General features: G+C 74.1%; 51 protein-coding genes (2 of these 51 running past the window's edge). 27 read left to right on the forward strand and 24 right to left on the reverse strand.

From position 1 onward, the window contains the following. Together E4U92_RS09940 and E4U92_RS09945 are read right to left on the reverse strand one after the other, a co-directional pair. A protein-coding gene (locus E4U92_RS09940; RefSeq protein WP_137299937.1) for a lactonase family protein crosses the window boundary here: on the reverse strand, positions 1-206 show its start. The gene continues 856 nt to the left of window position 1, outside the view; 206 of the gene's 1062 nt are visible here — the first part of the coding sequence; the start codon lies at positions 204-206; its stop codon lies beyond the left edge, outside the window. A gap of 196 nt (positions 207-402) precedes the next feature. Then, positions 403-1926, reverse strand: coding sequence for an FUSC family protein (locus E4U92_RS09945; RefSeq protein WP_137299938.1), 1524 nt, complete (start codon positions 1924-1926; stop codon positions 403-405). A 292-nt stretch (positions 1927-2218) separates the two neighbouring features. Between E4U92_RS09945 and E4U92_RS09950 the strand changes: the two genes are divergently transcribed. Beyond that, positions 2219-2695 (forward strand): Lrp/AsnC family transcriptional regulator, encoded by a 477-nt coding sequence (locus E4U92_RS09950; protein WP_137299939.1) that lies wholly within the window; start codon positions 2219-2221, stop codon positions 2693-2695. A gap of 131 nt (positions 2696-2826) precedes the next feature. On the opposite strand, the gene E4U92_RS09955 is transcribed toward E4U92_RS09950, so the two are convergent. After that, on the reverse strand, positions 2827-3645 hold the full coding sequence (locus E4U92_RS09955; RefSeq protein ID WP_137299940.1) for a LysR family substrate-binding domain-containing protein: 819 nt from the start codon (positions 3643-3645) through the stop codon (positions 2827-2829). Positions 3646-3704: 59 nt separating this feature from the next. On the opposite strand from E4U92_RS09955, the gene E4U92_RS09960 reads away from it, so the two are divergent. Next, positions 3705-4094 (forward strand): DUF5997 family protein, encoded by a 390-nt coding sequence (locus tag E4U92_RS09960; protein WP_137299941.1) that lies wholly within the window; start codon positions 3705-3707, stop codon positions 4092-4094. On the opposite strand, the gene E4U92_RS09965 is transcribed toward E4U92_RS09960, so the two are convergent. After that, a complete protein-coding gene (locus E4U92_RS09965) occupies positions 4057-5031 on the reverse strand; it encodes an EamA family transporter (RefSeq protein ID WP_168725080.1) in 975 nt (324 codons plus the stop codon). The genes E4U92_RS09960 and E4U92_RS09965 overlap by 38 nt on opposite strands. Before the next feature lie 68 nt (positions 5032-5099). Between E4U92_RS09965 and E4U92_RS09970 the strand changes: the two genes are divergently transcribed. Continuing rightward, entirely contained in the window at positions 5100-5996 is an 897-nt protein-coding gene (locus tag E4U92_RS09970) for a LysR family transcriptional regulator (protein WP_229862408.1), read from the forward strand. A 127-nt stretch (positions 5997-6123) separates the two neighbouring features. Next, positions 6124-6513: a cold-shock protein gene (locus E4U92_RS09975; RefSeq protein ID WP_137299942.1), complete on the forward strand. Its 390-nt coding sequence runs from the start codon at positions 6124-6126 to the stop codon at positions 6511-6513. 66 nt (positions 6514-6579) lie between these two features. On the opposite strand, the gene E4U92_RS09980 is transcribed toward E4U92_RS09975, so the two are convergent. Both E4U92_RS09980 and E4U92_RS09985 read right to left on the reverse strand, forming a co-directional pair. Further along, positions 6580-7050 (reverse strand): SRPBCC domain-containing protein, encoded by a 471-nt coding sequence (locus tag E4U92_RS09980; RefSeq protein ID WP_137299943.1) that lies wholly within the window; start codon positions 7048-7050, stop codon positions 6580-6582. A gap of 297 nt (positions 7051-7347) precedes the next feature. Next, the gene (locus tag E4U92_RS09985; RefSeq protein ID WP_137300147.1) at positions 7348-8757 is read right to left on the reverse strand and encodes an MFS transporter; all 1410 of its coding nucleotides are present in this window, start codon (positions 8755-8757) and stop codon (positions 7348-7350) included. Between the two features lie 228 nt (positions 8758-8985). On the opposite strand from E4U92_RS09985, the gene E4U92_RS09990 reads away from it, so the two are divergent. Further along, positions 8986-9420 (forward strand): winged helix-turn-helix transcriptional regulator, encoded by a 435-nt coding sequence (locus E4U92_RS09990; protein ID WP_137299944.1) that lies wholly within the window; start codon positions 8986-8988, stop codon positions 9418-9420. A 31-nt stretch (positions 9421-9451) separates the two neighbouring features. Here the strand turns inward: E4U92_RS09990 and E4U92_RS09995 are convergent, their stop codons facing one another. Next, on the reverse strand, positions 9452-9880 hold the full coding sequence (locus E4U92_RS09995) for a YjbQ family protein (RefSeq protein WP_137299945.1): 429 nt from the start codon (positions 9878-9880) through the stop codon (positions 9452-9454). 76 nt (positions 9881-9956) lie between these two features. Between E4U92_RS09995 and E4U92_RS10000 the strand changes: the two genes are divergently transcribed. Next, entirely contained in the window at positions 9957-11135 is a 1179-nt protein-coding gene (locus E4U92_RS10000; RefSeq protein WP_137299946.1) for an NAD(P)-binding domain-containing protein, read from the forward strand. An 11-nt stretch (positions 11136-11146) separates the two neighbouring features. Here the strand turns inward: E4U92_RS10000 and mltG are convergent, their stop codons facing one another. Further along, a complete protein-coding gene (mltG, locus tag E4U92_RS10005; RefSeq protein WP_137299947.1) occupies positions 11147-11995 on the reverse strand; it encodes an endolytic transglycosylase MltG in 849 nt (282 codons plus the stop codon). Positions 11996-12038: 43 nt separating this feature from the next. Continuing rightward, the gene (locus E4U92_RS10010) at positions 12039-13871 is read right to left on the reverse strand and encodes an ABC transporter ATP-binding protein (RefSeq protein ID WP_137299948.1); all 1833 of its coding nucleotides are present in this window, start codon (positions 13869-13871) and stop codon (positions 12039-12041) included. Positions 13872-13989: 118 nt separating this feature from the next. On the opposite strand from E4U92_RS10010, the gene E4U92_RS10015 reads away from it, so the two are divergent. From E4U92_RS10015 to E4U92_RS10035, 5 genes are all read left to right on the forward strand, one after another. After that, on the forward strand, positions 13990-14439 hold the full coding sequence (locus E4U92_RS10015) for a MarR family winged helix-turn-helix transcriptional regulator (protein WP_137299949.1): 450 nt from the start codon (positions 13990-13992) through the stop codon (positions 14437-14439). A 279-nt stretch (positions 14440-14718) separates the two neighbouring features. After that, on the forward strand, positions 14719-16518 hold the full coding sequence (locus E4U92_RS10020) for an ABC transporter transmembrane domain-containing protein (RefSeq protein WP_137299950.1): 1800 nt from the start codon (positions 14719-14721) through the stop codon (positions 16516-16518). Beyond that, positions 16515-18296, forward strand: a complete 1782-nt coding sequence (locus E4U92_RS10025) for an ABC transporter ATP-binding protein (RefSeq protein ID WP_137299951.1) — start codon at positions 16515-16517, stop codon at positions 18294-18296. Before E4U92_RS10020 ends, E4U92_RS10025 begins: the two co-directional genes overlap by 4 nt. A 303-nt stretch (positions 18297-18599) precedes the next feature. Beyond that, the gene (locus E4U92_RS10030; RefSeq protein WP_137299952.1) at positions 18600-19070 is read left to right on the forward strand and encodes a DUF5709 domain-containing protein; all 471 of its coding nucleotides are present in this window, start codon (positions 18600-18602) and stop codon (positions 19068-19070) included. Between the two features lie 72 nt (positions 19071-19142). Next, on the forward strand, positions 19143-19400 hold the full coding sequence (locus E4U92_RS10035; protein ID WP_137299953.1) for a type B 50S ribosomal protein L31: 258 nt from the start codon (positions 19143-19145) through the stop codon (positions 19398-19400). 80 nt (positions 19401-19480) lie between these two features. Here E4U92_RS10035 and E4U92_RS10040 read toward each other — a convergent pair whose 3' ends face one another. Next, positions 19481-20275, reverse strand: coding sequence for a metal-dependent hydrolase (locus E4U92_RS10040; RefSeq protein WP_137299954.1), 795 nt, complete (start codon positions 20273-20275; stop codon positions 19481-19483). Positions 20276-20420: 145 nt separating this feature from the next. On the opposite strand from E4U92_RS10040, the gene E4U92_RS10045 reads away from it, so the two are divergent. Together E4U92_RS10045 and E4U92_RS10050 are read left to right on the forward strand one after the other, a co-directional pair. Next, on the forward strand, positions 20421-22934 hold the full coding sequence (locus E4U92_RS10045; protein WP_168373824.1) for a DEAD/DEAH box helicase: 2514 nt from the start codon (positions 20421-20423) through the stop codon (positions 22932-22934). A gap of 79 nt (positions 22935-23013) precedes the next feature. Further along, positions 23014-23880 (forward strand): acyl-CoA thioesterase, encoded by an 867-nt coding sequence (locus E4U92_RS10050; protein ID WP_137299956.1) that lies wholly within the window; start codon positions 23014-23016, stop codon positions 23878-23880. Between the two features lies 1 nt (position 23881). Here E4U92_RS10050 and E4U92_RS10055 read toward each other — a convergent pair whose 3' ends face one another. Both E4U92_RS10055 and E4U92_RS10060 read right to left on the reverse strand, forming a co-directional pair. Further along, positions 23882-24781, reverse strand: coding sequence for a DUF6397 family protein (locus E4U92_RS10055; protein ID WP_137299957.1), 900 nt, complete (start codon positions 24779-24781; stop codon positions 23882-23884). A 127-nt stretch (positions 24782-24908) separates the two neighbouring features. Then, a complete protein-coding gene (locus E4U92_RS10060; RefSeq protein WP_137299958.1) occupies positions 24909-25322 on the reverse strand; it encodes a roadblock/LC7 domain-containing protein in 414 nt (137 codons plus the stop codon). 527 nt (positions 25323-25849) lie between these two features. Between E4U92_RS10060 and E4U92_RS10065 the strand changes: the two genes are divergently transcribed. From E4U92_RS10065 to E4U92_RS10075, 3 genes are all read left to right on the forward strand, one after another. Further along, positions 25850-27964, forward strand: a complete 2115-nt coding sequence (locus tag E4U92_RS10065; protein WP_137299959.1) for an MMPL family transporter — start codon at positions 25850-25852, stop codon at positions 27962-27964. 174 nt (positions 27965-28138) lie between these two features. Next, on the forward strand, positions 28139-29449 hold the full coding sequence (locus tag E4U92_RS10070; protein ID WP_137299960.1) for a sensor histidine kinase: 1311 nt from the start codon (positions 28139-28141) through the stop codon (positions 29447-29449). Further along, the gene (locus tag E4U92_RS10075) at positions 29446-30126 is read left to right on the forward strand and encodes a response regulator (RefSeq protein ID WP_137299961.1); all 681 of its coding nucleotides are present in this window, start codon (positions 29446-29448) and stop codon (positions 30124-30126) included. The genes E4U92_RS10070 and E4U92_RS10075 overlap by 4 nt, the downstream gene beginning before the upstream one ends. 55 nt (positions 30127-30181) lie before the next feature. On the opposite strand, the gene E4U92_RS10080 is transcribed toward E4U92_RS10075, so the two are convergent. Both E4U92_RS10080 and E4U92_RS37215 read right to left on the reverse strand, forming a co-directional pair. After that, complete coding sequence (locus E4U92_RS10080; RefSeq protein ID WP_174863795.1) at positions 30182-30673, reverse strand: nucleotidyltransferase domain-containing protein; 492 nt, start codon at positions 30671-30673, stop codon at positions 30182-30184. A 153-nt stretch (positions 30674-30826) separates the two neighbouring features. After that, positions 30827-32344, reverse strand: a complete 1518-nt coding sequence (locus E4U92_RS37215; RefSeq protein ID WP_168725082.1) for an EamA family transporter — start codon at positions 32342-32344, stop codon at positions 30827-30829. A gap of 79 nt (positions 32345-32423) precedes the next feature. On the opposite strand from E4U92_RS37215, the gene E4U92_RS10090 reads away from it, so the two are divergent. Beyond that, positions 32424-33305, forward strand: a complete 882-nt coding sequence (locus tag E4U92_RS10090; RefSeq protein WP_137300148.1) for a LysR family transcriptional regulator — start codon at positions 32424-32426, stop codon at positions 33303-33305. A gap of 74 nt (positions 33306-33379) precedes the next feature. On the opposite strand, the gene E4U92_RS10095 is transcribed toward E4U92_RS10090, so the two are convergent. After that, positions 33380-34639: an MFS transporter gene (locus E4U92_RS10095; protein ID WP_137299964.1), complete on the reverse strand. Its 1260-nt coding sequence runs from the start codon at positions 34637-34639 to the stop codon at positions 33380-33382. 89 nt (positions 34640-34728) lie between these two features. Between E4U92_RS10095 and E4U92_RS10100 the strand changes: the two genes are divergently transcribed. Continuing rightward, positions 34729-35226 (forward strand): winged helix-turn-helix transcriptional regulator, encoded by a 498-nt coding sequence (locus tag E4U92_RS10100; protein ID WP_137299965.1) that lies wholly within the window; start codon positions 34729-34731, stop codon positions 35224-35226. A gap of 43 nt (positions 35227-35269) precedes the next feature. Here the strand turns inward: E4U92_RS10100 and E4U92_RS10105 are convergent, their stop codons facing one another. The 5 genes from E4U92_RS10105 to E4U92_RS10125 all read right to left on the reverse strand — a co-directional run bounded on the left by E4U92_RS10105 (position 35270) and on the right by E4U92_RS10125 (position 40365). Then, complete coding sequence (locus E4U92_RS10105; RefSeq protein WP_137299966.1) at positions 35270-35875, reverse strand: GTP-binding protein; 606 nt, start codon at positions 35873-35875, stop codon at positions 35270-35272. A gap of 27 nt (positions 35876-35902) precedes the next feature. Continuing rightward, positions 35903-36310, reverse strand: coding sequence for a DUF742 domain-containing protein (locus tag E4U92_RS10110; protein ID WP_137299967.1), 408 nt, complete (start codon positions 36308-36310; stop codon positions 35903-35905). Positions 36311-36332: 22 nt separating this feature from the next. Further along, positions 36333-36770 (reverse strand): roadblock/LC7 domain-containing protein, encoded by a 438-nt coding sequence (locus E4U92_RS10115; protein ID WP_137299968.1) that lies wholly within the window; start codon positions 36768-36770, stop codon positions 36333-36335. Continuing rightward, on the reverse strand, positions 36767-39379 hold the full coding sequence (locus tag E4U92_RS10120; RefSeq protein ID WP_137299969.1) for a sensor histidine kinase: 2613 nt from the start codon (positions 39377-39379) through the stop codon (positions 36767-36769). Before E4U92_RS10120 ends, E4U92_RS10115 begins: the two co-directional genes overlap by 4 nt. Before the next feature lie 167 nt (positions 39380-39546). Next, positions 39547-40365, reverse strand: coding sequence for an MHYT domain-containing protein (locus E4U92_RS10125; protein WP_137299970.1), 819 nt, complete (start codon positions 40363-40365; stop codon positions 39547-39549). A gap of 172 nt (positions 40366-40537) precedes the next feature. Here E4U92_RS10125 and E4U92_RS10130 point away from each other — a divergent pair, with 172 nt between their 5' ends. After that, positions 40538-41149, forward strand: coding sequence for a class I SAM-dependent methyltransferase (locus E4U92_RS10130; RefSeq protein ID WP_137299971.1), 612 nt, complete (start codon positions 40538-40540; stop codon positions 41147-41149). Positions 41150-41193: 44 nt separating this feature from the next. Here the strand turns inward: E4U92_RS10130 and E4U92_RS10135 are convergent, their stop codons facing one another. After that, entirely contained in the window at positions 41194-41571 is a 378-nt protein-coding gene (locus E4U92_RS10135; protein WP_229862396.1) for a hypothetical protein, read from the reverse strand. 383 nt (positions 41572-41954) lie between these two features. Between E4U92_RS10135 and E4U92_RS10140 the strand changes: the two genes are divergently transcribed. The 3 genes from E4U92_RS10140 (at position 41955) to E4U92_RS10150 (ending at position 44910) form a co-directional block, all read left to right on the forward strand. Then, on the forward strand, positions 41955-42272 hold the full coding sequence (locus tag E4U92_RS10140) for a hypothetical protein (RefSeq protein WP_137299972.1): 318 nt from the start codon (positions 41955-41957) through the stop codon (positions 42270-42272). 139 nt (positions 42273-42411) lie between these two features. Beyond that, the gene (locus E4U92_RS10145) at positions 42412-43290 is read left to right on the forward strand and encodes a hypothetical protein (RefSeq protein WP_137299973.1); all 879 of its coding nucleotides are present in this window, start codon (positions 42412-42414) and stop codon (positions 43288-43290) included. A 228-nt stretch (positions 43291-43518) separates the two neighbouring features. Beyond that, positions 43519-44910 (forward strand): tannase/feruloyl esterase family alpha/beta hydrolase, encoded by a 1392-nt coding sequence (locus E4U92_RS10150; RefSeq protein WP_137299974.1) that lies wholly within the window; start codon positions 43519-43521, stop codon positions 44908-44910. Between the two features lie 114 nt (positions 44911-45024). Here E4U92_RS10150 and E4U92_RS10155 read toward each other — a convergent pair whose 3' ends face one another. Continuing rightward, on the reverse strand, positions 45025-45207 hold the full coding sequence (locus E4U92_RS10155; protein ID WP_137299975.1) for a hypothetical protein: 183 nt from the start codon (positions 45205-45207) through the stop codon (positions 45025-45027). Positions 45208-45440: 233 nt separating this feature from the next. On the opposite strand from E4U92_RS10155, the gene E4U92_RS10160 reads away from it, so the two are divergent. The 3 genes from E4U92_RS10160 (at position 45441) to E4U92_RS10170 (ending at position 51390) form a co-directional block, all read left to right on the forward strand. Next, a complete protein-coding gene (locus E4U92_RS10160) occupies positions 45441-48572 on the forward strand; it encodes a DEAD/DEAH box helicase (RefSeq protein ID WP_137300150.1) in 3132 nt (1043 codons plus the stop codon). Continuing rightward, a complete protein-coding gene (locus E4U92_RS10165; protein WP_229862394.1) occupies positions 48569-49930 on the forward strand; it encodes an SWF or SNF family helicase in 1362 nt (453 codons plus the stop codon). The genes E4U92_RS10160 and E4U92_RS10165 overlap by 4 nt, the downstream gene beginning before the upstream one ends. A 116-nt stretch (positions 49931-50046) precedes the next feature. Further along, on the forward strand, positions 50047-51390 hold the full coding sequence (locus tag E4U92_RS10170; protein WP_137299976.1) for an esterase-like activity of phytase family protein: 1344 nt from the start codon (positions 50047-50049) through the stop codon (positions 51388-51390). A 49-nt stretch (positions 51391-51439) separates the two neighbouring features. Here the strand turns inward: E4U92_RS10170 and E4U92_RS36575 are convergent, their stop codons facing one another. Together E4U92_RS36575 and xylA are read right to left on the reverse strand one after the other, a co-directional pair. Beyond that, entirely contained in the window at positions 51440-51733 is a 294-nt protein-coding gene (locus E4U92_RS36575) for a hypothetical protein (protein WP_241681774.1), read from the reverse strand. 475 nt (positions 51734-52208) lie between these two features. Then, on the reverse strand, positions 52209-53375 hold the full coding sequence (gene xylA, locus E4U92_RS10180; RefSeq protein ID WP_137299978.1) for a xylose isomerase: 1167 nt from the start codon (positions 53373-53375) through the stop codon (positions 52209-52211). Positions 53376-53492: 117 nt separating this feature from the next. Here xylA and xylB point away from each other — a divergent pair, with 117 nt between their 5' ends. After that, a complete protein-coding gene (gene xylB, locus E4U92_RS10185; protein ID WP_137299979.1) occupies positions 53493-54929 on the forward strand; it encodes a xylulokinase in 1437 nt (478 codons plus the stop codon). Positions 54930-55148: 219 nt separating this feature from the next. After that, positions 55149-55940, forward strand: the 5' portion of a protein-coding gene (locus E4U92_RS10190; RefSeq protein WP_137299980.1) for an ROK family transcriptional regulator. 417 nt of this gene lie beyond the right edge of the window; 792 of the gene's 1209 nt are visible here — the first part of the coding sequence; the start codon lies at positions 55149-55151; the stop codon falls past the right edge of the window.

The following is a 55940-nucleotide window of genomic DNA, read 5'->3' on the forward strand; positions in this document are numbered from 1 at the left end:
GCGCCGTCCGAGGTCTCGCTGACCGCGTACAAGGTGGCCCCGTCCGGGGAGAGGGCCAGGTAGGAGGGGTCGGGCACACCGTTCACGCTGCTGAGCGCAGACAGCGCGCCGCTGTCCGGATCGACGGCCGCCGTCACGATGCCGGGGCCGCCGGCTGCCGTGAACGACCCGATGAACGCCCGCCGCCGCATGCCGCCGTCCGCCACCGCTGTCCCCTCTCGCCCTGTCCGGGTAGCCGCTGTCCCGAGTGACGGTAGCAGTCGATCTCGTGAGGTCTAGACCAAGAATGGCCACTTGACTGTGAGTCGTGCACGCGGCGACGGACGACGGCAGGGGGCGAGGGGCCGGGGCCCGCGTCCTCCCGCCTGCGCCTGTTGCGCCTGTTGCGGCTGTTGCGCCTCCTCAGGCGTCGACCAGCGTGGCTCGCACGGGCGTGCGCAGCGGGTGGGCGAGGTCGGCGAGGGCGCGCTCCAGGCCGTGCAGGTGGGCGAGCGGGCCGTGCGACGGGGACGGCTCGGGCGTCGTCAGGGGCGCGGGGGCCGGTGCGGTGAGCGGCTCGACGACTGCCGCCGGCCTGTCCGTGAGCGCTTCCACCGCGGCCTCGACCCGCCGGCAGGCCGCCGCGAGGCGCGCGTCGTGGGAGGCCTCCGGGTCGGTCGCGACGGCGACCAGCCCGCGGATCTCGCGGGCGCAGGTGTCGAGCAGGTCGAGGACGCGCCGGGCGCGCGCCTTGCGGGCGAGCACCGGGTTCAGCGGGTGCACCAGCGGCGCGACGGCGAGCCGCACGCGCCCGAGGAGCTGCTCCAGCTCGGCGACCCGCCGGGCCGGGTCGGCCGTCGGGTGCCCCGCGAGCCGGGCGGCGGCCTCCGCGGTGCAGGCGTGGACGCAGCGCAGGGCGCGCTGGATCCAGGCGTCGGTCACGGCGTGGGTGGTCACCGGCAGGACGAACAGCACGGCGAGCACCGCACCGAGGGCGCCGACGCCGGTCTCGGCGAGGCGCAAGGCCAGGAGGCCGGGGCTGAGGACGCCGAGGAGGCCGTAGAGCAGCTCGGCGAGCAGGGTCACCCAGAGCATCATCCAGGTGTAGGAGACGGCGGCCGTGTAGAAGATGCCGAAGACGCTGACGGCGACGAGCACGGCCGTCGGCACGGGCGCCCCGGCGACCGGCACGGCGACGACCATGCCCAGGCCGATGCCGATGACGGTGCCGAGCACCCGGCGGAAGCCGCGGACCAGGGTCTCGCCCCGCGAGGTGGTGTTGACGAAGATCCACCAGGTGGCGCCGACCGCCCAGTACCAGCGCTGCCCGGACACGAGCTGGCCCACCACCAGGGCGAATCCGGCACCCGCGGTGGCCTGCACGGCCTGGCGGGTGGTCACCCGGGCGAGACCGGTGCCGCCGGGCGGGGCGGGGACGGCGGCCGGGGGCGTGCGGCGCTCGTAGCACCAGGCGCCGAAGCGGACCGCCGCAGCGCTGAGCACGGACAGCGTGAGGGCCGCGTACAGCTCGGGGAGCTGCGCGGCGGTCGCGTGCAGGAACTGCGCGACGAAGAACATCATGAACGCGAAGACGCCCAGGCTGTGCCCGCGCGGACCCCAGCGGCGGGCGTAGACGCCCGCGCCCGTGACGGCGAGGAAGGCCAGGTCCCGGGCCACGGGGACGTCGTGGAGCAGCGCCGCGGCCGTGAGGACGGGCAGGCCGACGACGGGCAGCAGGACGGTGGTGACCGCCTGGCGGCGGACCGTCGCGTCGGCGACCGTGAAGAGGGCGAGCAGCGCGGCCAGTCCGCCGGTGACCGCCCCCGTCAGGGAGTGTCCGGCGAGGCCGCAGACCACGACGGCCAGCCCGATGCCGAGGACGGCCCGGGCGGCGAAGCGCAGCCGCGCCCGCCCCGGGTCCGGAGCCACGAACACCCTCTTCAACACTGTGTACCGCCCCCTGTGCGACAACTGCGGACAACTCCGGGCGCCGGTCGGTGCACCGGCATGGAAAAGGCGCCGCGGGATCCGCAGCGCCATCGACCCCACCATGAGAGCATCCCGGACGCCATCTGCTCAAGCCACCTCCGTCCCACTGGTCCATTGGCCCACCAGAGGTCGGTGCCGGCGGGCCGTCGGCGAGCCAACGGACCAGGGCGTGCGGCTCAGCGGTGCGGCATGGGGCTGGGCCATTGGTACAGTCGGCGCGATCAGGTACGGAGCGAGGAGGCCGGGCGCCATGGCCGTGGACGAGTTGGACACCCGCATCCTCAGGCTGCTCCTCGAGCAACCGCGCACCAGCGTCCGCGAGTACGCCCGCGTCCTGGGCGTGGCCCGGGGCACCCTGCAGGCCCGTCTGGACCGCCTGGAGCGGGACGGCGTGATCACCGGGACGGGGCCCTCCCTCTCCCCCGCGGCGCTGGGCCACCCGGTGCTGGCGTTCGTGCACATCGAGGTCACCCAGGGGCACCTCGACGACGTGGGCGACGCGCTGGCCGGGGTACCGGAGATCGTCGAGGCCTTCTCGATCACGGGCGGCGGGGACCTACTCACCCGGGTCGTCGCCCGGGACAACGCCCACCTCGAGGACGTCATCCAGAAGCTGATCAGCCTGCCGGGCGTGGTCCGCACCCGCACGGAGGTCGCCCTGCGCGAACGCGTGCCGCACCGGCTGCTGCCGCTGGTGGAGGAGATCGGGCGGGCGACCGGGAAGTAGCCGGGAGGGGCTGCGGTCACGGAACACCGATACGGGGCCGTCCCGCGACCTCCGACCCGCGACCCGCGAGGCGACCGGTGAGCGATGGCCCTCGCTGCGAGCCGCAGCCCGTGCTACGTCCGCGGCCTGCGCTACGACCGGCGGCGCGGCCGTCCGCTGCCGCCGCTGCGTCCGCCGCCACCGCTCCGCCCGCGGGGCGCTCCGCCGGAGCGGGTGCCGCCGGACCGTGTACCACCGCCGGATCGCGTGCCGCCGCCGGTGGGCTTCCCACCGGCACTCTTCGCGGAAGCCTTCCCGCCGGCCTTCCCGCCGCGCTTGTCGTCCGCCTGCTCCGGCTTCGTGCGGCCCCGCGTGCTGTTGACCGTGCGGCCGCGGACGATGCCGATGAAGTCCTCCACCAGGTCGGTGGTGGCCTCCTCCGGCCAGGACAGCGCGACACCCGACCGGGGCGCGTCGGTGAGCGGGCGGTAGGTGAGGTCGCGGCGGTGGTGCAGGCGGGCCAGGGACTGGGGCACGAACAGGACGCCGATCCCGGCCGCGACCAGTTCGATCGCGTCGGCCGTGGTGGCCGGGCGCTCGAAGGCGGGCTCGCCGGGCGGCCGGTCCCAGCCGAGGACGTCGTCCAGCGGGTGCAGGACGACCTCCTCGGCGAGGTCGTCGAGGCTCACCTCGTCCGCCGCGGTCACCAGGTGGTCCTTGGGGACCACGACGACGGTGGTCTCCGTGTAAAGAGGGATCGCGCTGAACACCGTACGGTCGACCGGCAGCCGGACCAGGCCGGCGTCGGCGTCGCCGTCGCGCAGCAGGACGGGTGCCTCGGCGGCGGTCGTCTGCAGGAGGGTGAGGGGGGTGTCCGGGTGGCGTTCGCTCCAGACCCGCACCCACTTGGCGGGCATCACTCCGGGGACGTAGGCCAGCCGGAACGTGGGGGAATCCGCCGAGTCAGTCACCCGGTCAAGGTTACCGGCTGTGGTCAGGGCCCTTCCCCGCGGCGGATAGGCTGGACGGCATGACGTCGCACCAGAGCGCCCAGACCATGAAGCCCGCGACCGCGGCGAAGAAGCTGGGCGTGTACCTCCCCGCCACCCCCGCCGAGTTCCAGCAGGGGTCCGTCTCGCGCACCGAGCTGGACGAGCTCCAGGCGAACCCGCCCGAGTGGCTGCGCGAGCTGCGGCACAACGGGCCGCACCCGCGTCCGGTGGTCGCCGCGAAGCTCGGCGTGTCCATCTCGGGCCTGGCCCGGGGCGGTGTGACGGAGGCGCTCACCACGGAGCAGATCGAGGCGCTGAAGAGCGAGATGCCGGAGTGGCTGGCCAAGGAGCGCGCCACGCAGGCGGAGGTGCGCAAGGAGGCGGCCCGCCTCAAGCAGCGCGACGCCGAGCGCGCCGACTCCGCCTGACCGACGGCCGCTTCGGGGCCCGCCCGGAGGGGGCCAGGATGCTGAGGGCGTTCGCGAGGACCACGGCCGCGACCGCCGCCCAGTCCAGCAGGCCGAGCCGCTGGCCCAGGCCGATCCACCCGACCAGTGCGGCGAGCACCGGGTTGACGCTCATGAACAGGCCGAAGGCCGCCGCGGGCACCCGGCGCAGGGTGAACAGGTCGGCGAGGTAGGGCACGGCCGAGGACAGCACGCCGGCGGTGACCGCGCAGCCCAGGGCCGGGAGGGTCGGCGGGGTGCGGACCGCGAGGACGACACCGACCGGCAGGAACACCAGCGCCGACACCAGCGCGGCCGCCGCCGAGCCCTCGGCGCCGGGCAGGCGCCGGCCGACGGTCCGGTTGAGCAGGATGTACGACGCCCAGCAGGCCGCGGCCAGCAGGCCCAGGCCCATCCCGACGTAGTCCGTCGACGGCTGCGGGCGCATCAGCGTGACCGCGCCCGCCGCGGCGGCCACCGCACAGCACGCGTCCACCCGGCGGCGCGCGGCCGCCAGGGCCAGGGTGAGGGGCCCGAGGAACTCCAGGGTCACCGCGAGCCCGAGGCCGATCCGGTCGATCGCCGTGTAGAGGGACAGGTTCATGGTCCCGTAGACCAGCGCGAGCAGCAGGACCGGTGTCCACTCCCGCCGCGTGAACGAGCGCAGCCGGGGACGGCCCACGGCGAGCAGGACGACCGCGGCGACGTACTGCCGTACCGCGACGACCCCGGCGGGCCCGAGCACCGGGAAGGCGAGCGAACCGATCGCCGCGCCGGTCTGGTTGGACACCCCGCTGCCGACCATGGCGGCCACACCGGCCGCTCGGCCTCCGGACGGGGCCGGCGCGGGGGACGGCTGGGGACCCGGCGGCGTCAGCGGCGCAGGGGTCCCGGCGGCGGAGGGGGAGGCGGCGGACATACCCGGAGCGTGCACCCGTTCCGCCGTTGCGCAAAATGCATTCTTCGGCCGGTCCATACGATGGACGCATGGATGGTGGGAACGAGCAGGTCGGGCCGCGCGGGGACGTGCGGGACGTGGAGCTGCGGCAGTTGCGCTGTCTGGTGACGATCGTCGACGAGGGCGGGTTCACGGACGCCGCCGCCGTGCTCGGCGTCTCCCAGGCGGCCGTCTCGCGCACCTTGGCCTCCCTGGAACGGGCCCTGGGCGTACGGCTGTTGCGGCGGACCTCGCGGGTGGTGGCGCCGACCGCCACGGGGCTGCGGGTGGTGGCGCACGCGCGGCGGGTGCTCGGCGAGGTGGACGCCCTGGTGCAGGAGGTGGCCTCGGGCCACACCCGGCTGCGGATCGGGTACGCCTGGTCGGCGGTCGGCCGGCACACGGTCGCGTTCCAGCGGCAGTGGGCCGAGCGGCATCCCGGGACCGAGCTGCACCTCGTGCGCGTCAACGCGAGCAGCGCCGGTCTGGCGGAGGGCGCCTGCGACCTCGCGGTGGTGCGCCGGCCGCTGGACGAACGCCGCTTCGACACCGCGATCGTGGGTCTCGAGCGGCGGCTGTGCGCGCTGGCCGCCGACGATCCCCTGGCCCGGCGCCGGTCAGTGCGCCTCGCCGACCTGGGCGGCCGGACCCTGCTGATCGACCGGCGCACCGGCACCACGACCCCGGAGCTGTGGCCGCCGGAGGCGAGGCCGGCCGTGGAGGACACCCACGACGTGGACGACTGGCTGACCGTGATCGCCACGGGGCGCTGCGTCGGGGTGACCGCCGAGTCGACGGCCAACCAGTACCCGCGGCCGGGTGTGGTGTACCGGCCGGTGCGTGACGCCGAGCCGGTCGCCGTGCGCCTGGCCTGGTGGCGGGACGACCCGCACCCGGCGGCCCAGGCCGTCATCGAGCTGCTGACCGCCCTCTACCGCACACCGTGACGCCTCGGGCCGGAAGGGCACGTCCCCTGCGGGGCGGTGACGCCGAGGTCGCTCCCTCGCCCCCCGCATGGCTACGATCGGCCTCAGGTGCACCGGAGTGGGTGTGATGAGGCTGTTGGGGGTTGGGATGGTTGCCGGTCGTGTGGTGCGTTTCGACAGCGCGCGGGGTTATGGGTTCATCGCCCCCGACGACGGCGGGGAGGATGTCTTCCTGCACGTCAACGACATGTTGATGCCCGAGTCGCAGGTGCGGCGGGGCATCGTGGTGGAGTTCGAGATCGAGGACGGCGAGCGCGGGCCGAAGGCGTCGTCGGTGCGCCTCGCGCGCGGGGACGACGGCAAGCCGCTCGGCCTGGACGACGACATGATGTGCGACGTGCTCAACACGGAGGAGTTCACCCGCGAGGTCACCGAGTCGCTGCTCGCGGCGGCGCCCACGCTGACCGCCGAGCAGATCCTCCAGGTGCGGGCCGGGCTGGCCCAGTTCGCCAAGCACCACGGCTGGGTCGAGGGCTGACGCTGCCCCTAGGTCGTGTCCGCAAAGTCCCGTCGTCCGCGGCAGGCGGGACTTTGCGGACACGGCCTAGGCGTTCGTCCCCGCCTCCACCAGCCGCGCCAGGTTGGCGAGGGACATGCGGGTGCCCGTCTCGTTGTCCTCGGCGGAGACCGCGTCGGGTACGCCCGCGTGCTCGATCGTGACGTCCGTGCCGCCGTCGGCCGCGTCGCCGAGGGTGGTGGTCATGGTCATGGTGCCGTTCAGCGCCGGGTCGTCGGTCTCGAACGCGATGACCTCCACGACCTGTTCGTCCGGTACGAGGCGCGCGAAGTGGCCGTGGTAGGTGTCGGTGTGCGCGTCCGTCTTCCCGGCGGCGTCCGGTGACGCGTAGGTGAGGGACACGCGGAAGCGTCCGCCCTCGTGGGGCTCGAAGGTGTGCACCCGCGCCGTCATGCCCTGCGGCGCCCGCCACCGGGCGAGGGCGTCGGCGTCGACGAGGGCGCGGTAGACGGCGGCGCGCGGGGCCTTCACGTGTCCGGAGATCCGCATCGTGTACATGGCCCCACGCTACGCGTCACGTCTGACACTCCGGGCGGAGCTCTGCCCGGTCCGGTCGGCTACCGGGTCCTCAGCTCGGCGAATTCCAGGATGATCGCTCTGTTCCATTTCCCCGGGGACGGCACCCTGATTCTTTGCCTCAGGAATGGTCGGCCCTACGAAATCGATGGAACGGTGCACAGATAATGGAGCCGGCGGGATTCCCGGACACCTCCGTCAGGCCCAAGGAAAAGGCACCGCCCTGACCCGGCTTGGGTGCCGGCCAGGGCGGTGTCGTGCTGGGCTGTGCGGGGGTGGCTAGACCTCGGCGGAGGCGGGCGCGGGCGCGGGCGCGCCGGTCACGTCGTCCGCGGGCTTGCGCAGGCCGAAGGTGCTGATCAGGGTCGCGCCGAGCGCGGCGATCAGCGGCACGAACAGGGCCGCCTTGTAGCCGTCGAGGAGTTCGGCGGGCGAGGAGCCGTCGGTGGCCGCGATGTCGACGGCGGCGGCCGCGGACAGGCCGAGCGCGGCGCCGAACTGGAAGCTGGTGTACAGCAGACCGCCGGCCACGCCCTGCTCCTCCTCCTCGATGCCCTCGGTGCCGGCGATGGTGAGCGGGCCGTAGGCGAGGGAGAAGGCCAGGCCCAGCACGAGCAGGCTCGGGAACATCAGCGCGTAGGTCCAGTCGACCTGGAGCGGCAGCATCAGGGCGTAGGCCAGGGAGGCCAGCACCAGTCCGCCGCACATGACGCGGGCGTTGCCGAACTTCTCCACCAGCTTGGGGGTGAGCGTGGGCGAGAGCACCGTGTCGATGCCGATGACGATCATCGCGAAGCTGGTCTGCAGGGTCGACCAGCCGCGCAGCTCCTGCAGGTAGAGCGTGACGATGAACTGGAAGCCGAAGAAGCCGCCGGAGAAGAGCAGCGCGGCGAGGTTGGCGCGGACGAGCCCGCCGTGCCGGAACAGGCCGAGGCGCACCAGGGGTGCCGCCGAGCGGCGTTCGACGACGCTGAAGGCCAGGAACAGCAGGAGGCTGGCGGCGACCGTGCCGATCGTCCGGACGGCGTCGACGTGCGTGGCGCGCTCGACGGCGAACACGAGCAGCAGGATCGCGCCGGTCACGGTGACCGCGCCGGTCAGGTCGACGGGCCGGCCCTGCCGGTCGGGGCGCTCGGACTTGGGGATGAGGGCGACCGCGGCGAGCAGGATGACCGCCGAGAGGATCACCGGGGCGAAGAACACCCACCGCCAGCTGATCGCGGTGAGCAGTCCGCCGACGACCAGGCCGATGGAGAAGCCGCCGGCGGCGGTGCCGGAGTACACCAGCAGGGCCTTGTTGCGCTGGGCGCCCTCCGCGAAGCCGGTGGTGATGATCGACAGACCGGCCGGGGCCATGAAGGCCGCGGCGACACCGGTGACGAACCGGGCGACGAGCAGCATCCAGCCCTCGGTCGCCAGTCCGCCCAGACCGGAGAAGAGGAGGAAGACGACCAGCCAGAACACGAACATCCGGCGCCGGCCGAAGAGGTCCGCGGCCCTGCCGCCGAGCAGCATGAACCCGCCGTAGCCGAGGACGTAGGCGCTCATGACCCACTGCAGCGTGCCGGTGGACATCCCGAGGTCGTCGCGGATCGACGGGAGGGCCACGTTGAGCATGGCCACGTCGATGCCCTCCAGGAAGATCGCGCCGCACAGCACGAACAGCACGCCCCAAGCGCGCCCGCTCATGCGATCGGTGTCGCCGCCCGAGGGGGATTCCACTGTGGACACTGAAGGTCTCCTTGAGCGTGACCGAGGAATGGACTTGAGAGATGGACCTGGAAAACGCTGGGGATCCGAACGTCGACAGGTGAATTCCCGAGAAAACTCAATTTCGCCGGGCGCGAACCCCTTTTACGCGAGATCCTGCCGGTCCCCTCTTGTGACTGCCGAAATCATCGGGCACGCTTGGGCGGCATGGAAGAAGGCACTTTAAAGTCACCGAGGCACTGCTCGGGTACCGAGGACTACAACATCCTCCAGTGGGACGTCCGCGAGGGCTGCGAGGTCCGCCAGATCCTGGACCGCGTCGCCGACAAGTGGTCGCTGCTGGTGATTGCGCTGCTGGAGAACCGCAGTCTGCGCTTCACCCAACTGCGCCACAGCATCGAGGGCATCAGCCAGCGGATGCTCACGGTGACCCTGCGTCAGCTCGAGCGGGACGGACTGGTGCACCGTACGGTCCATCCGGTGGTGCCGCCGCGGGTGGACTACGGGTTGACGCCGCTGGGCGTCACCTTGCACGACACGATCCAGGCGCTGGTGACCTGGACCGCGCAGCACCAGGAGGAGATCGCGACGGCCCGCGCCGCGTACGACCGGCGTGCGGAGGTCGGCGAGGAAGCCTCCTGAGGCAGGCCCCCGCGCTCAGCCGGCGCAGGGCTCAGGAGCCGGCGAGGAAGCTGAGCCGGACCTTGCGCTCGGGGTTGTCGCGGTTGGTGTCCACCAGGCACACGGACTGCCAGGTGCCGAGTTGCAGCCGGCCGCCCACCACCGGGAGGGTCGCGTGCGGCGCGACGAACGCCGGCAGCACGTGGTCACGGCCGTGGCCGGGGCTGCCGTGGCGGTGCTGCCAGCGGTCGTCGGCCGGCAGGAGGGTGTGCAGGGCCGTGAGCAGGTCGTCGTCGCTGCCGGCGCCCGTCTCGAGGACGGCCACGCCGGCCGTGGCGTGCGGGACGAACACGTTCAGCAGTCCGTCACGGCCGGCCGCCGCCTCGCGCAGGAAGGACTCGCAGTCGTGCGTGAGGTCGACGACGGCCTCGCGGGAGCCGGACGGGACGGTCAGGACGTGCGTGGTGAAGGCATCGGACATGCATCCATCCTGACCCATGCGCCGGGTGCCGCGGCGGAGGGGGAAGATCCCCGCGCGCGGCGCTGTTCGTAGAAACGTGAACAACACGCGCGAGGTCGAGGTCGAGGTCGTCGTCGTGGGCGCCGGTCAGGCGGGCCTGTCCAGCGCCTACCACCTGCGCCGCACCGGCTTCACACCGGACGAGGACTTCGTGGTGCTGGACCACTCCCCCGGCCCGGGCGGCGCCTGGCAGTTCCGCTGGCCGTCGCTGACGTACGGCAAGGTGCACGGGATGCACGCGCTGCCCGGCATGGAGCTGACGGGCGCCGACCCCGCCCGGCCGTCCGCCGAGGTCGTGAGCGCGTACTTCGACGCCTACGAGCGCGCCTTCGACCTGCGGGTACGGCGTCCCGTGGACGTGCGCGCGGTGCGGGAGGGCACCGGCGGGCGGCTGCGCGTGGAGACCTCGGCCGGCACCTGGTCCCCGCGGGCCCTGATCAATGCCACCGGCACCTGGGACCGGCCGTTCTGGCCGCGCTACCCCGGGCAGGAGACCTTCCGGGGGCGGCAGCTGCACACCGCGCAGTACCCGGGGCCGCAGGCGTTCGCCGGTCTGCGGGTCGTCGTCGTGGGCGGCGGGGCGTCCGGCACGCAGCACCTGCTGGAGATCGCCCCCTACGCGGCCGCCACCACCTGGGTGACGCGCCGCCCGCCCGTCTTCCGCGAGGGCCCCTTCGACGAGGACGCGGGCCGTTCGGCCGTCGCGCTGGTCGAGGAGCGGGTCCGTCGGGGGCTGCCGCCGCGCAGCGTGGTCTCGGTGACGGGGCTGCCGCTCAACGACGCCGTGCGGCAGGGGCTGGAGAGCGGGCTGCTGGACCGGCTGCCGGTGTTCGACCGCATCACCCCGGACGGCGTGGAGTGGAACGACGGCCGGCGCGTGGACGCCGACGTCATCCTGTGGGCGACCGGCTTCCGCGCCGCCGTCGACCACCTGGCGCCGCTGCGGCTGCGCGAGCCGGGCGGGGGCATCCGCGTCGAGGGGACGCGGGTGGTCGCCGATCCGCGGGTCCACCTGGTGGGCTACGGCCCGTCGGCGAGCACCATCGGCGCCAACCGGGCCGGCCGCGCGGCGGTACGGGACATCAGACGGCTGCTGGCCGAGGGCGCCCGGGCCGGCGCCCCGACCGACGGCGCCCGGCCGGCCGGCGCCCCGGTCGGCGGCACCCCGGCCGACGGCGCCCTGACCGGCGGCGCCCCGGTCGAGAACGCGGCCTGACGGCGTCCGGATCACTTGGCCGCGGGCCCGCCGGACCGCTGGTTGCGGTTGAACTCGGCGACGTTGCGCTCGTGTTCCGCCAGGTCCGCGGTGAAGCGGGTGTCGCCGGGCTTGACGGTGACGAAGTAGAGCCAGTCGCCCGCGGGCGGGTCCAGGGCGGCCCGCATCGCCTCCTCCCCCGGGTTGTCGATGGGCGTCGGCGGCAGGCCCATGCGGCGGTAGGAGTTGTAGGGGCTGTCGAGACGGGTGTCCTTCTCGCTGGTGCGCAGCGTGGAACGGTTGAGGGCGTAGTTGAGCGTGGAGTCCATCTGCAGCGGCATGCCCTTCGCCAGGCGGTTGAACACCACCCGCGCCACCTTGCCCATCTCGTCCTTGCTGCCGGCCTCGGCCTGGACGATGCTCGCGACGGTGACCGCCTGGTAGACGTTCAGCGCGGTCCGCCGGGCGCCGGCCGCCACGGGCGCCCCGCCGAAACGCCGGTTCGCCGTGTCCACCATCGCGGACAGCAGCGACCGGGGCGTCGTCCTCCCGTCCAGCGGATACGTGGCGGGGAACAGGTAGCCCTCGGGGTTGCCGCCGGCGTCCTCCGGCAGCTTCAGGCCGGCCTGCGGAAGGCTGCGGCGGGTGGTGCCGGGGGCCAGGTGGAGGGCCCGGTCGACGGCGTCGTAGACCTGGGCGGCGCGCCAGCCCTCCGGGATGACGAGGGTCGCGGGCGCGGTCGCCCGGTGGGTGCCGCCCTCCAAGGTCAGCAGCGGCACCGCCACGGCGGTGCCGGCCACGACGGCTCCGGCCGCGATGAGGGCGAGCCGCCCCCGACGTGTCAGCCGGATCGTGTTCCGTGACGGAGTGTTCTTCTGCATGCGGGCACGGTAACCCGCACGCCTGGACAAACCCGGCATATCTTCATCTTGTCGGTTCCAGGGGGACCGGGTCGCCGGAGGCCGGGGCCGGGCGGGAGTCCTTGCGGACCAGCGCGGCGTACCGTCCGTCGCGCGCCAGCAGGTCCTCGTGCGCGCCCCGTTCGGCCACGTGCCCGGCCTCCAGGACCACGATCTGGTCGGCGTCCCGGACGGTGGAGAGCCGGTGGGCGATGGTCACCGTCGTGCGGTCGGCGGACAGGGCGTCGATGGCCTGCTGCACGGCGTGCTCGGTGCGGGTGTCCAGGGCGCTGGTCGCCTCGTCGAGGATCAGCACCGGCGGGTCGCGCAGGATGGTGCGCGCGATGGCCAGGCGCTGCTTCTCGCCGCCGGAGAAGCGGTGCCCGCGCTCGCCGACCACCGTGTCGTAGCCGTCGGGCAGCGAGGCGATGTGGTCGTGGATCTGGGCGGCCCGGGCGGCCGCGTACAGCTCCTCGTCCGTGGCGTCGGGCTTGGCGAAGCGCAGGTTGTCGGCGACCGAGGCGTGGAAGAGGTACGTCTCCTGCGAGACGACGCCGACCGCGCGCGCGAGGGTGTCGAAGTCGAGGTCGCGCACGTCGACGCCGTCGAGGGTGACCCGGCCGCCGGTGACGTCGTAGAGCCGGGGCACCAGGTAGCCCAGGGTGGACTTGCCCGCGCCGGTCGGGCCGACCACCGCGAGGCTGCCGCCGGCCGGCACGGTGAGGTCGATGCCGTCCAGGACGGGCGCGCCCTCGTCGTCGTAACGGAAGGACACCTTCTCGAAGCGGACCTCGCCCTTGATCCGGTCGAGGTGGACCGGGTCCGGCCGCTCGGTGATGTCGATGGGCAGGTCGAGGTACTCGAAGATGCGCTGGAACAGCGCGAGCGAGCTCTGGATCTGCACGCCGGTCGACAGCAGGCTGACGGCGGGGCGGAACAGGCCCTGCTGAAGCGAGACGAAGGCGACGATCGTGCCGAGGGAGACGTCCGGCCCGCCGAACTGCAGGGCCATGCCGGCGGTCCAGTAGATGACGGCCGGCATCGCGGCCATGACGATCGTGATCACGGCCATGCGCCAGCGGCCCGCCATGCTGGAGCGCACCTCCAGGTCGACCAGGCGTTCGGACTCCTCGGCGAAGGACGCGGTGAGGGAGTCGGCGCGGCCCATCGTGCGGCCGAGGAGGATGCCGCTGACGGACAGCGACTCGGTGACCGTGGCGGCCATCGCGGCCATCTGCTTCTGGCGCTGGGTGGTGATCCTCTTGCGTTCGTTGCCGACGCGGCGGCTGATCCACACGAACGCCGGGAGCAGCAGCAGGGAGACCACGGTCAGGCGCCAGTCGAGGGCGATCATCGCGACGACCGTGGCGACCACGCTGGTGAAGTTGGAGACCAGCGAGGTGGCCGTCGAGGTGACGGTCGCCTGCATGCCGCCGATGTCGTTGGCGATGCGGGACTGCACCTCGCCGGTGCGCGTGCGCGTGAAGAAGGCGAGCGACATACGCTGCAGCCGGCCGTAGACGGCGGTGCGCAGGTCGTGCATGACGCGCTGGCCGACCGTGGTGGAGATCAGCGTCTGCAGGACGCCGAAGACGCTGGTGAGGACGGCGCTGAGGATCATGCCGAGGGCGAGCAGGCTCAGCAGGCCGGTGCGGCCCTGCGGGATCGCGACGTCCAGGATCTCCTTGAGGAGGAACGGCGTGGCGACCGAGACGAGCGAGGAGGCGCCGACCAGCAGGCCGACGACGGTGAGCCGCCCGCGGTAGGGGCGGAACAGCTTCAGGATGCGCCGCACCTGCCGGGGCTGTTCCCCGGTGTCGGCGGGCGGGCTCCAGGAGGGTTCGTGATCGGGGTGCATGGGCTCCTACGGAGGTGGACGGGCGCCGGGCCGCGGGCGCGGTCGGCGACGACGGGAGGGAGCGTAGCTCATTGTTACCTATACTCACAATGAACTAGGTCCTGATATTGTTCCCCGCATGACCACCCCCGATCGCGACGGAGCGCTGGCCGACCAGTTGCTGCGGTTGACCCACCGGGTGCACCGGATCCAGAAACGCCACCTCCACCAGGCCGACCTGGGCATCACCCCGGCCCAGTCCCGCCTGCTGCGCACCCTCGCCCACTTCGGCGGACCGCCCCGCATGGCGGACCTCGCCGAACGGCTGGAGGTCGTGCCCCGCGCCGTGACCACGCTGGTCGACGGCCTGGAGGCGAGCGGCGCGGTGCGGCGGGTCCCGGATCCGGCCAACCGCCGGGTCATCCGCATCGAGCTCACGGACACCGGCCGGGCGACCCTGCACGCACTGCACGACGCCCGGCGGGCCGCCGCACGGGAGATCCTGGCCCCGCTGACGGACGAACAGCGCGAGGCGCTCGGCGCGTTGCTGGACACGCTGATCGACGGGGCGCCGCTGCCCGGGTGTTGAGGGCGTGAGCGTGCCGGCGGATGCCTGCGCCCGGGAGTCGGCGGGGAAGCCGAGCCATGCCACGGGTGCCCCCGGCCGGACCATGACGGGCCATGCCACGCGTGCCACCCGAGCGGGCCATGACGGGCCGTAGCCGAAACGCGGTGGTGCCGTGGAAAACGGGTTGAATTCCACCCTCCCGCAGCGCGAACCTGTCACGGTTTGCAGCCGCGCCCCGCGGCCTGTGCGCTTCCCTTGCCGCCTCTCCACCCCACTCCTCACACGAGCCACTGGGATGTCATGCAGATCCAAGACCTTCCCTATCCCGACCCCGGTGTGCCGGACGCGCGCTCAGGACCCCGCTTCCTGTGGTGGCTGGGCCGCAACCAGTTGGGCGGGCAACTGAAGTCCCTCGCCTGGGGGTTGCTGCACTTCGTCGCCGTCTCGGCGCAGCCGTTCTGCGTCGGGTACGCCGTCCAGGCCGTCGTCGACCGCTCCGGCGCCCGGCTCGCCCTCGCCGGGGGCCTGATGGCCCTGTGCGGTGCGGCCACCGCGGTCGGGGACACCTTCCTGCACCGCGCCGCCGTCACCAACTGGATCACCGCCGCCGCACGCGTGCAGCAGTTGCTCGCCCGCAAGGCCGCCCGGCTCGGCTCCGCGCTGACCAGGCGGGTCGCGGCCGGTGAGGTCGTGGCGGTCTCCACCGGTGACGTCGAGAAGATCGGCTGGTTCGTCGAGGCCGTGTCCCGCTTCTCCGCGGCCGCGCTCACCGTCCTGCTGGTCTGCGTCGGGCTGGTCGTCTACCAGCCGACGCTCGGCGTGGTCGTCGCCGTGGGGCTGCCCGTGGTGGCGTTCGCGGCGCTGCCGCTGCTGCCGCCCGCCACGCGGCGGGCCGACGTCCAGCGCGAGAAGGCCGGCCGCGCCACCGAACTGGCCTCGGACACCGTCGCCGGACTGCGGGTGCTGCGTGGCATCGGCGGCGAGGACCTGTTCCTCGACCGCTACCGCCGGGCCTCCCAGGAGGTCCGCCACGCCGCCGTGCGCAGCGCCCGGATGTGGTCGCTGATCAGCGCGATCCAGGTGCTGCTGCCGGGGCTGCTGCTCATCACGGTCGTCTGGTACGGCGTCCACCTGGCCCGCGAGGGCCGCATCACGGTCGGTGAACTCGTCACCGTCTACAGCTCGGTGACGGTGCTGGCGTACCCGCTGCGGCACTTCGAGGAGATCGCCATGGCGTACTCCTTCTCGCGCCCGTCCGCCAAGCGCGCCGCGCGCGTGCTGTCGCTGGAGCGGACCACGGACGCGGGCGGATCGCGCCCCGCCGACGCGCCCTCGGGCGACCTGTACGACCCGGCGACCGGACTCCTCGCGCCCGCCGGCCTGCTCACCGCGGTGGTCTGCGGCGACCCGGACGCGGCCGGACGCCTGGCGGAGCGCCTCGGCGGACACGCCTTCGCGGAGGGGCCCTCCGTCCTGCTGGGCGGCGTGCCGCTCGACGAACTGCCCCTGGACACCGCGCGGGCCGCCGTCCTCGTCCAGGACAAGGACCCGGTGTTGCTGTCCGGCGCGCTGCGCGACCTGCTCGACGTGCCCGCGTCGGGCCGGGTGGGTGCCGCGGCCGCGCTGGCGGCGGCGCAGTGCGCCGACGTCCTGGACGCACTCGTGCAGGGCTCGCTGGACACCGACGACCCGATGGACGCGCGGATCACCGAACGCGGGCGCTCCCTGTCCGGCGGCCAGCGCCAGCGGCTCGCCCTGGCGCGGTCGTTGCTCACCGATCCGGAGGTGCTGGTGCTGGACGAGCCGACGTCGGCCGTCGACTCCCACACCGAGGCCCGCATCGCCGAGGGCCTGCGCGGCCTGCGCTCCGGACGCACGACCGTGGTGTTCACGTCCTCGCCGCTGCTGCTGGACCGGGCCGACCGGGTCGTCCTCGTCCACGACGGCGAGGTGGCGGCGGTCGGCACGCACCGCGACCTGCTGCACGAGGAGCCCCGGTACCGGGCCGTCGTCACCCGCGAGCCGGACGAGGAGAGCGCGGACGACTTCGCCGGACTCGAGGAGCTGGACGAGCTGCAAGAGATCGAGGAGACCGCATGATCGGCGTCGCGCCCCCGGCCTACGACCCGGCGGCCCCGACGACGGCCCACACGCTGCCCGTCGGAGCCCCCGCCACCGTGCGCGCCTACGTGGGCGAACTGCTGCGCCGGCACCGGCGTGCCTTCCTGCTGCTCGTCGCGGCCAACACGGTCGCCACCGTCGCCTCGATGGTGGGCCCGTGGCTGCTGGGCGACCTCGTGGAACGGATGGCGGACGGGGCCCGGGAACTGCGTCTCGGGTGGACCGTGACGTTCTTCGTGGCCGCGCTGGTCGTCCAGGCGGTCTTCGTGCGGCAGATGAGGCTGCGCGGGGCCGTGCTCGGCGAACGGATGCTGGCCGACCTGCGCGAGGACTTCCTGGTGCGGTCGGTGCGGCTGCCCCCGGGGGTGCTGGAACGGGCCGGGACGGGCGACCTGCTGTCCCGGATCACCACCGACATCGACCGGCTCGCCAACGCGATGCGCGAGGCCGTCCCCCAGCTCACCATCGGCGTGATGTGGGCGCTGCTGCTGCTGGTCGGCCTGGTCGTCGTGGCGCCGCCGCTGGCGCCGGCCGTGCTGCTCGCCGTGCCGCTGCTGGTGATCGTCTGCCGCTGGTACTTCCGGCGCGCCCCGTCCGCCTACCGCTCGGAGGCCGCCGGGTACGCGGCCGTGGCCGCCGCGCTCGCCGAGACCGTGGACGCCGGGCGCACCGTCGAGGCCCACCGCCTCGGCGACAGGCGCGTCGAACTGTCGGAGCTGCGGGTCCGGCAGTGGACGGCGTGGGAGCGCTACACGCTCTGGCTGCGCTCGGTGCTGATCCCGGTCATCAGCCTGGTGCACGTCACCGTGCTCGGCTCGGTGCTGATGCTCGGCGGGGTGTTCGTCCTGAAGGGCTGGATCGGCGTGGGCCAGCTCACCACGGGGGCGCTCGTCGCACAGATGCTCGTCGACCCGGTCAACCTGATCCTGCGCTGGTACGACGAGCTGCAGGTCGCCCAGGTGTCGCTGGCCCGGCTGGTCGGCGTCCGGGAGATCGAACCCGGCGCCGGGCGCGCCTCGCTCGCCCCCGAGGGCCGGGACGTGCGCGCCGACGACGTCCGCTTCGGCTACCGCGAGGGCGTCGACGTGCTGCGCCGGGTGTCCCTCGCCGTCGCGCCCGGCACCCGGCTGGCCCTGGTCGGCCCCTCGGGCGCCGGCAAGTCCACCCTGGGCCGGCTGCTCGCCGGCATCTACGCGCCCCGGGACGGCAGCGTCACCCTCGGCGGCGCCGAACTGTCCCGGATGACCGCCGAACGGGTCCGCTCGCACGTGGCCCTGGTCAACCAGGAACACCACGTCTTCGTCGGCTCCCTGCGCGACAACCTGCGGCTGGCCCGCACCGGCGCCGGGGACACGGAGCTGTGGGCGGCGCTCGGCGCGGTCGACGCCGACGGCTGGGCGCGGGCGCTGGACGACGGCCTGGACACCGAGGTCGGCTCGGGCGGGACCGCGCTCACCCCGGCGCAGGCCCAGCAGATCGCGCTCGCCCGGCTGGTCCTGGCCGACCCGCACACGCTGGTCCTGGACGAGGCGACCTCGCTGCTCGACCCGCGCGCCGCCCGGCACCTGGAACGCTCCCTGTCCCGGGTCCTCGACGGCCGTACCGTGGTCGCGATCGCCCACCGCCTGCACACCGCCCACGACGCCGACGTCATCGCCGTCGTCGAGAACGGCCGCATCAGCGAGCTGGGCAGCCACGCGGAGCTGGTCGCGGCCGACGGGGCGTACGCGGCGCTGTGGAGGTCGTGGCACGGGTGAGGCGGGGCCCGGTCGACGGGTGAGCGGTGAGGCGGTCCACCTGGGTGGTGGCTCCGGCGGGCGGCGTCCCCGGGGCTCCGCCCGCGGTGGCCCTGCCGGGTCGCTCCCCCGCAGGCCGGGCCCCCGCGGAGGCGCTGCCGTTGCGCGGTCGCCGAGCGGGATGGAACGCTGGTAAGCGGCACCCGTGCGGGGAGCGACCGGGCCGTGTCCGGCGCCTTCCGTGCGCGGTCGGTGCCCGGCCCGGCGGCGGACCCCCGCCGACCGTGGTGCGTACGGGCCCGTCCCCACCCTCTGGAGGTACCCGTGAACAGCGCCGACGGATGGGGAGACGACGTCTACCAGCCCGACGCGTCCGACATCCAGGACGACTCGGGGCTGCTCGACGAGGAGGACACCCTCGAGGACGACGACGTCGACAACCCCCTGGACCGCGGCTGGTCCCCTCCGGAGAAGCCCTGGGCCGTGGAGCACGACGGCGTCACGGCGGCCGAGCGGCTGCACGGTGAGACGCTGGAGCAGCGGCTGGCCGAGGAGCTGCCGGACCTCGCCGTCCCGGACGGTGACGGTCTCGGTGACTCGGAGGACACCGACGGGGAACTCCTCGACGAGGAGGTCGGCGCGGTCCGCTCCGGACGGCTCGTGGCTCCGGACGAAGGGGTCCACGAGGACGAGGAGAGCGCGCTGGTCGCCACCGACGTCGGCATCGACGGGGCGGCCGCCTCCGCCGAGGAGGCCGCGATGCACATCGTCGACGGGGACGCCCTGCCCGGCTGACCCGCCGCCTCCCGGGGCGACGCGGCCCCCGCCGCGCCCGCCGTACGCACCGACCCGGCACGAGGAGCACGTATGCAGCAGGACAAGCACCCCGACTACCACCCGGTCGTCTTCCGCGACCGCGCCGCCGGCTACGCCTTCCTGACCCGGTCCACGGCCACCAGCGACCAGACCATCGAATGGGACGACGGCGAGACGTACCCGGTGGTGGACGTGGAGATCTCCTCCGAGAGCCACCCCTTCTACACCGGCAAGGCGCGCACCGTGGACACCGAGGGCCGCATCGCCCGCTTCGAGCGCCGCTACGGGGAGGGCTCGGCGCAGGGCTGAGCGCACGCGGGGGCCCGGTCCGGTGGCGCGGGGGACGACGCGGTGGCCGTGGGCGACGCGGCCGGGGCCGCCGGACGTCCTCAGATGAAGCCGAGCGCGGCCGCGCCGCCCAGCCCCCCGAGCAGCATGAACACCGGCATCAGCACCTTCAGCTCGATCCAGCTGCCCGCCCGGAACCGCATCACCTTCGGCGGGCCCAGTGGGTACCAGCGCTTGCGTCCGATCGGGATGGGCCACAGGATCGGGCAGCCCGAGACGGTCAGCGCGTCCCCGATGTCGTGCACCAGGGCGCCCAGCACGATGGGCAGCCCGAGCCACAGGTACTCCTGCCCGGGCTCGGTGAACAGCCAGGCCGAGCCGTTGCCCGGCTTGTCGAGGGTCCCGGCGATGATCCACGCGCTGGTCGCCGCCAGCAGCCACACCAGCACGTCGCTGCTGGAGCCCCGGGCGGCGCGCCACAGCAGGCCCTCGATGGCCAGCACCATGTGCGCGAACAGGATCGCCAGCACCGCCCAGCGGCCCCCGGCCACGGCCAGCTCCGCGGCGCCCGCGCCGATCAGGACCGCCCACAGCCAGGTGTGCGTCAGGGTGCGGTGGCCGCCGGAGCGGCGTGCGTCGCCCTGCTTGCGGGTGGCCTTGTAGACGGCGTAGGACAGCTTGTCGACGATCTCGCACAGCCACCGCGAGAGCGGGCCGAAGGCGCGGGAGATGGTGGCGGCCTTGTGGTCGAGGTCGGGAGCCAGCGCGGCACCGGCACTGATCAGCGCGCCGGTCAGCAGGACGGGCCAGGGCATCGGGTGTCCGGCCGCGGCGACGGCCGCCCCGACGCCGAGCCAGGCGGCGGCGCCCGACAGTGAGTGTGCTGGTCCCATCATGGCCCTCGTCCGCCCCATTCCTCGTGTGCCGCTGTCCAGTTGACCGGGTGCGATGACGCTCCGTCGGCGCCACAGCGTAACCGTCGCGATCTTCGGTCCGGCAGCCGATTCCCCCCTCGGGGGCCGGGGCAGGCAAGATGGGGACGTGACCCTCATCGATCAGCTCCCGCCGACCGCCGACCCCGACGCCCTGTACGAAGCCTTCGAGTCGTGGGCGCAGGAGCGCGGTCTGACCCTCTACTCCCACCAGGAGGAGGCGCTGATCGAGGTGGTCTCGGGGGCGAACGTGATCGTCTCGACGCCCACCGGGTCCGGCAAGAGCATGATCGCGGCGGGGGCGCACTTCGCGGCGCTGGCCCGCGACGAGGTGACCTTCTACACGGCGCCGATCAAGGCGCTGGTGTCGGAGAAGTTCTTCGAGCTGTGCAAGCTGTTCGGCACCGAGAACGTGGGCATGCTGACCGGTGACGCGTCCGTCAACGCCGACGCCCCGGTCATCTGCTGCACCGCCGAGGTGCTGGCGTCGATCGCGCTGCGCGACGGCAGGCGGGCGGACGTCGGCCAGGTCGTCATGGACGAGTTCCACTTCTACGCCGAGCCGGACCGCGGCTGGGCCTGGCAGATCCCGCTGCTGGAACTGCCGCAGGCGCAGTTCGTCCTGATGTCGGCCACGCTCGGTGACGTGTCCTTCTTCGAGAAGGACCTCACCCGCCGCACCGGCCGCCCTACGTCGGTGGTCCGCTCGGCGACCCGTCCCGTCCCGCTGTCCTACGCCTACCGGTACACGCCGCTCACCGAGACCCTCACCGACCTGCTGGAGACCAAGCAGGCCCCGGTGTACATCGTGCACTTCACCCAGGCGCAGGCCGTCGAGCGGGCGCAGGCGCTGATGAGCATCAACATGTGTTCGCGGGAGGAGAAGGAGAAGATCGCCGAGCTGATCGGCAACTTCCGCTTCACCACCTCCTTCGGCCGCAACCTCTCCCGCTACGTCCGGCACGGCATCGGCGTGCACCACGCCGGCATGCTGCCCAAGTACCGGCGGCTGGTGGAGAAGCTCGCGCAGGCCGGTCTGCTGAAGGTGATCTGCGGGACGGACACGCTCGGCGTCGGCGTCAACGTGCCCATCCGCACCGTGCTGTTCACGGCGCTCACCAAGTACGACGGCAACCGGGTGCGCACCCTGCGCGCGCGGGAGTTCCACCAGATCGCGGGGCGCGCCGGGCGGGCCGGGTTCGACACGGCGGGCTACGTCGTCGCGCAGGCACCGGAACACGTCATCGAGAACGAGAAGGCGCTCGCCAAGGCCGGCGACGACCCGAAGAAGCGCCGCAAGGTGGTCCGCAAGAAGGCCCCGGAAGGCTTCGTGGGCTGGACGGAGAACACCTTCGAGAAGCTGATCGAGTCGGAGCCGGAGCCGCTGACGTCGCGTTTCCGGGTCACGCACACCATGCTGCTCTCGGTGATCGCCCGGCCGGGCAACGCCTTCCAGGCGATGCGCCACCTGCTGGAGGACAACCACGAGCCGCGCAAGCAGCAGCTCCGCCACATCCGCCGGGCCATCGCGATCTACCGCTCGCTGCTGGACGGCGGCATCGTGGAGAAGCTCGACCAGCCCGACGCCGAGGGGCGCATCGTCCGTCTCACGGTCGACCTGCAGCAGGACTTCGCGCTGAACCAGCCGCTGTCCACCTTCGCGCTGGCCGCGTTCGAACTGCTGGACCCGGAGTCGCCGTCGTACGCACTGGACATGGTGTCGGTCGTGGAGTCGACCCTCGACGACCCGCGGCAGATCCTCGCCGCCCAGCAGAACAAGGCGCGCGGCGAGGCGGTGGCCGCGATGAAGGCGGACGGCGTCGAGTACGAGGAGCGCATGGAGCGCCTCCAGGACGTCACCTACCCCAAGCCCCTGGAGGAGCTGCTCTTCCACGCGTACAACACGTACCGCAAGAGCCACCCCTGGGTCGGCGACCATCCGCTGTCGCCGAAGTCCGTCATCCGTGACATGTACGAACGGGCGCTGACGTTCACCGAGTTGGTGTCGCACTACGAGCTGGCGCGCACCGAGGGCATCGTGCTGCGCTATCTCGCCAGCGCCTTCAAGGCCCTGGACCACACCATCCCCGACGACCTGAAGTCGGAGGACCTGCAGGACCTGATCGAGTGGCTGGGCGAGATGGTCCGCCAGGTCGACTCCAGCCTGCTGGACGAGTGGGAGCAGCTGGCCAATCCGGAGGTGATGACCGCCGAGGAGGCCCAGGAGAAGGCCGACGAGGTCAAGCCGGTCACCACCAACGCGCGGGCCTTCCGGGTGCTGGTGCGCAACGCGATGTTCCGCCGGGTGGAGCTCGCCGCCCTCGACCAGGTGGACGAGCTGGGCGGGATGGACGCCGAGTCCGGCTGGGACGCGGACGCCTGGGGCGAGGCGATGGACGCGTACTGGGACGAGTACGACGACCTGGGCACCGGCCCGAACGCCCGCGGTCCGAAGCTGCTCGTCATCGAGGAGGAGCCGCAGCGCCGCCTGTGGCGGGTCCGCCAGATCTTCGACGACCCGAACGGCGACCACGACTGGGGCATCAGCGCCGAGGTCGACCTCGACGCCTCCGACGCCGAAGGCCGCGCCGTGGTGCGGGTCACCGACGTCGGGCAGTTGTGAGCGCACCCCGCGCCACCGGCCCCCGGGGCGGGCGGCACAGCGGATCCCACCCCGTCGCGACCACAGGAGAAGCACACCCATGACGAATCCGGCCGAACGGCTGGTCGACCTGCTCGACCTGGAGCAGATCGAGGTCAACATCTTCCGCGGCCGCAGCCCCCACGAGTCGTTGCAGCGGGTCTTCGGCGGCCAGGTGGCGGGCCAGGCGCTGGTCGCGGCGGGCCGCACCACCGAGGGCGACCGGCCCGTGCACTCGCTGCACGCGTACTTCCTGCGGCCGGGCCGGCCGGGTGTGCCGATCGTGTACCAGGTCGAGCGGGTGCGCGACGGCCGGTCGTTCACGACGCGCCGGGTCACCGCGGTGCAGCAGGGGCGCACCATTTTCAATCTCACCGCCTCCTTCCACCGGCCCGAGGACGGGCCCTTCGAGCACCAGTTGCCGCCCGCCCGCAAGGTCCCGGACCCCGAATCGCTGCCGACCGTGGCGGACGAGGTCCGGGAGCACCTGGGCGCGCTGCCCGAGCAGTTCGAGCGGATGGCGCGCCGGCAGCCCTTCGACATCCGCTACGCCGACCGGCTGCGCTGGAGCCTGGAGGAGGTCGAGGGCGCCGAGCCGCGCAGCGCGGTGTGGATGCGGGCGGTCGGCCCGCTCGGCGACGACCCGCTGGTGCACACCTGCGCGCTCACCTACGCCAGCGACATGACGCTCCTGGACGCCGTCCGCCTGCCCGTCGAACCCCTGTGGGGGCCGCGGAACTTCGACATGGCGTCGCTGGACCACGCGATGTGGTTCCACCGGCCGTTCCGCGCGGACGAGTGGTTCCTGTACGACCAGGAGTCCCCGATCGCGACCGGCGGGCGGGGACTGGCCCGCGGCCGGATCTACGACGTCGAGGGGCGCCTGCTGGTGTCGGTCGTCCAGGAGGGCCTCTTCCGGGCCCTGTAGGTCACGCTCCGCCGCGCCGCAGCCAGCCCGGCAGCCGCAGCCGGGCGCGCTCGGGGGGCCGCTGGCCGGGCGGCCCGGTCGGGGAGGCGGACGCCGGGGCGGCCGTCGCGGGGCGGGGTGCGGGGCGGGGTGCGGGCCGCTCCTCGCGGGCTTCCGCCAGGGCCTGCGCCAGGTCGGACCGCAGCCAGGCGATCTCGTCCGGGTCGTCCGCCGTGGCGATCCGCTCGGCGAGCAGGGCGGCCGGCGAGCCCGGCGCCCCGTGACCGGGTGGTGGTGGCCGGAACCGGTCGAGGTGGGCGCGCTCGTAGGGGTCGGTGACGCCCTCCGCGATGTGCGCCGGGTCCAGCAGGGCGGCCAGGGCCCCGGCGCGCTGCCACGGGTCCTCGGCCTGCCGCAGCAGGAAGCCGAGGTGTCGTCCGCGCCAGTTGCGGGCCCGCAGGTCCAGGCCCGCCGCCAGGTGGCCGCGCAGCGTCTCGGGCGCGGGGCCGTGCAGCAGGCGCGCGTGTTCCGGGGCGGCGGCGAAGTCACGCAGTTCGTCGGCGAGGTAGCGCCAGACGACGGCGCGGTAGCGGTTGAGGTAGAAGGCCACCGGCACCACCAGGCCAGCCCGCGCGAAGCGGGTGAACCGGGTGGGTGCCACCTCCATCAGCTCGGCGGCCTCCCGGGTCCCGACGGTCCGGACGCTCTCCCGCAGCGCCTCGGGGAAGCCCGGCTCGGCGCGCAGCCGGTCCAGCTCGGCCCGGGGGACGCGGCGGCCCCCGCCGCCCTCGTCGGGCACGGTCCTGATCCGGCCGAGGCGGGCGGCGAGGTCCAGCTCGCCGCGCTTGAGGCCGAGTTCGCGGGCGGCCCGGCCGGGCGCGCAGGTCTCGGCCGGGGATGCGGTGACGGTGTGCGCGGACATGGTGGTCTCCCCCGTGGAGTGGCGGGCCCCGCGCTGTCCGCGGCGGCCTCGGGAAAAACCGTAGACCGATCCGCGCGACCTCGAAGGAGCCTGTGGACAACTCCGCGGGCCCCGAGGAAACCGCAGGTCAGGCTTCTGTCTCCGGGGACTGCTCCGGGCGTCGGGCGTCGACGGTGAGGTGCTCGCCGACCCGGTTGACGAGCAGGGTCATCTCGTAGGCGATCTGCCCGAAGTCGGCCTCGGCGCCGCTGAGGACGCACAGACAGCTCCCGGTGCCCGCGGCGGTGACGAACAGCACCGCGTCGTCGAACTCGACCAGCGTCTGGCGCACCTGGCCCGCCCCGAAGTGGCGCCCGGAGCCCTTCGCGAGGCTGTGCAGGCCCGAGGAGACGGCGGCGAGGTGCTCGGCGTCCTCACGGCGCAGTCCCGTGCTGGCGCCGGCGACCAGGCCGTCGTTGGACAGCACCAGGGCGTGCCGTACGTGGTCGACGCGCTCGGTCAGGTCGTCCAGGAGCCAGCCGAGTCCCTGCTTGTGAGCCATGGTGCGTTCTCCCCCAGTGCCGTTCCCCGTGTGCGTTCCCCGCGCGGTGTGTCCCGTGGCGCTCGGGCGGGACGTGCCAGCCAGCCTTCCCCACGACCGGGCGGCGGGCAAGGAGGATGGGGGCATGGCCCCGAAGATGACCGACACGGAATGGCGGGCGTTCGTCTCCGGGGGCGTCCCGCGGAGCAGTCACATGATCGACCCGGCAGGGTCGGCCTGATCGGGGAGCACGATCGCGCCGTTCCCCGCGCGCGCCCCTGAAAGCCCCTCAAGGCCCTCAGACCCTGCAGGCGAAGAACTGGCGCAGCCGCGTCTTTCAGGGGCGCAGGGAATTTGCGCGACCAGCCCCCACCCACCCGCAGGCGAACACGTACCCGCGGCTCCCCTTACTCCCGGGGGAGTAATCCGCACCCCCCGCCACCCCAGGCAGTACCCGCAGGCTCCCCCTGCCGTCCGACGCAAACCCCTGCCCGTGCCGGAAGGCTGACAGCTGAAACGGTAGTCGTCGTAGCGAGGGAGATCTGCTCATGACGGTCGGGAAGACACCCACGAAGGGCGTGGGACGCAGGCGGGCCGTGCCCTGGGCGCTGCTCGGGCTATGGGTGGCCGCGCTGGTGCTGGTCGGCCCGTTCGCGGCGAAGCTCGCCGACGTGCAGCACGACCGGGCCACCGACTACCTGCCCTCCAGCGCCGACTCGACGCAAGTGGCCCGGATACAGGACGCGCTGCCCGGGGGCGAGAGCACCGAGATGGTGATCGTGTATCACCGGGGCGGCGGGCTGAGCGCCGACGACCGGCGGGTGGCGGCCGGGCAGATCGAGGAGATCGCCGAAGCGCACGAGCTGGTCGGCGGGGCGCCCCAGGGGGTTCCGTCCGACGACGGGACGACCCTCATGTACCCCGTCGTCAGCAACGAGCCCGGGCACGACGAGAAGCTGCGGGACGCGCTCGTCGAGGACGTCCGGGGCGTCGCCCGCGGCCAGGACGGGCTGAGCGTCGAGGTGGGCGGCACCGCAGCGCTCGGCACCGACGCCGGGAAGGTCTACGACTCACTCGGCGGGCCACTGCTCTACACCACCGTCGCCGTCGTCGCCCTCCTGCTGATCCTGATCTACCGCAGCCCGGTGCTGTGGCTCGTGCCGCTGGTCGTCGCCGGCATCGCCGACTACCTGTCCATGGGGGTCGCGTACGGGCTCAACCAGGCCTTCGGTACCACCGTCACGGGCCAGAGCTCCGGCGTGATGACGATCCTCGTGTTCGGCGCGGGCACCGACTACGCCCTGCTCCTCGTCTCCCGCTACCGGGAGGAACTGCGGCGCATCGAGCACCCGTACGAGGCCATGGCCGCCGCCCTGCGCGGCTGCGGGCCCGCCGTGCTCGCCTCCTCCGGCACCGTCGCCGCTGGCCTGCTGTGCCTGCTCGCCGCCGATCTCAACAGCAGCCGCGGCATGGGCCCGCTCGGCACGGTCGGTGTGCTGTGCGCGCTGATCGCGATGCTGACCCTGCTCCCCGCCGTCCTCGTACTGCTCGGGCGGCGGGTCTTCTGGCCGCTCGTACCGGCCTACGGCAGCGAGCCCACACCGCGGCGGAGCCTCTTCGCCGCGATGGGCGACTCCGCCGGACGCAGGCCGCTGACCGTGCTCGCGACCGGAGCCGTCCTGCTCGGCGCACTCGCCCTCGGCACGCTCAACCTGCCGGGACCGGTCAAGCAGGAGGACTCCTTCGTCACCAAGCCGGAGTCCGTCACCGCCATGGAGACCCTCGCCCGGGCCTACCCCGAGCGCGGCACCCAGCCCATCGACGTGATCACCCCGGCGGACCGCGTCGACCGGACCCTCGCGACGATCCGGGACACCCGGGGAGTCGAGAGCGCCGAGAAGGGCCGCACCGCAGACGGCTGGGCCGAGATCTCCGTCATCGCGAAGGACACACCCCAGTCGCCGGGAGAGACCGCCACCATCAAGTCCCTGCGCGGCGAACTGAAGGGCTCGTACGTCGGCGGGGACAGCGCCGAGCAGATCGACCTGGAGGACGCCAACAGCCGGGACACGAAGATCGTCGTACCCCTGGTCCTCGTCTCGGTGCTGCTCATTCTGTTCGTTCTGCTGCGCAGTCTCGTCGCGCCGATCGTCCTGGTGACCGCCGTGGTCGCGGTCTGGGGCGCGGCCCTCGGGATCGGCGGGCTGGTCTTCGGGCCGGTCCTCGGCCTCGAGGGAACCGATCCGGGGCTCGGGCTGCTGTCCTTCGTGTTCCTCGTCGCCCTCGGCGTCGACTACGGCATCTTTCTCATGCACCGGATGCGGGAGGAGTCCCTGGCCGGCGCGGAACCGGCCGCCGCCGCGCTCACCGCCCTGCGGAGCACAGGCGCCGTCATCGCCTCGGCCGGCCTGGTCCTCGCCGCGACTTTCGCCGTGCTGATGAACATGGGGCTCGTGCAACTCGTCGAACTCGGCTTCGTGATCGCCGTCGGCGTACTCCTCGACACCTTCCTCGTACGGACGTACCTGGTGACCAGCGCCAGCGTCGCCCTGCGCCGGAAGATGTGGTGGCCGGGCGGCCTCTCCCGCGAACCCGCGCCCGGCGCCGGGCCGTCCGAACCGACCGAGCCGCCTCGGCAGCCGGAACAGGTCGGCGCGCCCTGACCTACCGGGCTCACCTCACCACAGCCGACGGGCGCCCCTCCTGCCTCCTGCCGGAGGGGCGCCCCCATGACGGAAGATGGAGCCGTGCAAGATCGGGGAGCGACCTCAGCCGCAGGGGACTTGAGAACCACCGTCGTACGGGGTGACGCACGGCCCCGTCGGGTCGAGCGCGTCATGGCGGTCGTCAACCGGGATCCGCTCACCGCGCCGCACCGGACCCGCAACGACGCGTTCCTCACCGTGGGCGTCGCCGTGCTGGCCGTCGTCCTCGCGTTGCTCGTCGACGACGGACTCCCGCTCGGTCCGCGCGGCTGGGCCCTGCTGGCGGGCGCCCATGTGCCGCTCGTGTGGCGGCGCAGCCGTCCGCTGCTCGTGCTGTTCGCGGTGGCGGCCTGCGTCACCCCGTACCACGCCCTCGACTACAACCACGCCGTACCGATCCCCGCGACCCTCCTGGCGCTCTACACGGTCGCGGCGACCGGCACGGTACGCCGCTCGCTGCTCACCGCGGTCGTCGTCCTCGGCCCGACGCTGATCATCAACAGCTTCACCAACCCCGACGGGGCACTGGAGCTCCTGCGGATCTCCGGCTGGGTCATCGCGGTCCTGTTCTTCGGCGTCGACGCCCGTTTCTACCGCCAGTACGTCGCCTCCATCGTCGAGCGGGCCGAGCGGGCCGAACGGACCCGCGAGGAGGAGGCGCGCCGCCGGGTCGTCGAGGAGCGGCTGCGGATCGCCCGCGACCTGCACGACCTGCTCGCGCACAGCATCACCCTGATCGGTGTGCGGACGTCCGTGGCGGCCCACGTCCTCACCACGGATCCGGACCGGCTCGACCGCAAGGCCGTCGCCCAGGCGCTCGACGACATCGCGGAGACCTGCCGGACGACCCGGGGCGAGTTGCGTACGACGCTGGAGGTGCTGCGGGCGAACGAGGTGAGCGTGAGTGCCGGAGGGGAGCGGGAGTGGGCGGCCGCACCCGGCTCCGGACCGAGTTCGGGTTCCGGGCTCGGCTCCCCGGACGGGCGGGGTCCGCTGCCCGGGCTCGACGGGCTGGGCGCGCTCGCGGAGGCGGCCAGGGTGGCCGGGGCCACGGTCGAACTCTCCGTCCACGCGGACGGCGTACCGCCCTCGGTGGGCGCCGCCGCCTACCGGATCGTGCAGGAGGCGCTCACCAACGCCGTACGCCACGGGGGCCGCGACGACCTGACCGTCCGGGTGGGACTGCGGGCGGCGGAAGGGACCCTGCGGGTGACCGTCGCCGACGACGGGGCGGGGCAGGGGACGGGCCACGGGGTGAGCAGCGCGGTGCGCAACGGGGTGGGGCACGGACAGGGAGCCGTCGGCGGCACGCCCGGGTTCGGGCTCCTCGGGATGCGTGAGCGGGCCCGTAGCGTGGGCGGCACACTGGACGCCGGACCGGGCCCCACCGTGGGCTTCGAAGTGACCGCCGAGCTGCCGCTGCCCCGGGAGGAGCCCTCGTGACGGCCCCGACGCCGATCCGCGTCCTGCTCGCCGACGACCAGACCCTCGTACGGGCCTCCTTCGCGATGCTCGTCGCGTCCGCCGGGGACATGGAGGTGGTCGCCGAGGCGGGCACCGGGCGGCAGGCCGTGGACCTCGCCCGTTCCGCGAGGGCCGACCTCGTCGTGATGGACGTCCGCATGCCCGACCTGGACGGCATCGAGGCGACCCGGCTCATCGCCGCCGACGAGGACTTGGCGGGCGTGAAGGTACTCGTCCTGACGACCTACGACACCGACGAGCACATCGTCGACGCGCTGCGGGCCGGGGCGTCCGGCTTCCTGGTGAAGGACATCCGGCCGGCCGAACTCCTCGACGCCATCCGGACCGTGGCCGCCGGGGACTCCCTGCTCTCGCCAGGACCCACCTCGCGGCTCATCGCCCGATTCCTGCGCGCCCCCGACACGTTGATGTCAGCGCTGGGCGGCCCGGACGGGCTGTCCGAGCGGGAGCGGCAGGTGCTCACCCTGGTCGCGCGCGGGTTCAACAACACAGAGATCGCCGAGGCGCTGGGGCTCAGCCCGCTCACCGCGAAGACCCATGTCAGCCGGATCATGGGCAAGTTGGGGGCACGTGACCGGGCGCAGCTGGTGATAGTGGCGTACGAGTCGGGGCTCGTGACACCCGGGGCGGTCTGAGCGCCGCCGCCAAGTCCCGTGCCCCCTGGGAGGGGTCTCTGCCCTCCCCTGCTGATCAGAAGTGCGTCGCGATGCCGAAGGTGCGGCGGAGTTGGGCCATGTCGTGGCGATCGCGTTCCTGGGGCTCGTAGCCCTGGTGGAAGTAGACCTGCTGTTCGGCGGACAAACACGGGACAGGCGTCCCTAGGATGATGCCCGTCACCAAGCATGAGGACGGGTAGGGGAAGAATTGTCCGGGTTCGGGTGACGCCTGGACCGCTGAGCCGTCGTCGGTGAAGACGAGCGGGTGGAGGTCGATCTCTCGGCCGTCCGGCGCCGCCATGACGAATCGGATCGGCCTGCAGTCGAGGGTTTCCGTGAAGCCGGCCGCACGGAGGGCCTGCACCACGACGTCTTCCTGGTCATGCCGGTGCATGAGGTCCAGGTCGCGGTGGTCTCGCGTCTGTTCGCCGACCAGCGCGTCGATCCCCCATCCTCCACCGATCCAGACGTCCGCGTCCACTCGTCGCAGCACGGCCAGGACGGACAACACGTCTTCATCTGTCATCACCTGACGCAGGCTAGAAGCGTCCGCCCAGGGCCGCGAACCGTTTTCTGACGGGCCTTTGCCGCGGGGCGGGCCGGCGTGCACAGCACCACCACACCTGCCCCGGCGCTCGGGGGCCGTTTGCAGCACGCCCTCCCCCTCCCGGGGCGCGGATCAGTCCGCCCGCACGGTGATGTGACGGTCCGCTCCCGGGTTCTCCAGTTCGTCGACTATCGCCACGGCCAGGTCCTGGGCGCTGATCCATGAGCTGCCGTCGGGTGCGGTGAGCAGGGTGTCGGTGCCTCGGTGGTAGCGGCCGGTACGGGTGCCTGGTTCGAGCCGGGCGGGCGGGCTCAGGTACACCCAGTCGGCAGAGTGAGAGCGGCAGGTGTCCAGTTGGGCGATCCCGGCGGCTGCCACGGCCCGGTACTCGGCGGGGACGTAAGCGGGGTTCTCCGCGACGAGCCGGTCCCGCTCGCCAGGGCTGCGGAGCGCTCCCGCGCCGCCGACCACGAGGACGCGCGCCCCGCTGTCCGCGGCGGCGTCCAGCACCGTGCGGGTCGTACCGGTGAGGAACGCGGGGTCGGCCGGTTCGGTCCGTACGGCCAGGACGACGGCGTCGGAGCCGGCCAGCGCCTCGCGCACGGCGGAGGCGTCCCTGGCGTCGACCGCGATCGGTGTGACGCCCGGGTCGTTGCCCGTGGGTTCGCGGGACAGGGCGCGTACGAGGTGTCCGCGCGAGCGGGCCTCGTCGAGCACCCGGCTCCCGACCGTCCCGGTGGCGCCGAGCACGGCGATCGTCATGCGGGTCGTCGTCATCGTGGGTTTTCTCCCGACATCGAGTTGGGCCGCGAGCATGGCGGCCAGGGCGAGGACGAAACCGGTGGTCTGCGGCCAGGTCAGCGACTCGCCGAGCGCGATCCCGACGACGGTCGCGACCAGGGGCGACAGCAGGACCAGCGGGGCGGACGCGCCGACCGGGAGCCGGCCGATCCCGCGGAGCCACACCGTGTAGGCGATGAGTCCGCCCATGCTGCCCAGCCACAGATAGCCGCCGGCCGCACCGGTGTCGATCCGCTCCGGCACCCCCTCGACGGCGAAGGTGAGCGGGAGCAGCAGCAGTCCGCCGGCCGTGAGCTGCCAGCCGGCGAGGGCGAGCGGCCCGGTCCCGGCGGGGCGGCCCCAGCGCTTGGTGAGGACGACACCGCCGGCCATCCCGGCCGTACCGCCGAGGCCGGCGAGCACCCCGACGGCGTCCAGCCGGGCCTGCGGGCCGAGCACGACGAGGGCGACGCCGAGCACGCCGAGCACGCCCCAGGTCCAGCGCCAGGGCGTCGGGCGGTCGTGCAGCACGGCGATGGCGAGAGCGGCGACCAGCAGCGGCTGGGCGGCGCCCAGGGTGGCGGCGACACCTCCGGGCAGCCGCTCGGCCGCGACGAACAGCAGCGGGAACAGGGCGCCGATGTTGAGCACGCCGAGGACGGCGGCCTTCCACCACCACTCGCCCCGCGGGAGGGTACGGGTGAGCGCCAGCCCGGCCAGTCCGGCGGGCAGGGCGCGCATCAGCCCGGCGAACAGGGGGTGTCCGGGCGGCAGGAGCTCCGTGGTGACGGCGTAGGTGGTGCCCCAGCACGCGGGGGCGATCGCGGTGAGGGCGACGGTCGCCGCCCGCCGCGTCGGCGAGGAATCCATGCCGGGAAGTCTGGCCGGACGCTTTTCATGCGTCCAACGCATGGTTGCCACAGCAGTCATGAACGATGACCATGCACCGGTGGACCTCCAGCAGATGCGTTATGCCGTCGCCGTCGCCGACACCCGCAACTTCACCCGGGCCGCGGAGCGCTGCTTCGTGGTGCAGTCGTCCCTCAGTCACCGCATCGCGGCACTGGAACGGGAGGTGGGCGCGCGGCTTTTCGCCCGCTCCAGCCGTCGCGTCGAACTCACGGGCGCCGGGGCCGCGTTCGTCGCCGCCGCACGCGAGTGCCTGGCCGCCGCGGACCGCGCGGTCGCCGACGCCTGCGCCGCCAACGGGGTGGTACGGGGTCGGCTCGCCGTGGGCGTGATCGTCACCACGGCCGCCGTCGACGTGCCCGAACTCCTGCGGCGCTACCGGGACCGGCACCCGGACGTCCGGGTCGGCCTGCGCTCCGGCCGCAGTGACGAACTGGCCGCGGCGATCCGCGCCGGGGACCTGGACATCGCCTTCCTCGGCATGCCGCAGGACGAGCGGCCCACCGGGGTGGAGACGGTCGTCCTCGACCGTGACGAGCACGTCCTGGTCGTGCCGGCCGGGCACCGCCTCGCGGGCGCCGAGCGGGTCGCCCTCTCCGACATCGCCGAGGAGACGTTCGTGGACTTCATCGCGGGCACGCCCGCCCGGGCGCAGTCGGACCGGGCCTTCGCGGCCGCCGGGTTGGCCCGTGACGTGGCGTACGAGGCCGGCGTGGTGGAGATGATCACCGGGCTGATCACGTACGGCCTCGGTGTGGCGTTGCTGCCGTCGGCGTACATCGGGCCGCTGGCCGCTCGCGACCCGCAGCTCGTGCTGGTGCCGGTGGTGGACGGCCCGCGCCGGGTGGAGTATCTGGCGTGGAGCAGCTTCAACCCGAGCCCGGCGACCCGGGCGATGCTCGACGTGCTCGGGGTCAGGTGAAGAACAGTGTGTCGGTGCGAGTCCGCTGGGAGCCGGCTGCAGGCGCGCCACGGCACTGTCGAAGCGTGATGGCGTCAGGGACGGGCGTCAGGTCGGAGGCGAGGTGGAAGAGCGTCGTCGCTCCGCCGTTCCTCGCCGCGGTGCCCGTCCGTGGTTCCGGCGCCGTGCCTCGGGGAGGCGGCGGGCCGGCGGGCGTCGGTCGCCCAGACGATCAGCGCGCAGGTCGCGAACGCGGCCCCGAGGAGGCTGGAGGCGCCCCACCCGTGGGAGGAGAGGACGGAGGTGGTGGCGGCAGCGCCGAGGGCGGAGCCGAGGGAGTAGAAGACCATGTGGCCACCGATGACGCTGCTGGTGCGCTCCGGGTGCGCGGTGGTGAGCACGTGCTGGTTGCTCACGTGCACGACCTGGACCGCGAAGTCCAGGGCCACGATGCCGACGGCGAGCAGCCACAGAGACCAGGACAACTGAGCGGTGGCGGTCCAGGAGACGATGAGCAGTGCCAGGGCGAGGCCGCTGACCCGGACCGCCCGTCCGGCGTCCGCCCAGCGTCCGGAGCGTGCCGCGCCGAGCGCGCCGGCCAGTCCGGCGATGCCGAAGAGTCCGATCTGGCTCTCGCTCAGGTGCCAGGGCGCGTCCGCCAGCGCCAGGGACAGGCCGCTCCACAGGGTGCCGAACGAGGCGAACAGGAAGAACGCGATGAGGCCACGCGTCAGGAAGAGCCGCTCCCCGAAGAGGCCGCCGAGCGAGACGAGGGCTTGCCGGTAGCCGGCGGGCCGGCGGGTGTCGCCCTCGGGGGGCAGGGCGCGCAGGACGAGAGCCGCGAGGACGAGAGCGAGCGCGCCGAGCACGACGTACATGCTGCGCCAGCCCCACGCCTGCGCGAGCACGCCGGTGACGAACCGTGCGCCCAGGATGCCCACCACCACGCCGGAGGTCACGACACCGATGGTGCGTCCGCGCTCGGCGGGCGGTGAGACCGTCGCGGCGTAGGCCACCGTGGTCTGGACGACGACGGCGAACATGCCGGCGAGGGCGAGCCCGGCGAAGGCCGTCCAGGCGGCCGGGGCCGCGGCCGTCACGAAGAGTCCCGCCGCGGTGACGGTCATGTGCACCGCGATCAGCCGGCGCCTGTCGGCGACCACGTCGCCGAGCGGCACGAGCAGCACCAGGCCGACCAGGTAGCCGAACTGGCCGGTGGAGACGATCCACCCGGCGTGCTCCGCTGACACCCCGAGGCTGTCCCCCATCGGCGGCAGCACCGTCTGCGCGGAGTAGATGCTCGCCACCGCGACACCGCACACGGTCGCGAGGAGCAACCGTCGCCAGACGTCCATGCGCACGCTCCACCGAAATAAGTAGCAAAATGAAACCGTTGCGACGGTAGGGCAGAATGGTCTCGATCCGCAACTCATCGGGAGGTGTCATGCCGAGCACTTCCACCGGTCCGCCGAGCGCCGCCTGGACCGATCCCGACTGCCCGGTGGCCCGCACGCTCGACCTGGTCGGCGACCGGTGGAGCCTCCTGGTCGTACGGGACGCGATGGACGGGGCGCGGTCCTTCACCGAGTTCCAGCGACGGACCGGCATCGCGCGCAACATCCTCACCGACCGCCTGCGCAAGCTCACCGACCACGGGATCCTGACCCAGCGGACCGCTCCATCGGGCCGCCGTCGGCAGTACGTGCTCACCGACGCGGGCCGCGCCCTCTTCCCCGTCCTGCTCGCCCTCCGCCAGTGGGGGGAGCGCCACGCCTTCGCGCCCGGCGAACCGCACTCCACCCTGGTCGACCGGCACGGCGCACGCGTGCCGGAACTGAAGCCGGCCGGCACCGACGGCGCCTTGCTGGACGCCGACACCACCCACGTCGAGTCCGCCGCGTCCACCGAGAAGGTGCCGGCGCAGCAGGCCGTCGCGGACTGACGGCCTGCTGCGCCGGTGCGCACGCCCGCGGCACCGCCCGCGCTCAGCCCACCGAGTCGAGCAGCCGGGCGGTGTGCATCCGCCCGGCGTACTCCACGAGCCGGATCAGAACCTCCTTGCCCGAGTCCCGGTCGCGTGCGTCGCACAGCACCACGGGGGTCCCGTTGTCGAGGTCGAGGGCGCGCGAGACGTCCGGGACGCCGTACGTCCGCGCGCCCGTGAAGCAGTTGACGGCCACCACGAACGGGATGTGGCGGTGCTCGAAGTAGTCGACCGCGGGGAAGCAGTCCTCCAGGCGCCGCGTGTCGGCGAGGACCACGGCACCCAGGGCGCCCTGCGACAACTCGTCCCACAGGAACCAGAACCGGTCCTGGCCGGGCGTGCCGAACAGGTACAGCGAGAGGCCGGATCGGATGGTGATGCGGCCGAAGTCCATGGCGACCGTCGTGGTGACCTTGTGGTCCACTCCGTCGGTGTCGTCGACCGACTGGCCCGCCTCGCTGAGCAGTTCCTCGGTCCGCAGCGGCCTGATCTCGCTGACGGCGCCCACCAGGGTGGTCTTGCCGACGCCGAATCCCCCGGCGACCAGGATCTTCAACGCCAGGGGGGCCGTCTCGCCGCCTGTCGTGTCGGCGTGCTCGGGGTCCATGGATCACTTCCCTCTTCCTCTGGGGCTCTACAGGGCCCGCAGCCCCGCGATCACCTCGCGCAGGATGCGTTCGTCGGGGAGCTGCGCGGGCGGGACGGGACGGCTGACGGTGACGCGGCCGAGTTCCAGCAGGTCGCCGAGGAGGACCCGGACGACGCCCACCGGCAGGTCCGCGCCGGCGGCGAGTTCGGCCACGGACTGCGTCTCCGCGCGGCACAGGTCGGCCAGCGCGCGGTGTTCGGGCCCGAGCGCGGGGTCGTCGGCCGGCGCGGCCGGGTCGAGGCTGACCAGCGCGATCAGGTCGAAGCGGACGCCGGCGGGTCCGGGCCGGGTGCGTCCGCCCGTCACGGCGTACGGGCGGACGAGGGGTCCGGCCTCGTGGTCGTACCACTGGCTGCCCGGTGCGTGCGGGGAGCCGGTCAGGTCCTCGGTCATCCGTGGGTGGCGCCTTCCGCTCTCATCCGGCGGCGGGCGGGCGCGAGCCGGCCCGTGGGGGCGTGTACAGGTGCTCCCCCACGCGTTTGACGAGCCGCGCCATCTCGTACGCCACCAGGCCGATGTCGGCCGTGACGGCGGTGAGGAGGGCCAGGCAGGAGCCGTCGCCCGCGGCGGCCACGAAGAGGAAGGCGTCGTCCATCTCGACCATGGTCTGGCGGACGCCCCCGGCGCCGAAGTGCCGTCCGGCCCCCTTGGCGAGGCTGTGGAAACCGGACGCCACCGCGGCCAGGTGCTCGGCGTCCTCGCGGGTCAGGCCGTCGGAGGCGCCCACGGCGAGGCCGTCGTTGGACAGCACCACGGCGTGCCGTACCTCGCGCACACGCATCACCAGGTCGTCCAGCAGCCAGTCGAGTTCACCGGAGCGCTGGGACATCCTCGTGCCCGGGTCCTGGATCATGCGGGGTCTCCTTCACTGTCACGGCCCGGTGCGGGCTCGGGGGTGGCACCACGGCCGGGTCGTCTGCCGCCGCCGCGTGCCCAGCCGTCCCGGTAGGCGGCCATACGGTCCCGTACGACCTCGGGGGTACGGGCCCCGTCCTCGCGCGCGGGGTCCCGTCCCGCGGGGTCCTCGGCGGGTGCGCGGCGCAGTTGGGGGGCGAGGCTCGCCTGGCGGACCCGGCGCGGCAGGCCGTCCGTGCCGTCGGCGTCGGTCCGGGAGCGGTGCGGGTGCAGGGGGGTGACCCCGGGGGACGACGGGTCGCCGCCGGCGGGACCGTGGGCGTCCTCGCGCGCGGGGGCGACGAGGGCCGGCCGGTCGGTGGGCGCCGGGACGGTGCCCTGTCGGGCGGCTCCTCTGCGACGGGTGAACTCCTCGTGGCCCACGGCCTGCTCGCGGTCGTCTTCAGCGGGTACGCGCGCGTACGTGTCCGGCGCGTGCCGCCCTGCCATCGCGCTTCGCCCTGCCGTCGCGCCCTGCCCTGCGCTCGCCCGCTCCGGGCGGGACCGCTGCGGCTCACCGCTGTGCAGCAGCGCGGTGGGCAGCAGGACGACGGCGGTGGTGCCGCCGTAGGGCGAGGTGCGCAGGTGGACCCTGATGCCGTGCCGGGAGGCGAGCCGGCTGACCACGAACAGGCCGAGCCGGTCGCTGTCGAACAGGTCGAGCGCCTCGGACTGGGCGATGCGCCGGTTGGCCTCCGCGAGGGTGTCCCGGCCCATGCCCAGCCCGCGGTCCTCGACCTCGACGGCGTAGCCGTTGCCGACGGGTTCCCCGGTGACGCGCACGCGCGTGTGCGGCGGCGAGAACTGCGCGGCGTTCTCGACCAGTTCGGCCAGCAGGTGGGTGACGTCGGCGACGGCGGCGCCGACCACGGCGGTCTCGGGGAGCCGGCGCACCTCCACGCGTGCGTAGTCCTCGACCTCGGACACGGCCGCGCGGACGACGTCGGTCAGCGGGACCGGCATGCGCCAGGCCCGGCCGGGTGCCGCTCCGGACAGGATGATCAAGCTTTCGGCGTGGCGGCGCATCCGGGTGGTGAGGTGGTCGAGCCGGAACAGGTCGCTGAGCTCGTCGGGGTCGTCGGAGCGGCGCTCCATGCTGTCCAGCAGGCTGAGCTGGCGGTGGACGAGGACCTGGCTGCGGCGCGCAAGGTTGACGAACACGCCGGAGATGCCGCTGGCGAGTTCGGCGCGTTCCACGGCGGCCCGCAGGGCGGCGCGGTGCACGGTGCCCAGGGCCTCGGCCACCTGCCCCGTCTCGTCCTCGGCGGGCGGCCCCGGCGGTGCCTCGGCGCGAATGTCGATCTCCTCGCCCGCGCGCAGTCTCCGCATCGCCTCGGGGAGTTTGCGGCGGGCGATCTCCAGGGCGCCGTTGCGCAGGCCGACGAGTTCGACGACCAGGCCGCGGCCGATGCGCACGGAGATGACGAGCGAGGCGGAGACGGCGAGCAGGCCGAGGAGCACGGCCACGCCGGCCGGGGTGAGCAGTCCGCGGGTGAACGGGTCGGCGCGGCGGGCGACCTCGCGCCCGGCGTCCGCCTCGATGGAGCGCATGCCGTGCTGCACACGTGCGTGCGCCCTGTCCCACGGGGCGTCGGGAACGGCGGCGAGGGCGCGCGCTCCCGGCCGTTCGGCGAGCACGCCGTCCTCGGCGGCGGCCACGGTGGCGTAGGCCGCACTGCCGGACAGGGTGCGCCAGGCGGTCCGTTCGGGGCCGCGCAGGTCGGTGACGGCGGACGCGGTGAGGGCGCGCCGGGTGTCGACGGCGCCGGTGAACAGGCGCAGGCGCTCACCGTCCAGGCGGCCGGCCGGTCGGGCGCCCGCGAGCACCGCGTCCTCCTGGGCGAGCGCCTCGCCCGCGCGGGAGAACTCGAGCAGCACGCGTGCGTCGGAGCCCAGTTCGGCGTCCTGGATGCCGCTCAGCGCGCCGCCCACCGCGAACGCCCGCGCGACGGTGGCGGAGTAACGGTCGTACACCGTCCGCCAGTCGGCGCGGCCGTCGAGGACCGCGGTGCGCAGGGGGCGCAGGTCCTCGGCGGCGGAGACGAACGCCTCGAGGCGCTGGGCTACCCCGGAGGGCAGTTCCTGGGCGTCGGCCACGGTGCCGTCGTCGCCGAGCCGCAGCGCGGCCACGGCCCGGTCGGTGTCCCGGGTGAGGCTCCCGAGGCCGGCGTCCTGCCCCGCGCGCGGGGTGGCGGCCCGGCGGACGGCGGCCTCCCGCTCGGCCTGGAGTGCGGCCACGGCGTCGGCGAGGGGGGCGCGCACCCCGGAGTCGACCCGCTGCAACTGCCGCAGCCGGGCGACGTCCTGGGCGGTGGTCACGGTGGCGTAGCCCCACAGCGCCAGCAGGGAGACGACGGGCACCATCAGCAGGCAGACGATCCGGGCGCGGACGGTGCGGGGGCGGATGCCCCGGCGTCGTGCGCGCGGGGCCGCGCGGCCGGAGGCGTCGCCGTCGGCCCAGGGCTCGTCCGGGGTCTCGTCGGCCGGTGGTCCGGCGTGCGCGCGGCGGCCGCGTGCCGCACGCGGCGGCTGCGCACCGGCTGTCGGGGTCCTACGGGGTGTACGCATGGCCTCCTCGCTGGGGCTGGGTGGGGCGAGTCGCGGAGTCACCGGCCCGCCGGTCCGTTCGGTGCCGTCCGACCTGTCGTCTGAGCGGTTCGCGCGGCCGGGGTCGTCGTGTGACTTGGCGGAGCGGTTCACGCGGTCCGGGTCGTCGTGCGGCCTGGCGGAGCGGTTCACGCGGTCCGGGCCGGCCGGGGGCCGGTGCCGCTCGGCTCGCCCGGCTGTGGGCCCCGCTCGTCTGGGCGCAGTGCCGACACGGACGCCTCGCGCTCCCCCGTCGCGGGCGACAGGGCGACGAAGGCCGAGGTCAGGAAGAGGTAGGACCCGAGGCCGACGGCGAGGGGGAAGATGAACTGCATCGCCGTGGCCCCGGGCAGCGCGGTCCCCGAGGGCGTCACCCGTACCCGCACCGCGAACATCCCGGTGTAGTGCATGCTGCTGACCGCCGCGCCCAGGACGAGGGAGGCGACGGTCACCGCGACGGGTGACCTGGTGTGGAGGGCCGCCCACAGGGCCACGGTGGCGGCGACGACCGCGATGAGGACGGAGAGTCCGACGCGCGTCGGGTCGTAGGTGATGTCGCCGTGCAGCCGGACGGCGGCCATGCCGAGGTAGTGCATGCTCGCCACGCCGAGCCCGGTGGTCAGGCCGCCGAGCAGCAACGCGCGCGTGCGGTCGCGGCCGTAGCCGACGGCGAACACGCCGGCGCAGACGACGACCATGGCGACGAGGAGGCTGAGCACGGTCAGCGGCACGTCGTAGCGGATGTCGGTACCGCTGACGCCGAAGCCGAGCATGGCGACGAAGTGCATCGTCCAGATGCCGGTGCCGATCGCCGAGGCGGCGGTGATGAGCCAGTTGCGCCGCGAGCGGCCGGTGGCGCCGAGCGCGCGGACGGTGCAGCGCAGTCCGAGGGCGGCGCCGATGCACGCCATGGCGTACGACAGCACGGGGGTCAGCCAGCCGAAGGTGGCGTGGTCCAGGTGTCCCATGGCCAGAGGACGTTAGGGGGACACCGGCGCACCGAGGGGGCGCGTTTCGAAAGCCGGCGGAACATGACAGGGAAATGTGTCGCAACGACCGCCTGACACCGGCTCACGGTCGAACGTGTGCGCAGCTCCGTCATCCGCGTCGGTGACGGTCGGGTGGGGGATCATGCGACGTATGAGCGACGAGCACACGCATGACCACACGCGCGTACGGGAGTTCTTCGCCGCGCGCGCCGCGGACTGGGACAGGCGCTTCCCCGACGACGGCCCCGCCTACGCCGCGGCGGTCGCCGAGCTGGGCCTGCGGGAGGGCGACCGCGTGCTGGACGCGGGCTGCGGCACGGGCAGGGCCCTGCCGCCGCTGCGGGCGGCCGTCGGGCCTTCCGGGGTCGTCGTGGGGGCGGATCTGACGGAAGCGATGCTGGAGGCCGCCGCCCGGGCCGGACGGGACCGCGACGGGCGGCTGCTGCTGGCCGACGTGGCGGCGTTGCCGCTGCGCTCGGCCTGCCTCGACGCCGTGTTCGCCGCGGGACTGGTCGCCCACCTGCCGCGCCCGGCAGACGACCTGCGCGAGCTCGCGCGCGTGGTGCGTCCCGGCGGCACGCTGGCCCTGTTCCACCCGATCGGCCGGGCGGCCCTCGCCGCCCGCCAGGGACGGCAGATCACCGACGACGACCTGCGCGCCGAGCCGCACCTGCGGCCGCTGCTGGCCGGCTCCGGCTGGCGGCTGACGTCGTACGTCGACGAGGACGACCGCTTCCTGGCGCTGGCGGTGCGCCGGGACTGAGCGGTGTGCCGACGGGAGCGTTGGGCCGCCGCCGGCGCCTCACTTCAAGGGATCAGCACGCAGTGGTTCTCGATGACCCGGCCGCCGCGGTCGAGCCCTCCGCAGACGGCCAGCCTCGGGTACGCCCGGATCTCCTGGTTGACGACGAACCGCCACCGCGAGACGTTCGCCCTGCTCCCCCGGTAGTCACCGACGAACGCGCGCAGCGTCCCCGGCAGGCCGTCCCTCGTGGTGACGGTGATGTCCTGGACGTAGTCGCGGCCCTGGTAGGCGGTGGCGACACAGATGTACGTGCCGCAGGTGGACTTCACTTCGGCGCTCGCAGGCGCCGCGGTCGCCAGCAGCAGCCCGCCGGCGGCGGTGAGCGTGGCCGTGAGCGCGGCCATGACCCTGGAGATGCGCAATCGCGTCGTTCGTGGCATGAACCGTTGATAGCGGCCTGGTCGGGGGCGCTGTGAGCCGTTCGCCGAGTGCGCCGCCCGTGTGGGTGAAGGAGCCGCACCGGGCCCCGGCCCGTCGTAGGTGTCGAGCACCTCCAGGTCGGCGAGGTCCTGCCGGATCAGGTGGAGGCCACGGCGGGACGGTCTTCCGAGCAAGGTGGCGGGCTCGGCGGGTGCAGCCCATCGCGACCCTCCGGGTGGTTCTCCCGGCGGCCGGAGCGGAGGACGGACAGGCGGGCCGAGCGCCGCCGTCGTAGCAGTACGCCCTGGGCCAAGCCCTTCAGCCGACGGAGTCGCCCCTCTACGGTGAGTGAAGGGGGACGGACGGTCAGTCGGCGCACACCACACCGGGGAAGGTGGTCACCATGTTCGACCGGGTCCGAGAGGGCTGGGCACGGCGGTTGCACGCCCCGCGCGAGCAGGCGCGGCCCGCCCGCGGAGGGCGGACGGGAGCCGCCGGCCGGCGCGCGCCCAACCTGTTCGAGGCGGCCGCCGCCTACGTCTCGGCGCGCGTCGAGGGCGACCAGGAGGGGGCCGACGAAGCGGCGGGCTGGGTGACGCCGGAGGCGCTGTCGTTCGGGACCAGCGAGCTGGCCTGCCGCGCTGTCCTCGCCCTGGCGCGGGAACGGGACGAATCGCCCCGGACCGTCGCCCGTGCCCTCCTCGGACTGCCCGACGGCTGAGACAACCGGCGGAAAGGATGGCCGATTCGCCCCGTCCGGGCAGGAAAACTGCAGCTCCGGGTGGTCCTGGGAGTCGTGACAAGCTCCTTCCCGGCGCATTAGGGTGCGCGCCGATGGACGAACCGATGGGGAGGCTGGGATGGCCGGGACGGACGAGGAGGCCGTCGCCGCCGCGGACGACGCGCTCTATGTGCTCACGGCGGTGTTGCTGACACCGGCGAAGTTCCCGAGCGTGCTGGGCGACGACTACCCGGAGGCCTGCGCCGCGCTCGGCCTCCCTCCGCTGGCCGACGGCTACGGCCTCGTGCTGGGCCAGGACGGCGAGGGCGCGCGCTGGACGGTGGTCATCGACGACGTGTCGCTGGTGGCCGTCGCCATCGCGTCCTGGGACTGCGGCATGGAGTACGACCTGTCGCCGGACGACCGCACGGTGGTCGCCGCCCTGCCCGGCTGGCCGCTCGCCGTCGCCGTGGCCGCGCCCGGTGTGCCGGCGCCGCACGATCCCGGCCCGGAGATCGCGGAGGGGCCCCCGCTGTGCCCTCCGGACACGACGCGGTGGGGTCCGGCCCAGCGCCGGCTGGGCGCCGACGAGATCGCCCTCCAGTGGGCGCTGTGGCGGGAGCAGATCGACGACGCCGAGTTCGCCGTAGCGGAGCAGCGGTCCGTCGAGGCGGGCGCCACGACGGACGACGCGCCGGCGAGGCAGGGCGGCGGGGCCGCCGACCCGGAGGCGTCGGGCGGTACCAAGGGTCACCACGGCATCCGGCGTGTCCTGGCCGAGGCGCGGGCGTACGTCGACTCGCCGCCGCCGCTGGGCCGCGTACGGTCGTCCTTCGCGTCCGGTGACGCGCGGACCCTGCGCGCCGACGGTCCGGGCTGGTCGCTGGTGGCCCGCACCGACGACATCGCGTTCGTACTGCTCGACGAGGAGCCCGGCGAGGTGCTTCCGGTCGGCCGGGGCCCGGAACTGCCGGGGCTGCTGGAGGCGCTCGACAAGATGGCCGTGCGGCCTCTGTGAGCCGGGGGGCTCGACCCCAGGTGTCCCCGGCGCTGGGTGTGGGGTCCGGCCCCACGTGACCTCGGAGCTGGGTGTGGGGTCCGGCCCCACGTGACCTCGGAGCGGGGTGTGGTCCGGCTCCATGGCCCGTCGGCGGCTTGCCGCCCAGCATGGGCAGCCCGCGCGGATCGCCGGTGCCACCCCGGGCGCCCGGCGCGCTCCGCGCCGTCCTGCTCCTGGAGGTCGTGCATGCGTCCCATCCGAGGTGTTCCGCTCGTCGCCGCGCTGCTGCTCGCGGCGGTCGTCGGCGGACCCACACCCGCCGCGGCCGGTGCGGGCACCGACGGCCACTGCGCCCGGCAGGGGCACGTGCGCGTGCCGGGCGCCGCGCTGCAGCAGAGCGCCTGTCTGGCCGACCTGACGACCACCGGGCTGGCCGGCACGCCGTACACCGACCCGGCCGACCAGGCGGGGCTGACCGCACGCGACACACCGGTGCCGTCCGGGGTGCCCGGGGTGCAGGTGGACGGCTACTTCCCGGACTCCTCGCACTTCAACACCACGCACGGGTGGGCGCACGACGCCCAGTTCGTGATCCGGCTGCCCGACCGGTGGAACGGCGGGCTCGTGGTGACCGGCGCGCCCGGGACCCGCAAGCAGTACGCGACGGACAAGGCGATCTCGGACCGGGTGCTCGCCCAGGGCTACGCCTACGCCGCGACCGACAAGGGCAACAACGGGGTCGACTTCTACCGCGACGGCGTGCGGCCCGGCGACGCCGTCGCCGAGTGGAACACGCGGACCACCCAGCTCACCCGCGCCGCCCGCCGGGTCGTGGCCCAGCGCTACGGGCACGCCCCGCGCCGGACGTACGTCACCGGCATCTCCAACGGCGGCTACCTCACCCGCTGGCAGCTCGAGAACCACCCCGAGCTGTACGACGGCGGGGTCGACTGGGAGGGCGCCCTGTGGACGGCTGACGGACCCAGCCTGCTCACCTCCCTGCCGGCGGCGGTGGCCCGCACCTACGGCGCCGCGCGCGACGAGGACCTGTACGCGGTGGGCTTCGCGCCGGGTTCGGAGTTCCTGTGGCCGTACCACGAGAAGGCGTACTGGGGCGTCACGCAGAAGATCTACCGCGCCGAGTTCGACCCGGGCTACGACCCCGCGTGCCCCGGTCCCTCCGCCGGGACCACGGCGGAGCAGATCCTGGCCCCCTGTCCCTCCGACGCGCAGTACGACTACGCCGCCCGGCCGGCCGCCGTGCACCGGGCGGTGGCCCGGGTGGCGCTGACGGGCCGGATCGGCCGGCCGCTCATCACCCTGCACGGCGACCTCGACACCCTGCTGCCGCAGAGCGCCGACTCCGACGTGTACGCGCGGATGATCGACGGGCGCGGACGCGGCACGCTGCACCGGTACTACACGGTGGCCGGCGGCACGCACGTGGACGGGCTGTACGACACCTATCCGGACCGGCTCCGCCCGATCCTGCCCTGCTACCGCTCGGCGTTCGACGCGCTGGTGGCCTGGGTGGAGCACGGCACCCCGCCCCCCGCGGACCGCACGCTCGGCAGGCCCGCGGGCGGCGACGTGGTCGGCTCCTGCTCGCTGGACGACGGGCTCCGGCCCGGCGCCTGACCGGCTGGACGAGGCGTCCCGGCCACGGCCCCGACCGGGACGCCCGCGCCACCCGGGAGGCCCGAGACGCCCGGGACACCTCGGCAACGACCCGCTCGACGCAGGTCCCCGTGGTCAGCGGCCGAGTTCCCTGCGCCGGGTGCGGCGCAGACGGCGCCGCTGCGAAGGGTCGAGGGCCAGGTACGCGGCCGCCGGGACCCCCAGCACGATCAGCAGCGCCGCCCACCAGGGCAGCCAGATCAGCAGGAGGATCCCGGCCGCCACACCTCCTGCGGCGATCTTGGCGTTCTTCGACATGTGTGTCGCCTCCTTCGCGGCCCCTGCCGCTCTCTGTGCAGAGAACGGCTCCACGGGGCGCGCAGTTCCGAGTCCTGACCCTGAGCCGACCCTGAACCGCGCCCCCTACGCATCCCTGAGGCGCGCCGCACGGAGGTGCTGTACTCTCGGCGACTGCACCTTGCTAGTCAAATTTGAGGAGTAGGTTCGTCTTCGTGCAGAGGCTGCCCACGGAACCCACGCCCGCCGACCCCATGCCCGCCGCCCCTGTGCCCGCCACCCCCACGGCCCTCCCGCTCGTCGCGGACTCGCCGCACGACGCTGCCCACCTCGCGCGGGCGTGCGCCGTCTTCCTGCCGGGTGACCCGGCCCGCACCGGCACCGTCGCCTTCTGGAGCCCGGACGGGGCGGTCGAAAGGGACGGGACGGCCGACGACCACGCGGCGGCCACCGGCCCGGCGCTCACCGCTCTGACGGTGGTCCGGCCCACGGCCGACGGCGTGCGGACGGCGACGGCGCCGGCGGTGTTGCTGCCGCTGCGCACCGCCCTGCCGCTCCTCGCACGCGTGCGGGGAACGGCGGACGCGCACCCGGCCACGGCCTTCTGGAGCACGGCCGCGCTCCTGGCCCTCCACTTCGTGGCGCGCGGGCTGGTGCTGCCCGGGCTGTCGGAGAGCGACCACGACGCCTGGCGGATCGGCCCGTTGGGACCGGACGACACCGAGCGGATCAGGCAACTGGCCGCGGCGATGCCGCCCGAGGCGCACGCGGTGCCGTTGGACGCAGGGCACACCGGCGACGGACGGACCGGCGAGGGGCCGGCCGGAGACGAGTCGGCCGAAGACGGGTCGGCCGAAGACGAGGCGGCCGGAGACGAGGCGGCCGAAGACGGGTCGGCCGACGACGGGCCGGTGGCTCACGGCCCGGTCCCGCTGCGGCTCCCGGCCCCGGAAGCCCTGCTGCGGGCCTTCCTGGACGCGGTCGCCGACATCCTGCCCCGCTCCCCCACCGCCCACCTGGTGACGGGCGGCCCGGCCTACGCGGCGCTCGCACCGCAGCACCTGCCCGACCTGCGTGCCTGGGCGGCCGACGTCGCCGCGGGCCACGACGCGGGCGTGCGGATCTCGCTGCGCGTCGAGGGGCGGGGGCTCGACGCCTGCGCGGCGCGGGCGCCGACGGCCGATGCCGGGGCGGGTGCGGACGCCGGGACGGTTCCGGTGCTGCGGGCCGTCCTCCAGGTGCACAGCGTGAACGACCCCGCGCTGGTCGCGGACGCCGCCGACGTCTGGGCCGCCGCGGGTGGTGCGGCGACCGGGGAGTTCGGCCCGCGCGCGCGGAGGGACGTGCTGCTCGCCCTGCGCCGCGCGGCGAGGGCCTGGCCCGCGCTCACACCACTGTTGTCGGCCACCGTGCCGGACGGCGTGGACCTCCTGGACGACGAGGTGGCCGACCTCCTGGGCGACGGCTCGCGCGCGCTCGCGGCCGCCGGTGTCGAGGTGCACTGGCCGCGGGGCCTGGTCCGCACGCTCACCACGGGGGCGACGGTGGGCTCCCCGGAGGACGCCCCACCCACGCGCACCGGCGGCACCGGAACCGGCCAGCACGGCATCTCGCTCTCCGCCGACGCCCTGCTGTCCTTCACCTGGCGCTTCGCGCTCGGCGACCAGCCCCTCACCCGCGAGGAGTTGGACCGCCTGGCCGAGGCGAACCGGCCGGTCGTGCGGCTGCGCGACCAGTGGGTCCTGGTGGACCCGCGGGAGGTGCGGCGCGCCCGGGACCGCCAGGACCACAAGGTCACGCCGATCGACGCCCTGGGCGCCGCCCTGACCGGCGCCGTCGAGGTCGACGGCCGCCAGGTGGACGTCGAGGCCACCGGGTGGCCCGCGGCCGTAGGGGAGCGGCTGCTCGCCCGGGAGGAGTCGGAGCCGGTGCCGCAGCCCCCGGGGCTGGCCGCCGTGCTGCGCGACTACCAGCGCCGCGGCCTCGACTGGCTGGCCCGCACCACCGAGTGGGGGCTCGGCTGCTGCCTGGCCGACGACATGGGTCTCGGCAAGACGGTCACCCTGATCGCCCTCCACCTGCACCGCCAGGCGACGCCCGGGTCCGCGGGACCCACGCTGGTGGTGTGCCCGACGTCCCTGATGGGCAACTGGCAGCGCGAGATCGAGCGCTTCGCTCCCGGCACGCGCGTGCGGCGCTTCCACGGCCCGCGCCGCGCTCTGAGCATTTCGACCACGACGCGGACCGACGCCCCGGCCGACGGGGAGTTCGTCCTCACGACGTACGGCACGCTGCGCCTGGACGCGGCGCGGCTCGCCGGGGTGCGGTGGGGGCTGGTCGTCATCGACGAGGCGCAGCACGTGAAGAATCCCTACTCGGCGACCGCCCGCGCCCTGCGCACCGTCCCCGCACGCGCGCGGGTGGCGCTCACCGGCACGCCCGTGGAGAACAACCTCTCCGACCTGTGGGCGATCCTGGACTGGACGACCCCCGGTCTGCTGGGCCGGCTCGGCACCTTCCGCCGGCGCTACGCACGTGCCGTCGAGAGCGGCGCGGACCCGGCCGCGGCCGAACGGCTCGCGCGGCTGGTCGGACCGTTCCTGCTGCGCCGCCGCAAGTCGGACCCGGGCATCGCGCCCGAACTTCCGCCCAAGACCGAGACGGACCACCCGGTCGCCCTGACCGCCGAGCAGGCGGGCCTGTACGAGGCCGTGGTGCGCGAGACACTGGCCGCGCTCGCCGGCGCCGACGACATGGCGCGGCGCGGACTGATCGTCAAGCTGCTCACCGCGCTCAAGCAGGTCTGCAACCACCCGGCGCAGTACCTGGGCGAGGAGCGGCCGACGATCGCGGGACGCTCCGGCAAGCTGGAGCTGCTGGACGAACTGCTCGACACCCTCCTGGCCGAGGGGTCGAGCGCGCTGGTGTTCACGCAGTACGTGCGGATGGGACGGCTCGTCGAGCGGCACCTCGCGGCGCGCGGAGTGGCCACGCAGTTCCTGCACGGCGGTACGCCGGTCGCCGAGCGGGAGGCGATGGTGCGGCGCTTCCAGGACGGCGAAGTGCCCGTCTTCCTGCTGTCGTTGAAGGCGGCGGGCACCGGGCTCAACCTGACGCGTGCCGAGCACGTCGTGCACTACGACCGCTGGTGGAACCCGGCCGTGGAGGCGCAGGCCACCGACCGCGCGTACCGCATCGGCCAGACGCGTCCGGTGCAGGTGCACCGGCTCATCGCCGAGGGCACCGTCGAGGACCGCATCGCGGATCTGCTGGCGCGCAAACGCCGGCTGGCCGACGCGGTGCTCGGGTCGGGCGAGTCGGCCTTCACGGAGCTGACGGACGCCGAGTTGGCCGACCTGGTCGCACTGCGGGGGGACGAGCGATGAACCACGAGGACGACGCGGCTGCCGGCCGCCACGACGGGACGACGCACCGCGCAGACCGGGCCCCCGAGCACACCTTCGCCGCGCTGCCGCCCGCGCGGGGCGGGAGTTTCGCGCGGACCTGGTGGGGGCGCGCGTGGCTCGCGGCGCTGGAGGACGGCGCGCTGGACGGGGCGCAGGTCCGCGCGGGCCGCCGGCTGGTACGCGCGGGTGCCGTGGGCGCCGTGTCGGTGCGGCCGGGGCGGGTCACGGCGGTCGTACGGGACCGGGACGGGACCGGGCAGCGCGCGGACGTGCTGCTGGCGGAACTGTCGGACGGCCAGTGGGACCGGTTGCTGGACCTGGCCGTCGAGCGGTCGGGGGACATGGCCGCCCTGCTGGACCGCGAGATGCCGCCGCACCTCGTCGAGGACGCGGCGACGGCCGGCATCGACCTGCTGCCGGGGCTCGGCGACCTGGAGCCCTCTTGCGGCTGCGGCGCGTGGGACCACTGCGGGCACACGGCGGCGCTGTGCTACCAGGTGGCGCGGCTGCTGGACGAGGACCCGTTGGTGCTGCTGTTGCTGCGCGGCCGCGCGCCACGGGCCGTCCTGGACGACCTCCAGGCTCGTGGTACGGCCGCAGCCGCACCGGAACCCGCCGCGGCCCGTCTCCGGCCGGACGGTGTGGACGCGGCGCAGGCGTACGCGGCGGCGCGGCCGCCCCTGCCCGCACCGCCCGAACTCCCCGCGGAGCCCGGGCCGCCGCCCTCGCTGGACACCGAGACGCCCCCCGCGGCGGGCGTGGACCCGACCGCGCTGGAGTTCCTCACGGCGCGCGCGGCGGACGGGGCCCACCGGATGCTGTCCGAGGCGCTGAACGGCAGCACCGACGCGTCCGCCGAGCTGACGGCCGGTCAGGACGCGGTGCGGTTGGCGGCCGGGCTCGCCGGCACCCCCCGCGCCTTCCGTACGGCTGTCGGTCAGCGCCTCGCCGCGGGTTCCGGGCGCAGCCGGGAGGCGCTGGCGTCGGCGGTACGGGCCTGGCGGTACGGCGGTGCGGCGGCGTTGTCCGTGCTGGAGGACGAGTGGGAGGTCGAGGGAGAGATGTCGGCACGCGCGCGAAGTGCCCTCGCGTCGGCCTGGGAGGACGACGAGCGGCCGGTGCTGCGCTCCCGGGGCAACCGGTGGACGGCGGTGGGCACGTCCTGCCAGCTCCGGCTGGGGCGGGACGGGCGCTGGTGGCCGTACCGCAAGGAGCGCGGGCGCTGGGTCCCGGCGGGGGACGCGACCGGCGACCCGGCCACGGCGCTGGCGGCGGCGCTGTCCTTCGCGGACGGCGACGGGGACGGGGACGAGAGCACGGGCCGGGGCGCCCGCTAGGGACGCGGGGACCCGACCCACGGCCGACGCACGGCGTTCACCGCGCCGTCGTACCGCGTTCGCGGTGTGACCCAACTCTGTGCGCTGTCACCCCGTTCGCCCCTCCAGGAGGCCCGATGTCCCCGTACGCCGCCGGCCGGCGCCGCGTCCACCGTTCCGTCGCGGCGGTCGTGCCGCTCGCCGTGGCAGCCGCGCTCCTGTCCGCCCGGTCGGCCGACGCGTCCGTGCCCGCCTCGCAGGCCCGGGTCGTGCGGACCGCGACGCTCGGGGACGTGCCGCTCGGGACGTTCAGCAACGGGCTGCTGCCCGGCTCCGTGGCCGACGACCGGGGTATCGACCTGGGCGGCATCGGCAGCGACATCTACCCGGCGGGCCGCGAGGGCGAGTTCTGGACCGTCACCGACCGCGGGCCCAACGGCCAGATCAAGGTGAACGGGAGCAAGCGGCGGACCTTCCCGGTGCCGGGCTTCGATCCGGCGATCGTGCGGATCAAGGTGACCGGCGACACCGTGCGCGTGCTGCGGGCCGTGCCGATCACCACCTCGTCCGGCGGGCCGGTCACCGGTCTGCCGGACCAGGCGGGGCGCGACGAGGCGCCGTACTCCTACGACGCGCGCACGGCGCTGTCGTACGACCCGAACGGTCTGGACACCGAGGGGATCGTGCGGGCCGCGGACGGCTCGTTCTGGCTCGCCGACGAGTACGGGCCCTCCCTGGTGCACGTCTCCGCGCGCGGGGAGGTGCTGACGCGGTACGTGCCCCGGGGGCTCGGGCTGACCGGCACGGACTACCCGGTGGTGGAGGCGCTGCCCTCGGTGCTGCTGCACCGGAAGATCAACCGCGGCTTCGAGGGACTGGCCCAACTGCCGGGCGGTGACCTGGTGATCGCGGTGCAGAGCCCGCTGTCGCTGCCCGACACGGACGCGGGCGAGGCGTCGCTCACCACGCGGCTGCTGCGCTTCTCGCCGAAGAAGAGGGCCGTCACCGCCGAGTACGCCTACCGTTTCGACCCGGTGGGCGTCGTCGACCCCGGTGAGGACGACACCTCCGAGCTGAAGATCTCCTCGGTGGTCGCGGTCGGCGGCGACCGGCTGCTGGTGGAGGAGCGCACCGACAGGGCGGCGCGGCTGCAGTCGGTGCGGCTGGAGCGCAAGGCGGACATCCTGGGCGGCCGGTGGGACGACGACACGACGTCGCCCTCCCTGGAGCAGCTCGCCGACCCGGCGGCCTCGGGCGTCCCGGTGCTCGCCAAGCGGCTGGTGGCGGACCTCGGCGGGGTGGCGGGCGTGCCCGGGAAGATCGAGGGCGTCGCGCGCGTGGACCACGACACGCTCGCCCTGATCAACGACAACGACTTCGGCATGACCGACGGGACCGGGGCGTTCGACGCGCAGGGCAGGCTGGTGGACAGCGGCATCGAGACGAAGGTCGTCTACGTCCGCCTCCCGCGCGGAGTCTGAGTCTCCCCCGCCTGACCGGTCGCGGCGGCCGCATCGGTTCCCCGGCCGCCTACGGCAGCAACCCCGACGGGAGCAGTGACTCCAGACCGCTCGGCAGCTCGCTCGGGAACCCGCTCGGCAGCTCCGTCGGCAGGCCGCTCGGCAGTTCCGTCGGGAACCCGCTGGGCAGCGCCGTGGGCAGCCGGGACGGGAGGGCGGTGGGGAGCCCGGTCGGCAGGCGGAAGGACGGGCTCGGTGAGGCTCCCGTTCCGGTGGTGGCGCCCCCGGGCGATTCGTCCGGGCCGTCGTCCCCGCCGGTGGCCAGCACCACGATCACCACGACGACCGCCACGGCCACGAGCACACCCAGGGCGATGAGCAGCGGATTCCCGCGGCCGCGCGGACCCCGGCCGCCCGGCCCGGGACCCGGGTCGGAACCCGGGCCGTAGGACGGCGGGGGCGGCCCGTAACCGTCACCCGGAGGACCCGGTGGACCGGGCGGACCTGGAGGGCCCGGAGGGGGCGGCGGGGGCGGTCCGAAGCCGTCGCCCGGAGGGGGCGGCGGCAGGTCGCTCGGCGGGTGGGGCGGTCGCGGCGGTACGGGCGGCGTGGCCATGCCGCCCAGGGTGTCGAGAAGTCGCTCCGGGCGCGAGCCCCCGCGCGGGCGCCGGCACCGGGTCGTGCCACGGAGGACACGGTTCCGGCGCAACCGCCCGCGCGCGGGCCCTGACCTCGCGCCCGGAGCGACGTGTGGGGCACGCGCGGGTGCCCGGTCCTGCGCGCCACAGGCGCTCGGCGCCCCACACCACGGGTGGGGGGGCGCCGGGCACCGCGGGTGCTCAGGCCCGCGCGCCCAGCAGGTGGTCCATCGCGAGCTGGTCGAGGCGCTCGAAGGCCATCCCGCGCGCGGCGGCGGCCTCCGGGTCGAAGTCCTCGAACGCCGAGCGGTCCCCGAGCAGCGCCTGCAGGCCGTCGGCGGCGGTCGGCTGGGCCAGTTCGTCGAGGCGGGAGGCGCGCAGGGCCTCCTGGACCTCCGGGTCGGAGCGGAAGGCGGCCGCGCGCTCCTTCAGGATCAGGTAATTGCGCATGCAGCCCGCGGCGGACGCCCACACGCCGTCGAGGTCCTCGGTCCGCGGCGGCTTGAAGTCGAAGTGGCGCGGACCCGCGTAGCCGGCGCTCTCCAGCAGGTCGACCAGCCAGAACGCGGCGCGCAGGTCGCCGGCGCCGAAGCGCAGGTCCTGGTCGTACTTGATGCCGGACTGGCCGTTGAGGTCGATGTGGAAGAGCTTGCCCGCCCACAGGGCCTGGGCGATGCCGTGCGGGAAGTTCAGGCCGGCCATCTGCTCGTGGCCGACCTCCGGGTTCACGCCGTACAGCTCCGGGCGCTCCAGACGCTCGATGAACGCCAGGGCGTGGCCGACGGTGGGCAGGAGGATGTCGCCGCGCGGCTCGTTCGGCTTGGGCTCGATGGCGAAGCGCAGGTCGTAGCCCTGGGAGGTGACGTACTCGCCGAGGAGGTCGAAGGCCTCCTTCATGCGGTCGAGGGCCACGCGCACGTCCTTGGCGGCGCCGGACTCGGCGCCCTCACGGCCGCCCCAGGCGACGTACGTCTCGGCGCCCAGCTCGGCGGCCAGGTCGATGTTGCGGATCGTCTTGCGCAGCGCGTAGCGGCGCACGTCGCGGTCGTTCGCGGTGAACGCGCCGTCCTTGAACACCGGGTGCGTGAAGAGGTTGGTGGTGGCCATCGGGACGGTCATGCCGGCCGTGTCCAGGGCCTGGCGGAAGCGCTTGATGTGCTCCTCGCGCTCACTGTCGGAGGACCCGAAGGGGATCAGGTCGTCGTCGTGGAAGGTGACGCCGTAGGCGCCGAGCTCGGCGAGGCGCTGGACCGACTCGACCGGGTCGAGGGCACGCCGCGTGGCGTCGCCGAACGGGTCCCTTCCCTGCCAGCCGACGGTCCACAGGCCGAAGGTGAACCTGTCCTCGGGGGTGGGCTGGTAGTTCATGCCGCGGCTCCTTGCGTGCTGAGACTATTTCGTCATGGCCGTTTACAAATTAGTATGCCCGAGCATCTCTGGGAAGACAGATCCCGCGGAGCCGCGGAAAAAATTAGGGAGAGCCCGATGTCAGCAGCCGAGGGTCCGCTCGTCGTCGGCGTGGACACGTCCACCCAGTCCACCAAGGCGCTGGTCGTCGACGTGGCCACCGGCCGGGTCGTCGCGAGCGGCCAGGCGCCGCACACCGTGTCCTCGGGAGCGGGCCGCGAGAGCGACCCCCGGCAGTGGTGGGACGCGCTGTGCAAGGCGCTGCGCCAGTGCGGCGACGCGGCGCACGAGGCCGCCGCGGTGTCGATCGGTGGCCAGCAGCACGGGCTGGTGACGCTGGACGCGCAGGGCGAGCCGGTCCGTCCCGCCCTGCTGTGGAACGACGTGCGTTCGGCGCCCCAGGCCCGCAGGCTGACCGAGGAGCTGGGCGGGGCGAAGTTCTGGGCGGAGCGCACCGGGTCGGTGCCGGCCGCCTCCTTCACGGTCACCAAGTGGGCGTGGCTCGCCGAGAACGAGCCCGAGGCCGTCCGCGCCACGCGCGCGGTGCGCCTCCCCCACGACTACCTCACCGAGCGCCTCACCGGTGAGGGCACCACCGACCGCGGCGACGCCTCCGGCACGGGCTGGTGGGCGTCGGCCACCGAGGCGTACGACCCGGAGATCCTCGCCCACGTGGGCCTCGACCAGGCACTGCTGCCGCGCGTGGTGCGGCCCGGTGAGGTCGCGGGCACCGTGCACCGCCACGACCTGCCGTTCTCCAAGGGCACCCTGGTGGCCCCCGGCACCGGCGACAACGCGGCGGCCGCGCTGGGCCTCGGGCTGCGCCCCGGCAGCCCGGTGCTCAGCCTGGGCACCTCCGGCACGGTGTACGCCGTCTCCCGGCACCGCCCCGCCGACCCGACCGGCACGGTCGCGGGCTTCGCCGACGCGCACGGCGACTGGCTGCCGCTGGCCTGCACCCTCAACTGCACGCTCGCGGTCGACCGGCTGGCCGCGCTGCTGGGCCTGGACCGTGAGGCCGTCGAGCCCGCGGGCGGCGTCACGCTGCTGCCCTACCTGGACGGCGAGCGCACCCCGAACCTGCCGCACGCCGCCGGGCTGCTGACCGGCCTGCGCCACGACACGACCGGCGGCCAGATCCTCCAGGCCGCCTACGACGGTGCCGTGCACGCGCTGCTCGCCGCGCTCGACCTGGTCCTCGACGAGGACGCGGACCGCTCCGCCCCGCTGCTGCTGATCGGCGGCGGCGCGCGCGGCACCGCGTGGCAGCAGACGGTACGACGGCTCTCCGGACGCCCGGTCCAGGTGCCCGAGGCCAGGGAACTGGTCGCGCTCGGCGCCGCCGCCCAGGCCGCCGGCCTGCTGACCGGCGAGGACCCGGCCGCCGTGGCCCGGCGCTGGGACACCGCCCGGGGGCCGGTGCTGGAGCCCGTGGAGCGGGACGGGGCGACGATGGACCGGATCTCCGGGGTACTCTCCGATGCCGCGGCGCTGCTGGAGCGGGGCACGGACTGAGCCCGGACGACGGCCGGCCCGGACCCCGGGAACTTCCGGTGACCGGGCCGGGACCGGCACGAGGTGCCGGCGCTGCGCCGAGCGGCGCCGGGACCGACCCAGGGCCCGGTGACGGACCGACGCAGGGCCCGGTGACGGACCGACGACGTCGGCCGTCCCGGGGCACCGGCGAAGGCCGCCGCGAGGACCACGAAGGCCGACCTGAGGACTGACGGAGGCATGAGCGCACCGCTGCACGAGTCCCGACCCACCGGCCGGGGGCCGGCGCTGCCCGACACCCAGCAGGGCATGCGCCGCCGCAACCTGGCGCGCGTGATGCACGCCGTCCGCGCCGAGGGGTCGTTGTCGCGGGCGGCGGTCGCCTCGCGCATCGGGCTGACCCGGGCGGCCGTGTCGACCCTGGTCGACGAGCTGATACGCACCGGACTGCTGGAGGAACTGGGGCCCGAGCGGCCCGGGCGGGTGGGCCGCCCCGGCTCGGCGCTCGCCGTGAGCGGCCACGGTCCGGCGGGGATCGGGGCGGAGATCGGCGTCGACCACCTCGCGGTGTGCGCGATGGACCTGCGCGGCGAGGTGCGGGCCAGGGCCGTGCGGCACGGCACCAACCGGGGCCGCTCCCCCGGGCCGGTCGTCGCCGAACTGGCCGAGCTGATCGACGAGGTGGTCACGGCCGCCCGGGGCGAGCGGCTGTGGCCGGCCGGGCTGGCCGTGGCGGTGCCCGGACTGGTGGCCCGCGACGGCCGCACCGTCGTCCGCGCCCCGAACCTGGACTGGCACGACACGGACCTGGGCGAGCTGCTGCCCTCGGACCACGCACTGACCGTGGACAACGAGGCCAACTTCGGCGCCCTGGCGGAGCTGTGGCTCACCGAGGGCACCCCGCGGGACTTCCTGCACGTGTCGGCGGAGATCGGCATCGGTGGCGCGGTCGTCGTCGACGGCAGTCTGCTGCGCGGCACGCGCGGTTTCGCGGGCGAACTGGGCCACGTCCCCGTCCACCCCGACGGGCCC

This window comes from Streptomyces galbus (assembly GCF_005280195.1).
GTDB classification, from domain to species: Bacteria; Actinomycetota; Actinomycetes; order Streptomycetales; family Streptomycetaceae; genus Streptomyces; species Streptomyces galbus.

What these genes read in the sequence shown, in the direction of transcription:
- E4U92_RS10120 (WP_137299969.1), bottom strand. Translation starts at nt 39,379, where the DNA reads ATGCGTACACCCCGTAGGACCCCGACAGCCGGTGCGCAGCCGCCGCGT.
- E4U92_RS10165 (WP_229862394.1), top strand. Translation starts at nt 48,569, where the DNA reads ATGAACCACGAGGACGACGCGGCTGCCGGCCGCCACGACGGGACGACG.
- E4U92_RS10055 (WP_137299957.1), bottom strand. Translation starts at nt 24,781, where the DNA reads ATGTCCGCGCACACCGTCACCGCATCCCCGGCCGAGACCTGCGCGCCC.
- E4U92_RS37215 (WP_168725082.1), bottom strand. Translation starts at nt 32,344, where the DNA reads ATGGATTCCTCGCCGACGCGGCGGGCGGCGACCGTCGCCCTCACCGCG.
- E4U92_RS10050 (WP_137299956.1), top strand. Translation starts at nt 23,014, where the DNA reads ATGACGAATCCGGCCGAACGGCTGGTCGACCTGCTCGACCTGGAGCAG.
- E4U92_RS09990 (WP_137299944.1), top strand. Translation starts at nt 8,986, where the DNA reads ATGGAAGAAGGCACTTTAAAGTCACCGAGGCACTGCTCGGGTACCGAG.
- E4U92_RS10010 (WP_137299948.1), bottom strand. Translation starts at nt 13,871, where the DNA reads ATGCACCCCGATCACGAACCCTCCTGGAGCCCGCCCGCCGACACCGGG.
- E4U92_RS10015 (WP_137299949.1), top strand. Translation starts at nt 13,990, where the DNA reads ATGACCACCCCCGATCGCGACGGAGCGCTGGCCGACCAGTTGCTGCGG.
- E4U92_RS10140 (WP_137299972.1), top strand. Translation starts at nt 41,955, where the DNA reads ATGTTCGACCGGGTCCGAGAGGGCTGGGCACGGCGGTTGCACGCCCCG.
- E4U92_RS09995 (WP_137299945.1), bottom strand. Translation starts at nt 9,880, where the DNA reads ATGTCCGATGCCTTCACCACGCACGTCCTGACCGTCCCGTCCGGCTCC.
- E4U92_RS10040 (WP_137299954.1), bottom strand. Translation starts at nt 20,275, where the DNA reads ATGATGGGACCAGCACACTCACTGTCGGGCGCCGCCGCCTGGCTCGGC.
- mltG (WP_137299947.1), bottom strand. Translation starts at nt 11,995, where the DNA reads ATGCAGAAGAACACTCCGTCACGGAACACGATCCGGCTGACACGTCGG.
- E4U92_RS10095 (WP_137299964.1), bottom strand. Translation starts at nt 34,639, where the DNA reads ATGGACGTCTGGCGACGGTTGCTCCTCGCGACCGTGTGCGGTGTCGCG.
- E4U92_RS09980 (WP_137299943.1), bottom strand. Translation starts at nt 7,050, where the DNA reads ATGTACACGATGCGGATCTCCGGACACGTGAAGGCCCCGCGCGCCGCC.
- xylA (WP_137299978.1), bottom strand. Translation starts at nt 53,375, where the DNA reads ATGAACTACCAGCCCACCCCCGAGGACAGGTTCACCTTCGGCCTGTGG.
- E4U92_RS10145 (WP_137299973.1), top strand. Translation starts at nt 42,412, where the DNA reads ATGGCCGGGACGGACGAGGAGGCCGTCGCCGCCGCGGACGACGCGCTC.
- E4U92_RS10155 (WP_137299975.1), bottom strand. Translation starts at nt 45,207, where the DNA reads ATGTCGAAGAACGCCAAGATCGCCGCAGGAGGTGTGGCGGCCGGGATC.
- E4U92_RS10025 (WP_137299951.1), top strand. Translation starts at nt 16,515, where the DNA reads ATGATCGGCGTCGCGCCCCCGGCCTACGACCCGGCGGCCCCGACGACG.
- E4U92_RS10070 (WP_137299960.1), top strand. Translation starts at nt 28,139, where the DNA reads ATGGCGGTCGTCAACCGGGATCCGCTCACCGCGCCGCACCGGACCCGC.
- E4U92_RS10150 (WP_137299974.1), top strand. Translation starts at nt 43,519, where the DNA reads ATGCGTCCCATCCGAGGTGTTCCGCTCGTCGCCGCGCTGCTGCTCGCG.
- E4U92_RS10135 (WP_229862396.1), bottom strand. Translation starts at nt 41,571, where the DNA reads ATGCCACGAACGACGCGATTGCGCATCTCCAGGGTCATGGCCGCGCTC.
- E4U92_RS10080 (WP_174863795.1), bottom strand. Translation starts at nt 30,673, where the DNA reads ATGACAGATGAAGACGTGTTGTCCGTCCTGGCCGTGCTGCGACGAGTG.
- E4U92_RS09970 (WP_229862408.1), top strand. Translation starts at nt 5,100, where the DNA reads ATGGATGGTGGGAACGAGCAGGTCGGGCCGCGCGGGGACGTGCGGGAC.
- E4U92_RS09965 (WP_168725080.1), bottom strand. Translation starts at nt 5,031, where the DNA reads ATGTCCGCCGCCTCCCCCTCCGCCGCCGGGACCCCTGCGCCGCTGACG.
- E4U92_RS09950 (WP_137299939.1), top strand. Translation starts at nt 2,219, where the DNA reads ATGGCCGTGGACGAGTTGGACACCCGCATCCTCAGGCTGCTCCTCGAG.
- E4U92_RS09985 (WP_137300147.1), bottom strand. Translation starts at nt 8,757, where the DNA reads ATGAGCGGGCGCGCTTGGGGCGTGCTGTTCGTGCTGTGCGGCGCGATC.
- xylB (WP_137299979.1), top strand. Translation starts at nt 53,493, where the DNA reads ATGTCAGCAGCCGAGGGTCCGCTCGTCGTCGGCGTGGACACGTCCACC.
- E4U92_RS09975 (WP_137299942.1), top strand. Translation starts at nt 6,124, where the DNA reads ATGGTTGCCGGTCGTGTGGTGCGTTTCGACAGCGCGCGGGGTTATGGG.
- E4U92_RS10100 (WP_137299965.1), top strand. Translation starts at nt 34,729, where the DNA reads ATGCCGAGCACTTCCACCGGTCCGCCGAGCGCCGCCTGGACCGATCCC.
- E4U92_RS10160 (WP_137300150.1), top strand. Translation starts at nt 45,441, where the DNA reads ATGCCCGCCGCCCCTGTGCCCGCCACCCCCACGGCCCTCCCGCTCGTC.
- E4U92_RS10035 (WP_137299953.1), top strand. Translation starts at nt 19,143, where the DNA reads ATGCAGCAGGACAAGCACCCCGACTACCACCCGGTCGTCTTCCGCGAC.
- E4U92_RS10130 (WP_137299971.1), top strand. Translation starts at nt 40,538, where the DNA reads ATGAGCGACGAGCACACGCATGACCACACGCGCGTACGGGAGTTCTTC.
- E4U92_RS09960 (WP_137299941.1), top strand. Translation starts at nt 3,705, where the DNA reads ATGACGTCGCACCAGAGCGCCCAGACCATGAAGCCCGCGACCGCGGCG.
- E4U92_RS10105 (WP_137299966.1), bottom strand. Translation starts at nt 35,875, where the DNA reads ATGGACCCCGAGCACGCCGACACGACAGGCGGCGAGACGGCCCCCCTG.
- E4U92_RS10060 (WP_137299958.1), bottom strand. Translation starts at nt 25,322, where the DNA reads ATGGCTCACAAGCAGGGACTCGGCTGGCTCCTGGACGACCTGACCGAG.
- E4U92_RS10125 (WP_137299970.1), bottom strand. Translation starts at nt 40,365, where the DNA reads ATGGGACACCTGGACCACGCCACCTTCGGCTGGCTGACCCCCGTGCTG.
- E4U92_RS10020 (WP_137299950.1), top strand. Translation starts at nt 14,719, where the DNA reads ATGCAGATCCAAGACCTTCCCTATCCCGACCCCGGTGTGCCGGACGCG.
- E4U92_RS10115 (WP_137299968.1), bottom strand. Translation starts at nt 36,770, where the DNA reads ATGATCCAGGACCCGGGCACGAGGATGTCCCAGCGCTCCGGTGAACTC.
- E4U92_RS10065 (WP_137299959.1), top strand. Translation starts at nt 25,850, where the DNA reads ATGACGGTCGGGAAGACACCCACGAAGGGCGTGGGACGCAGGCGGGCC.
- E4U92_RS10110 (WP_137299967.1), bottom strand. Translation starts at nt 36,310, where the DNA reads ATGACCGAGGACCTGACCGGCTCCCCGCACGCACCGGGCAGCCAGTGG.
- E4U92_RS10170 (WP_137299976.1), top strand. Translation starts at nt 50,047, where the DNA reads ATGTCCCCGTACGCCGCCGGCCGGCGCCGCGTCCACCGTTCCGTCGCG.